This is a genomic window from Streptomyces sp. G5(2025) (assembly GCF_049542075.1).
In the GTDB taxonomy this organism is placed as follows: Bacteria; Actinomycetota; Actinomycetes; order Streptomycetales; family Streptomycetaceae; genus Streptomyces.
The window spans coordinates 1,945,847-2,003,517 of sequence record NZ_JBMUZT010000002.1; the positions used below are offsets into that span (position 1 = coordinate 1,945,847).

Here is a 57,671-nt window from a genome sequence, read left to right on the forward strand (position 1 = left end):
CCCGGCGAGCCCTGGCGCGGCGGCCCAGGGCACCAGATCCGGGCGATTCTCGGCACCGCCGAGCGCACCGCCGTCGGCTACCGCCTGCCCGTCCTGGACCTGCTCCGCACCTCCGACGAGGACAGGGCCGTGGGCCACCTGGGCCCCGACCTCCTCGGCCCGGACTGGGACCCCGAGCGCGCACTCGAGAACCTCCTCGCGACGCCTGACCGCGCCCTGGGCGAGGCCCTGCTGGACCAGCGCAACCTCGCGGGCATCGGCAACATCTACAAGAGCGAGCTCTGCTTCCTCCTGGGCACCACCCCCTGGCTCCCCGTAGGTGAACTCCCCGAGGAAACGGCCGCCCGCCTGCCCGGGCTCGCGAAGAAGCTCCTGGAAGCCAACCGCGACCGTCCCTCCCGCACCACCACCGGCCGCCCCCGCACCGGCCAGCGCCTGTACGTGTACGGCCGCGCGCCCCGCCCCTGCCTGCGCTGCGGCACCTCCATCCGCGTGGCGGAGCAGGGCGACGGCTCCCGCAGCCGCCCCACCTACTGGTGCCCCACCTGCCAGCAGGGCCCAACCCCCTGATGCAACCCGGCCCACACCCCACCAGTTGACGCCCCGTCAGCTCCGCCGTACCGTCCCGTCATGGCCGTCAAGGCGTACGACCTCACCGGACGCACCGCGTTCGTCACCGGCGCCGCGAGCGGCATCGGCCGCGCGTCGGCTCTGCTCCTGGCCGAGGCTGGTGCCACGGTCCACTGCGCCGACCGCGACGCCCGAAAACTCCATGAGACCGCGACGCTCATCAAGGCATCCGGCGGCGAGGCCCACACCCACGAACTGAACGTCGCCGACAAGGAACAGCTCGACCGAGCCGTCACGCAAGCCGCGTCGGCGGCCACGGGCACCGGCCGGCTCGACATCATGGCGGCCATCGCCGGAGTCATGCACAGCAGCCCTGTCCTGGAGACCCGTGAGGCAGACCTCGACCACGTTCTGGACATCAACTTCAAGGGCGTTCTTTACGCGTGCCAGTCCGCGGCCCGCGTCATGATCGAGGCGGGCACGGGCGGCAGCATCGTCACCATGGCCTCGGGAGCCGTGGACACCGGCGGCCCCGGCCTCCTCTGCTACGGGGCGTCAAAGGCGGCCGTCGTACAGCTCACAAAAACGCTGGCGACGGAAGTCGGCCCGCACGGCATCCGGGTGAACGCCGTGGCGCCGGGCTGGATCCGTACTCCGATGACCGAGCGGCACGACACCAGGGCACAGGCTCACACGGCCAAGGCTCACACGGACGCGATCATGAAGCGCATGTCACCTCTGGGCCGCGTCGGCGAACCGGACGACATCGCGCACGCCGTGCTGCACCTGGCGTCCGACGCCTCATCCTTCACGACGGGCCAGATCCTCCGCCCGAACGGCGGCGTCGCCATGCCTTGGTAGGGCCCCGCCGCACCCCGACAACCCGCTCCCGCCCCACACCCCACGGCGCACGCCCCAAAGCCACCCCAGAAGCCGACGGCCCACGCCAAGCCGACGGCCTACGCCCCTGCGCCTTCGCCGTCGCTTTCGGCACACAATGCACAGGCAGCAAACTCAGGCCCCAGCCCCCCGCCGCGACAGCACCCTCCAACGCCCCGGCATCAGGCGCGAGGGCCAGCCGCAACACTCCCCACCACCACACCGCACCGACCGCAAGAAGAGGCACCCGCCGCACCACCCGCCACGCAACGGCTTTCCCGCACACGGCTGTCACGGATATCACGGCTGTCACCTCCCGCCGACGCGAGATCGACGCAGATCGACGCTAGACCCCCGGTTCACCGCACGGAAGGGCGCACCCGAGGGCGTGCCAACGGCGTGGGAAGCACTGCGGCGTCCACGACATGCCCCCGGGCACGCCCACCGGCACACCCACCCGCACGCCCTCGGCGGCACCGACCCCCGCCCCGCACTCCGTCAGCCGTTCTCAGCCTGGAACATCCAGTGGTGCTTCTCAAGGTCGGCCGTGATCCCGATGAAGATGTCCTGGCTGACCGGGTCGGCCTCACCGGTCGCGTCGATCCGCTCACGGAAGCGCGTGATCACCGCGCCCAGCGCGTCCACGAGCACCCCGATGGCGTCCGCGTCCTTGATCCAGCCCTCGGGGGTCTTTCCGATACCGCTGCTCTGCGCCACGGTCGCCGCGCGCCCGTCGGGCGAGACCCCGAGCGTGGAGGCGCGCTCCGCCACCGTGTCGGAGTGCTGCCTGGCGGTGTCGACGACCTCGTCCAGCTGGAGATGTACGGAGCGGAAACGCGGTCCGATGACATTCCAGTGAACCTGCTTGGCGACCAGCGACAGGTCGACCAGGTCCACCAGCGCGCCCTGCAGCGCCTCCGAGACCGTCTTCTGGTCCGCGTCGGACAGCGGGCTCTTGGCGACGTACATCTGTCTCCTCCAACTCATCGACGAATGAGAGAAACCCTCATCAACCATGGCACAGGTAGGCCGATATGGCTGATTAGAGGCCTTCAGGGCTTACGGCCCGATAAGGCGGTCTCTCAGTGCTGAGTGGTCTTCTGTCCCGCCCCGGAACTTCTACACAGGACGTCCGTCCCTTCAGGGAACGCAAAAGGTCCCGACCGGATACCGGTCGGGACCTCCACACGCACGAGCGCTCAGCCAGAAAGCACGCGGCAGCCGCAGCACACCTCACCGCACGTCACACCACAGCGTCATCACGCCGCGACGACGTCCACCGCCTCGGCCGGCGCCTTGATCGTCACCCGTTCCGGTGGCACACCGGCCACGGAGACAGAGACGGAGTTGAGCATCGGACGAACCGGCGCGCGCACCGGTTCCGTGACTGCTGCCGACTCAGCCAGCTCCGCGAGCGACAATTCGTCGCTCACTTCACGCATCAGCTCGGACATCCGTACGTCAAGCGCGTCGCAGATCGCGGAAAGCAGCTCGGAGGAAGCCTCCTTCTGCCCCCGCTCCACCTCGGAGAGATAGCCGAGCGAGACTCGGGCGGACGAGGAGACTTCGCGCAGAGTACGGCCCTGGCGCTGGCGCTGCCGACGCAGCACGTCACCCAGCAGGCGACGGAGCAGAATCATCGGTGGCTCCCTCCTCGGACCGCGTAGCCGCATCCTTCACGCCCCACCGTACCGCCTCGTGCGGCGGCCGTGCGGGGAGCGATGTCGTGTTCACTCAGGGCTGCAAACATCAATTCCCCCCGTTCTGTTCCGTATCCTGTGCCCGCCCGTTCCCGGCAGGTTCGTCCGCGAGCTGCTTGAGCAGCAGCGTCAGCACGCTCCGTACACTCTCCCTACGGATTTCCGAGCGGTCCCCGTTCAACCGCAGGGCGGTGACTTTCCCCTCGGCTCCGCCATCGGCGTAACCCCGCATGCCGTCCATGCCCGGCCCCGCGACCGCCACGAAGACGGTCCCGACGGGCTTGCCGTCCTGGGAGGTGGGCCCCGCGACACCGGTCGTGGCGATGCCCCAGTCGGCGCCGAGCGCCTTGCGTACGCCGATCGCCATCTGCCGGGCCACCTCGGGATCCACCGCTCCGCGTTCGTCCAGCAGAGTGCCCTCGACCCCGAGGACGTCCCGCTTCACGTCGGTGGCGTACGCCGTGACGGACCCCCGGAAGACCGCCGAGGCACCGGGCGCCGCCGTGATCTCCGCGGCCACCAGACCCCCGGTGAGCGACTCGGCGACGGCCAGCGTCTCGCCGCGTGCGGCCAGGAGCCGCAGCAGCCTGCTCGCCGACACCGCGACAGCCGAGAGTCCGGGGGATGTCACTTCGCCGCCTCCCGGGCGGACTCCGCTGCCGCCGTACGCTCCTCGGCCTTGCCCTGCCTGCGCAGCACCACGGCCTGCTTCACATAGTCGAGCCCGGTCACCACCGTCAGTACGACGGCGACCGCCATCACCCAGAACCGCAGTGTCGCGAGCGGCCCCGTCAGGGCGAGAACGTACATGCCGACCGCCGTGCCCTGCGCGAGCGTCTTCATCTTGCCGCCGCGACTGGCCGGAATGACTCCATAGCGGATCACCCAGAACCGCAGCAGCGTGATGCCGAGCTCGCGCCCGAGAATCACCCCGGTGACCCACCAGGGGAGGTCGCCGAGCCACGACAGACAGATCAGCGCGGCACCCATGATCGCCTTGTCGGCGATGGGGTCGGCGATCTTCCCGAAGTCCGTGACCAGGTTGTATGTGCGCGCCAGATGCCCATCGAAGAGGTCGGTGATCATGGCGACGGCGAAGGCGGCCCAGGCGAAGGAGCGCCAGGCCGGGTCATATCCGCCGTTGCCGAGCAGCAGCATCACGAAGCCCGGCACGAGCAGCAGCCGGAGCATGGTCAACAGGTTGGCAACGTTCCACAGGCTGGCCTGATCTACGGCCGCAGCACCCAGCTTCCCGCCACGCACCGGCTTGGCGCCCGGAGCGCCGTGCGCGCCGGAGCCGCCTGACGCGGATGCCGGGACTCCGGTCATCTGCCGGCCTCCTCTGGACATTCAGCCACCAAGTCCACGCCCTCCGTGCCGACGACCTTTGCCATGACCATACGGCCGACCTGGAGGCCCTCGGAGGCACCCGGGCCCGTCAGACGGATCTGGCCGTCCGTCTCCGGAGCCTGGTGCGCGGCGCGGCCGAGCGGCCCCTCCTCCTCGTCGAGGGACTCGACGAGGACCTCGACGCTCTCGCCGAGCCGCTCCTCCGCACGCTGCGAGGTGAGGTCCTCGGCGAGCCGCGCGATGTGCGCGAGCCGCTCGTCGACGACGTCCTGGTCGAGCTTCCCGTCGTACGTCGCCGCCTCGGTGCCCTCCTCGTCGGAGTACCCGAAGACGCCGATGGCGTCGAGGCGCGCGCCGGTCAGGAAGCGCTCCAGCTCGGCGAGGTCGCCCTCGGTCTCGCCGGGGAAGCCGACGATGAAGTTCGAGCGGACACCGGCCTGCGGCGCCTTGGACCGGATGGTCTCCAGCAGCTCCAGGAAGCGGTCGGTGTCACCGAAGCGCCGCATCGCGCGCAGCACACCGGGCGCGGAGTGCTGGAAGGACAGGTCGAAGTAGGGAGCGACCTTCTCCGTCGACGTGAGGACGTCGATAAGGCCGGGGCGCATCTCGGCGGGCTGGAGGTAGCTGACCCGGATGCGTTCGATTCCGTCGACGGCGGCCAGCTCGGGCAGCAGGGTCTCCAGGAGCCGGATGTCACCGAGGTCCTTGCCGTACGAGGTGTTGTTCTCGGAGACGAGCATGACCTCCTTGACGCCCTGCTCGGCGAGCCAGCGGGTCTCGCCGAGGACGTCGGAGGGGCGGCGCGAGATGAAGGAGCCGCGGAAGGACGGGATGGCGCAGAACGAGCAGCGCCGGTCGCAGCCGGAGGCCAGCTTCACCGAGGCGACGGGGTTGCTGCCGAGGCGGCGGCGCAGCGGGGCGCGCGGCCCCGACGCGGGCGCGACGCCCTCGGGCAGGTCCTTGGGGGCCGCCACGGGTGCGTGCCCGGGCAGGGCGATCCCGGCCCCGGCGTCCTGTCGCTCCGCCGGGCTGATCGGCAGGAGCTTGCGCCGGTCACGCGGGGTGTGCGCCTCGACGCTGCCGCCGCTCAGGATGGTCTGGAGACGGTTGGAGATGTCGGAGTAGTCGTCGAACCCGAGCACGCCGTCGGCCTCGGGGAGCGCGTCGGCGAGTTCCTTGCCGTACCGCTCGGCCATGCAGCCGACCGCGACGACGGCCTGGGTCTTGCCGTGCCCCTTGAGGTCATTGGCTTCGAGGAGGGCGTCGACGGAGTCCTTCTTGGCGGCTTCGACGAAGCCGCAGGTGTTGACGACGGCGACGTCCGCGTCCTCGGCGTCCTCGACGAGCTGCCAGCCATCCGCCTCCAAGCGGCCTGCGAGCTCCTCCGAGTCCACCTCGTTACGGGCGCAGCCAAGAGTGACAAGGGCGACGGTGCGGCGTTCGGGCATGGTCTCAAGACTACTTCGTCCATGCCTCGACCCCCGCCCCCAGGGTTACCCGGCGGTTGGCCGGCGGCCGTCGGCGCGTCACCCGGACGTCACCGCGGTCCGCGCCGCGCCGCTGGCCAGCGGGGTGCAGGGCGTCGGTCAGCCGACCTCCGGGTCGCCCTTCGTGTACGAGAGACGCTCGACCTGGCCGGGTTCGAATTCGTTCTCGACCGGCTTGCCGTTCACGTACAGGTTGATCGCGCCCGCGTCGCCCAGGATGAGGTCGATCTTCTGCTTGTCCTGGAACGTCTTGGCCTGGCCCTGCTCCAGGACGCCGTCGAAGAGGGTGCGGCCGCTGTGGTCCTTGGCCGAGATCCAGCTGCGGCCGTCGGCGGCGTCGACCTTGACCGTGACCTTGTCGCGCGGCACGCCGGCGATGGCGCTGTCGGACGGGTCGGGCTTGGGGTCGGCGGGCTTGTTGGGCTTGGGCTTCTCCGCGGCCTTGGAGGGGGCGGGGGGCGAGCCCTCGGCGACCGACTTCGACCCGGCACCGTCGTCACCGCCGTTGAACGCGGTGAAACCGACGAAGCCGATCACCGCGACGATCGCGGCGACCATGGCGGCGGTCCAGTTCGGCCTGCGCGGATCGGAGCGGATGCGTTCGGCCTCGAAGAGCGGGGCCGCCGAGGTGGGCGCGGGCGGGTGGCCGCCGTGCGCCGCGTCGTACTGCGCGACGAGCGGGGCCGGATCGAGGTGGACGGCGCGGGCCAGCGTCCTGATGTGGCCGCGGGCGTACACGTCGCCGCCGCAGCGGGAGAAGTCGTCCTGCTCGATGGCGTGCACGATGGGGATGCGCACCCGGGTGGACGTACTGATCTCGTCCACGGTGAGCCCGGCGTCGACGCGGGCCTGCCGCAGCGCGTGGCCGATCGAGGGCCGGTCGTCGCCCTGGCGGTCGTCTGCGGGGCTCTCGTCTGCCGGGCCGGTGAGTCGGTCGAGGCGGTCGTCTGAAGGTCGGTCGTCTTCAGGGAAGTTGCCGATGGACACGGGGGCGCCTTTCGAGCGTGTAGCCACCTGCCGGAGGTTCAGTTTAGGGGGGTCCGGAAAGGATGGGGCAACCGGACGGACGGACTTTGTACGCCATCAGAAGGGACGGACGTCCTGATGGCGGCACACCGTGCCCGTCCCGACATCGCACCGTCCCCTCCCTCAACTTGACGTACGCCGAAGAGAAACGGTTGCCTCCCGAATTCCTCAGGCCTGAGCCTCCCCGCGGATCACGGCGAGCACTCCATCCAGCTCATCGGGTTTCACCAGGACATCACGCGCCTTGGAGCCCTCGCTCGGGCCCACGATGCTGCGCGACTCCATGAGGTCCATCAGCCGCCCGGCCTTGGCGAAGCCGACGCGCAGCTTGCGCTGGAGCATCGACGTGGACCCGAACTGAGTGGATACGACCAGCTCAGCGGCCTGACACAGCAGATCGAGGTCGTCGCCGATGTCCTCGTCGATCTCCTTCTTCTGCTTGGTGCCGACGGTGACGTCGTCGCGGAAGACGGGCGCCATCTGGTCCTTGCAGTGCTGCACCACCGCGTGGATCTCGTCCTCGGTGACGAAGGCACCCTGCATTCGGGTGGGCTTGTTCGCCCCCATCGGCAGGAAGAGGCCGTCGCCCTTGCCGATGAGCTTCTCCGCGCCCGGCTGGTCGAGGATGACGCGGCTGTCCGCGAGCGAGGAGGTCGCGAAGGCGAGCCGCGAAGGAACGTTCGCCTTGATCAGACCGGTCACGACGTCCACCGAAGGCCGCTGCGTGGCGAGCACCAGGTGGATGCCGGCCGCGCGCGCGAGCTGCGTGATGCGCACGATCGAGTCCTCGACGTCGCGCGGCGCGACCATCATCAGGTCGGCGAGCTCGTCGACGATCACCAGCAGGTACGGATAGGCCTGCAGCTCCCGCTCACTGCCTTCGGGCGTCTTGAGCTTGCCCTCACGGACGGCCTGGTTGAAGTCGTCGATGTGCCGGTAGCCGAACGCGGCCAGGTCGTCGTAGCGCAGGTCCATCTCGCGTACGACCCACTGGAGGGCCTCGGCGGCCTTCTTCGGGTTGGTGATGATCGGCGTGATCAGGTGCGGGATGCCCTCGTACGCGGTGAGCTCGACGCGCTTGGGGTCGACGAGGACCATCCGGACGTCCTCGGGCGTCGCTCTTATCATGATCGAAGTGATCAGGCAGTTGATGCACGAGGACTTACCGGAACCGGTGGCACCGGCGACCAGGATGTGCGGCATCTTCGCCATGTTGGCCATGACGTAGCCGCCCTCGACGTCCTTGCCGAGCGCCACCAGCATCGGGTGGTCGTCCTCGGCCGCGTCCGCGAGGCGCAGCACGTCGCCGACGTTGACCATCTCGCGGTCGGTGTTCGGGATCTCGATGCCGACCGCGGACTTGCCGGGGATCGGCGAGATGATCCGTACGTCCGGGGAGGCGACCGCGTACGCGATGTTCTTGGCCAGCGCCGTGATCTTCTCGACCTTCACGGCGGGGCCGAGCTCGATCTCGTAGCGCGTGACCGTCGGGCCGCGCGTGAAGCCGGTGACGACGGCGTCGACCTTGAACTCCGTGAACACGTTCGTCAGGGAGGCCACCACCGCGTCGTTGGCGGCGCTGCGGGTCTTGCCCGGGCCGCCGCGCTCCAGGAGGTCGAGCGAGGGCAGCGCGTACGTGATGTCGCCGGCGAGCTGGAGCTGCTCGGCGCGCGCCGGCAGTTCGCGCGGGGCCTCGGGAGCGGACTTGGTGAGGTCCGGCACGACGCCCTCGGCGGGCGTCTGTGGCGTCTTCTTGAGCTTGCCGGGCACGGGGGCGTCCGTGGCGCGCGCGGGCGGCACAGGGGCCGTACGCGCGCGCTCCGCCTCCTCCTCGCGCTCTTCCCGCTCCCCCGATACGCCCTGTGTCAGATCGGCGACCAGCGGCGAGGGCGGCATGCCGTGCAGAACGGCGCCGTCCAGGTCGGCGGCCGCGGCGGCCGCCACGTCCACGGCGTCCATGGGCCGGCCCAGCTCCGGCTGTACGGAAGTCCTGCGCGGCCTGCGGCGCCTGGAGAGCGCCTGCTCCTCGGCGTGGTCGGGGGCGTACGCGTCCGGGGCGGTGGTGCGCCGTCGCGAGGAGCGCGCGGGCAGGGCCTCGCGCCACTGCTCGTCGTAGCGCTCGTCGTCGTCGGAGAACGCGTCGGCCTCGGGGTACGGCTGGAGCACGCCGAGCTTGGTACCGAGCAGGCGCAGACGCTGCGGAATGGCGTTGACGGGCGTCGCCGTGACGACGAGCAACCCGAAGACGGTGAGCAGCACCAGCAGCGGCACCGCGAGGATCTCGCCCATCGTGAAGATCAGCGGTGTGGAGGCACCCCAGCCGATCAGGCCACCGGCGTCCCTTATCGCCTGCATGCCGTCGCTGCGGGCGGGCGAGCCGCACGCCACGTGGACCTGCCCGAGGACTCCGACGACCAGGGCGGAGAGGCCGATCACGATCCGGCCGTTCGCCTCGGGCTGCTCCGGGTGCCGGATGAGGCGTACGGCGATGGCGCCGACCAGCAGCGGCACCAGCAGGTCGAGGCGGCCGAACGCGCCGGTCACCAGGATCTCGACGAGATCACCGACCGGGCCCCGCAGGTTCGACCAGGTGCCCGCCGCGACGATCAGGGCGACGCCGAGCAGCAGCAGCGCGAGGCCGTCCTTGCGGTGGGCCGGGTCGAGGCCCTTCGCGCCGCGCCCTATGCCCCGGAACATCGCGCCGACCGTGTGTGCGATGCCCAGCCAGACCGCGCGCACCAAGCGGTACAACCCGCTGGTGGGGCTGGGCGCCGGCTGGGGGGCGGGCTTCTTCGCCACGGCCTTCTTGGCCGGTGCCTTCTTCGCGGGTGCCTTCTTCGCGGCCGTTTTCTTCGCGGGCGGTTTGGCGGCGGGCCTCTTCGCCAAAGCCTTCGTCGGCGCGGCCGCCTTCTTCGCGGGCGTCTTCTTGGCTGCGGACTGACGTGAGGCCATGGGTGTGAGGTTACCGTCGTCGACCACTGTGGACACGTGTGCCCACTGCTTCACCCGTTCGTGTCGCCCTTGCGGGCGCGGTGAACTGACGGAGGTTCACCACCGGCTCCACGGGCGGCACACCGCGTCAGTTCTGCGAGGGGACCGAGGGGGCGCCGCTGCCGGTGCCTGGTTCCAGGGCGTCAAGGGCTCGGCGCAGGCCGGTCAGTTTGCGTTCGAGATGGGCGGCGGTGGCGACCGCGGCCGCGTCCGCCGACTCGTCGTCCAGCTGTTTGGACAGCGCCTCCGCCTGTTCCTCGACGGCGGCGAGCCGCGCCGACAGCTCGGCGAGCAGCCCCGCGGGCTCCTTGGCGTCGCCCGCCGTGGCCTTGTCGCCGCCCTCCAGCTGGAGACGGAGCAGCGCCGCCTGCTCCCGCAGCTGGCAGTTCTTCATGTACAGCTCGACGAACACCGAGACCTTCGCGCGCAGCACCCACGGGTCGAACGGCTTGGAGATGTAGTCCACCGCGCCCGCCGCGTAGCCACGGAAGGTGTGGTGCGGCCCGTGGTTGATGGCGGTGAGGAAGATGATCGGGATGTCCCGGGTCCGCTCCCGCCGCTTGATGTGCGCGGCGGTTTCGAAACCGTCCATTCCCGGCATCTGGACGTCCAGCAGAATGACCGCGAAGTCGTCCGTGAGTAGTGCTTTGAGCGCTTCCTCCCCGGACGATGCCCGCACCAGTGTCTGATCGAGCGCAGAGAGGATGGCCTCCAGCGCCAGCAGATTCTCCGGCCGGTCATCGACCAGGAGGATCTTGGCCTTCTGCACCATGGCCCGCCCTCCTCGCCCCGGCGAAACACCGGGCGCCGCCCCAGAGGACGACTCCCTTACGCCGCCCGTCCTTGTGCCGGTCATGGTAGCCGCACCCCGCCTGTCGCCACACCCTGTCACCGCGATGTCACTGTGCACGTAGCAGAAACGCGGTGGGAGACCAGAAGGTTCCCCGAATACCGCGGTTCTACACGACTTCGGCCACACTCTGTCAGCAACTCCGTGTGACGAAGCCGGTTCTCGGTCATTGCCCGCGCATCCACTGCTCCATCACCGACAACAGATGATCCGGATCGACCGGCTTCGTGACGTAGTCGGAAGCTCCGGAGTCGATCGCCTTCTCCCGGTCGCCCTTCATCGCCTTCGCCGTGAGCGCGATGATCGGCAGTCCGGCGAACTGCGGCATCCTGCGGATCGCCGTCGTCGTCGCGTACCCGTCCATCTCCGGCATCATGATGTCCATCAGAACGACCGTCACGTCGTCGTGCTGCTCCAGCACTTCGATGCCCTCCCGGCCGTTCTCCGCGTACAGCACCGACAGGCCGTGCTGCTCCAGGACGCTGGTGAGCGCGAAGACGTTGCGGATGTCGTCGTCGACGATCAGCACCTTCTCCCCCTCGAAGTGGAAGCCCGGCCGCGCGGCCGGCACCTCCTGCCCCGCGGGCCACTGCTCCTGCGGCCGCTGGTCCTGCCCGCCGGCCACCGGCTGCCCCGGCTGCGCGGGCGGATGCTCCGCCGCGGCCGCCGCGCGCCGACGGCGCCTCAGGAGGGCCGCCGGGCCCGTCTGCGGCTCCTGCGGCACCGCGGCGCCGACAGGCTGCGTGGGGGCCTCGGGGCCCGCCGGGCCGCTCTCCGCGGCGGGGAGTTCCGCCGTGGCGCGCGGGGGCGCGAGCTGCGCGTAGCCCTGGGGAGGCAGTTCGCTCGGGTGCAGGGGCAAATAGAGCGTGAAGGTCGAGCCTCGGCCCGGCTCGCTCTGGGCGTAGATCTCACCGCCGAGCAGTCGTGCGATCTCCCGGCTGATCGACAGGCCGAGGCCCGTGCCGCCGTACTTCCGGCTGGTCGTACCGTCGGCCTGCTTGAACGCCTCGAAGATGACCCGCATCTTGCTGGCCGCGATACCGATGCCGGTGTCCGTGACCGAGAAGGCGATCAGGTCGGCCCCCGGGTCCCGCAGCGAGCCCGCCTCCAGGAGCTGCTCGCGGATCGCGTTGGGCACGTCGTTGTTGGCGTGCCGGATCACCAGCTCGACCGCTCCGGAGTCGGTGAACTTCACCGCGTTGGACAGGAGGTTGCGCAGCACCTGGAGCAGGCGCTGCTCGTCCGTGTGCAGCGTCGCGGGCAGCTCCGGGGAGACGCGTACGGAGAAATCGAGCCCCTTCTCCGCGGTCAGCGGGCGGAACGTGGCCTCTACGTAGTCGACGAGTTGCACCAGGGCGATGCGCGTCGGGGAGACGTCCATCTTGCCGGCCTCGACCTTCGACAGGTCGAGGATGTCGTTGATGAGCTGGAGCAGATCCGAGCCCGCGCCGTGGATCGTCTCGGCGAACTCCACCTGCTTCGGGGTGAGGTTCGAGTCGGCGTTGTCGGCGAGCAACTTGGCGAGGATCAGCAAGGAGTTGAGCGGTGTGCGCAGCTCGTGCGACATGTTCGCCAGGAACTCGGACTTGTAGCGCATCGAGACCGCGAGCTGCTCCGCGCGCTCCTCCAGTACCTGCCTGGCCTCTTCGATCTCGGTGTTCTTGACCTCGATGTCACGGTTCTGCCGGGCCAGCAGCTCGGCCTTCTCCTCCAACTCGGCGTTCGAGTCCTGGAGCGCCTTCTGCCGGCTCTCCAACTCCGCCGACCGCTCGCGCAGTTGCTCGGTCAGCTCCTGTGACTGCTTGAGCAGCACCTCGGTCTTGGTGTTGACGCTGATGGTGTTGACGCTCGTCGCGATCATCTCGGCGATCTGGCTGAGGAAGTCCTTCTGGATCTGCGTGAAGGGCTGGAACGCGGCCAGCTCGATCACGCCGAGGACGGTCCCTTCGAAGAGCACCGGCAACACGATGACCTGTGCGGGCGGCGCCTCGCCGAGGCCGGAGGCGATCCGCAGATAGCCGGTGGGCGCGTTCTCCACGAGGATCGTGCGCCGCTCCTTGGCGGCCGTGCCGATCAGCGTCTCACCGGGCCGGAAGGACGTCGGCATGGAGCCCATGGAGTAGCCGTAGCTGCCGAGCATGCGCAGCTCGTACGCGTCCTCGTTCTCGCCCCCGAGGTCCGTGCCGTCGTCCGTGGGCATCGCCAGGAAGAACGCGCCGTGCTGCGCGGAGACCACCGGCGTCAGTTCGCTCATGATCAACGAGGCGACGTCGTCCAGGTCCCTGCGGCCCTGCATGAGGCCCGAGATCCGCGCGAGGTTGCCCTTGAGCCAGTCCTGTTCCTTGTTGGCCAGGGTGGTGTCGCGGAGGTTGGCGATCATCGTGTTGATGTTGTCCTGGAGGACCTGGATCTCGCCCGCCGCGTCGACCTCGATCTTCAGGTTCAGATCGCCGCGGGTCACCGCGGTGGCGACCTTGGCGATGGCACGCACCTGCCGGGTGAGGTTCCCGGCCATCTCGTTCACGGACTCGGTGAGATCACGCCAGGTGCCGTCGACGTCCCGCACGCGTGCCTGGCCGCCCAGCTGGCCCTCCGTGCCCACCTCGCGGGCGACCCGGGTGACCTGCTCGGCGAAGGACGACAGCTGGTCGACCATCGTGTTGATGGTGGTCTTCAGCTCCAGGATCTCGCCCCGGGCGTCGATGTCGATCTTCTTGGTGAGATCACCCTTGGCGATCGCGGTGGTCACCATCGCGATGTTGCGGACCTGCCCGGTGAGGTTCGACGCCATCGAGTTCACCGACTCGGTGAGGTCCTTCCACGTACCGGACACACCCGGCACGCGCGCCTGACCGCCGAGGATGCCGTCCGTGCCCACCTCGCGGGCCACGCGCGTGACCTCATCGGCGAACGAACTCAGCGTCGTCACCATCGTGTTGACCGTGTCGGCGAGCTGCGCGACCTCGCCGCGCGCCTCGACGGTGACCTTCTTGGTGAGATCTCCGTTGGCGACCGCCGCCGACACTTGGGAGATGTTCCGCACCTGGCTGGTCAGGTTGTTGGCCATCAGGTTGACGTTGTCGCTCAGGTCCTTCCAGATGCCGGTGACACCCGGCACCCGCGCCTGGCCGCCGAGCTGGCCCTCGGTGCCGACCTCGCGGGCCACGCGCGTGACCTGCTCGGCGAACGAGGAGAGCTGGTCGACCATGGTGTTGACGGTCGTGACGAGTTCGAGGATCTCGCCCTTCGCGTCAACGGTGATCTTCTTGGAGAGGTCGCCCATGGCGACGGCGGTGGTGACCTCGGCGATGTTCCGCACCTGGAGGGTGAGGTTGTTCGCCATGCCGTTCACGGACTGCGTCAGGTCCTTCCAGGTGCCCGATACGCCCTGGACCTCGGCCTGGCCGCCGAGGATGCCGTCGGTGCCCACCTCGCGGGCGACCCGCGTGACCTGCTCCGCGAAGGCCGAGAGCTGGTCCACCATGGTGTTGAGGGTGTTCTTCAGCTCCAGGATCTCGCCGCGCGCGTCCACGTCGATCTTCTGCGACAGGTCGCCGCGGGCCACCGCCGTCGCGACCTGCGCGATGTTGCGCACCTGGGCGGTGAGGTTCCCGGCCATGCCGTTCACGGAGTCCGTCAGGTCGCGCCACACCCCGGCCACGCCCGGCACCTGCGCCTGACCGCCCAGCCGTCCCTCGGTGCCCACCTCGCGGGCCACCCGGGTCACCTGGTCGGCGAAGGCGGAGAGCTGGTCGACCATCGTGTTGATGGTGTTCTTCAGCTCCAGGATCTCGCCGCGCGCGTCGACCTCGATCTTCTGCGACAGGTCGCCGCGGGCCACCGCCGTCGTCACCTGCGCGATCTGACGTACCTGCGACGTCAGGTTCCCCGCCATGAAGTTGACGGAGTCCGTGAGGTCCTTCCACGTACCGCTCACGCCGTCCACGCGCGCCTGGCCGCCGAGCCGGCCCTCGGTGCCCACGTCGCGCGCCATCCGCGTGACCTGGTCGGCAAAGGACGACAGCTGGTCCACCATCGTGTTCACGGTGTTCTTCAGCTGGAGCATCTCTCCGGAGACGTCCACCGTGACCTTCTGCGACAGGTCGCCGTTGGCCACCGCCGTCGTCACCTGCGCGATGTTGCGCACCTGACCGGTGAGGTTGCGGAAGGCGGTGTTCACCGAGTCGGTGAGGTCCTTCCACGTACCGGCCGCGCCCTGCACCTGCGCCTGACCGCCCAGCTCGCCCTCGACGCCGATCTCCCGCGCCACGCGTGTGACTTCGGAACCGAAGGCGGAGAGCTGGTCCACCATGGTGTTCACGGTGTTCTTCAGCTCAAGCATCTCGCCCGCGACGTCGACGGTGACCTTCTGCGACAGATCGCCGTTGGCCACCGCCGTCGTCACCTGCGCGATGTCCCGCACCTGCGTGGTGAGGTTGCGGAAGACCGTGTTGACCGAGTCCGTCAGATCCTTCCAAGTGCCCGCCGCGCCCGGCACATTGGCCTGACCACCCAGCTGCCCCTCGGCACCGACCTCGTTGGCCACACGCGTGACCTCGTCCGCGAACGTACGCAGTGTCTCGGTCATCTGGTTGATCGTCTCGGCGAGCTGGGCGACCTCGCCGCGCGCGCTCACCGTCACCTTCCGCGACAGGTCGCCGTTGGCGACCGCCGTGGTCACCTCCGCGATGCCCCGCACCTGGGCGGTGAGATTGCCGGCCATGAGGTTCACCGAATCGGTGAGGTCCTTCCACACACCCGCCACACCCGGCACCTGCGCCTGGCCGCCGAGCTCGCCCTCTGTGCCGACCTCGCGGGCGACGCGCGTCACCTCGGAGGAGAACGAGGAGAGCTGGTCCACCATCGTGTTGACGGTGTTCTTCAGCTCCAGCATCTCGCCCGCGACATGAACCGTGACCTTCCGGGACAAGTCCCCCTTCGCCACGGCGGTCGTCACCAGCGCGATGTCCCGCACCTGCGCCGTCAGGCGGTACGCCATGGTGTTGACCGAGTCCGTGAGGTCCTTCCACGAACCGGACATCCCGCGCACCCTGGCCTGCCCGCCCAGCTTGCCCTCCGTACCGACCTCGCTGGCCACCCGCGTGACCTCGTCGGTGAACGTGGACAACTGATCGACGAGGTTGTTGACCGTCCGGCCGACCTTCAGGAACTCGCCGCGCAGCGGATGACCGTTCCCGTCCGCCCCTTGCGCCCGCAGCTCCATGCGCTGCTCCAGGTCGCCCTCCGCCACCGCGGAGAGAACCCGGCCGACCTCGGAGACAGGACGTACGAGATCGTCGACAAGGGCGTTCGACGCCTCGATCGCGGCCGCCCACGAGCCCTCGCTCGCTCCGCTCTCCAGCCGTTCCGTGAGTTTTCCCTCACGTCCGACCATGCGCCGCACCCGGGAGAGCTCACCCGTCAAGTGCAGATTCCGGTCGGCGACCTCGTTGAAGACCGCGGCGATCTGCGACATGACGTCGTCACCGGAGACCGTGAGCCGCTTACGGAAATTACCGTCCCGCATCGCCACCAGGGCCGCGAGCAGCCGGTTCAAGGCCGCCGCGTCCACGGAAGCGGTCGCCCCATTGCGCGATTTGCGCTGTTTGTTCAGGGACTGTCCGTCTTTCGCGCGCGTCTCAGTGCCCCGCGTCGCTGCGCCAGACTCCACTGTGTCCCTCCCGCAAGGGTTGACCTACTGCTTGTCCTGATCGGACCGTCTCCATGAAGCCTGCCCAGTGTTTCACCATGGCGGAACCAGGCCATAACAGTTCGGCAGCTTCGCACATCGTCCGCACCCCTCCGGGCGGAAAGACGGGCGACCGGCATCAGCATGGACGGCGAAGGTAAGTAACCTTGCATCCGGCTGTCCAACCACCCCGGTCCTGCCCGGCCAGGGCGGTGGTACACGAACAAGCGGGCATCGGAGGGGCGGCCGCACCATGGGTTCGGGAGAACTGGGCGTCGATACAGTCGGCCCTGTCGTAACTGTCGAAACTCGTACGAGGAGTGCTGTGATCACCGCGCGTGCGGCCGCGACCTTCGACCCCGTCGGGCGTTCCGTCGCGACGGCCCGCTCCTTCGTGCGCGACACCCTCCAGGGCTGGGGATTCACGGACATCGTCGACGACGCCGTCGTCCTCACCAGCGAGCTGGTGACCAACGCCGTGGTGCACGCCGGCACGGCCGCCGACGTCCTGTGTCTGCGCAGCGCGGACGCCGTACGCATCGAGGTCTCCGACCGCTATCCGGAGCGTGAGATCCCGCTCCAGCAGTCCTCCGTGAACATGGGCAGCCCCGACCGCGAGGGCGGTCGCGGCCTCCAGCTCTGCGCCGCGCTCGCCAACCGCTGGGGCGTCGACTACACCCCCACGCACAAACTGGTCTGGTTCCAACTCGACCTTCCCCACCGCGCCGTGGGCACCCGTGCCGCGGGCCCCTCCCTCCCGGCCGACCTCCTGCCCGTCGCCGACGGCAGGGTCCGCGTCGCCGTGATCCAGATCGACCGCACGGGCGCGATCAGCGCCTGGAACGAGGACGCCGGGGACCTCTTCGGGTACGCCGCCGAGCAGGTCATCGGCAAGCCCCTGAACGACCTGGCGGCCTGGCCCCACACCCCCGGAACCAGCACCGGCATCGCCGAGGCCCTCCAGCTCTCCCGCTGGGAAGGCAGCTACGGCATCCGCGGCTCCCACGGCCGCGTCATCCCCGTCTACGCCTCCCACCTGCGCGTCCGCGACAACAGCGGCGAGCCCTCCACGGTCTGCCTCCTCGTACGCGACGACGAGCGCGCCGTGCTCCAGACCCCGCTGCGCGGCGCGACACCCGAGCAGGGCACGCTCAGCGAGCCGAACGCCACGGACCCCTTCGAGGTCTTCATCGGCTCGCCCGCCCCCGACGACCTCGACGGCCTGCTCCAGCGCACCGTGGAGCGCGCCCGCGACATGCTCGACGGCGACGCGGCCTTCCTGCTCCTGGCCACCGACGACGAGACGGAGCTGGAGGTCCGCGCCTCCACCGGCCTGCCCTCGGCCCGCCAGCGCTTCGCCCGCGTCCCCGTCGAGGCGGGCCCCGGGCGCTACGGCTCGGCCCGCATGCCGGCCGTCCACGAGGACCTCACCGTCGTCCCCGGCGCCGTCCCGCTGCTGGGCGGCACGGGCATGCGTTCCGTCGTCACGGTCCCCCTCAAGGTCGAGGGCCGCCTCACCGGCTCCCTCGGCGTCGCCGCGGAGGCCCCCGACCGCTACTCGAACGAAGAAGCCCTGCGCCTCCAGTTCGCCGCCGACCGGATCGCCCTCGCCGTGGAGTCCGCGCGCCTGGGCGAGCTGGAGCGGCTCCGCCGCGGCTCGCTCTCCTTCCTCGTCGAGGCCTCCGACCTCCTCGCGGGCACCCTGGACCGGGACCAGACCCTGGCCCTCATGGCACAGATGACGGTCCCGACGCTCGCCACCTGGTGCGCCGTCTACACCATCGCCGACCAGTCCGCCGAGCCCTACCTCTCGTACGTCCTGCACGAGGACGAGGAGCGCATCGACGGCCTCAAGGCACTCCTCTCCAAGATCGCCCCACCCGACCCGGTCCCCACCCCGGGAGCCCGCGTCTGGGCCGCCCCCTCGGAGGCCGCCCACCAGGCGGCGCTGCGCACCTCCATGCGCAGCCTGGGCCTCGGCGAACCGATGACCCTGGGCTCGGGCATCGGCACCACCTTGTCCACGGCGTCCGCGGTGGGCGGCGAAACGGTGGTCCTGCCCCTGGTGGCCCGCAACCGCGTCATCGGCATGCTCACGCTCGGTAAGCCCTCCGACGAGCACTTCCGCCAAGAGATCCTGGAATTGGCCGAAGATCTCTCCCGCCGGGCCGCCCTTGCCCTGGACAACGCCCGCCTCTACTCCGAGCGCATGGCCATCAGTCAGTCCCTCCAGCGCAGCCTGCTGCCGCCCGGCCTCCCGCAGGTCCCGGGCGTGGAGGTCGACGTCATCTACCGCGCGGCCGGCGAGGGCAACGAAGTGGGCGGCGACTTCTACGACCTCTTCCCGATCCGCGACGGCGCGTACGGTTTCGCGATCGGCGACGTCTGCGGCACCGGTCCGGAGGCCGCCGCCGTCACGGGCCTCGCCCGGCATGCCCTGCGCCTGCTCGCCCGCGAGGGCTTCGGCGGCCCCGCGGTCCTGGAGCGCCTGAACGCCGCGATCCTCGACGAGGGCGCCCGCAGCCGCTTCCTGACGCTCCTCTACGGCGAGCTGTGGCCCCAGGAGGACGGCTCGGCGGTCCTGAAGATCGTCTGCGCCGGCCACCCTCTGCCGCTGCGCCTGCGCCAGGACGGCACGGTCGAGCCGTACGCCGAACCGCAGCCGCTGCTCGGCGTCATGGACGACCTCGAACTGTACGAGCAGACGATGACGCTCGACCCGGGTGACGTCCTGCTCTGCGTGACCGATGGCGTCACCGAGCGCCGCGAGGGCACCCGCATGCTCGGCGACGACGGCCTCGCGGACGTCCTGACGACCTGTACGGGCCTGACGGCCGGCGCGGTGGCGGCCCGCATCATGCGCGCGGTGGAGCGCTTCGCGTCGGACGCCCCGTCGGACGACATGGCGATCCTCGCGATGCGCGTCCCCGGCCTCCAGAAGGACTGAGCGCCCGGGGCACTCCTGGTGCCCCGGCCTCCGAGGCGCCGAAGATCCCCTCTCAACGCAAAGAAGGCCCCCGCCCAACCGGGCGGAGGCCTTCACACATTGAGCCCCCAAGCGGAATCGAACCGCTGACCTTCTCCTTACCATGGAGACGCTCTACCGACTGAGCTATAGGGGCCTGTTGTCCTTCGCGGTTTCCCGCGCGGCAACGAAATAGATCATACCTGAAATTCGCGCCCGTCCGAACCGCCCGTTCCTCTGGACCGCGCGCCCCCGCGCTGCCACCCTGCGCGCATGCCGACCCGACGTGCGACCCACTTGCGGTCCGCCTTGTCCCTGGCGGTCGCCGCCCTGCTCCTGCCGCTCACGGCCTGCGGCTCCGACGACAACGACACCGCGGACCCACGGCCCTCGAAGAAGCCCGCGGCCGCGGAGATCCCGCGCCCCGGCGACCACAAGGTCACGCTCTCCTGGAAGGGCGAGAAACGCGTCTACACCGTCCACGCCCCACCCGGTTACACGCGCTCAGAGAAGCTCCCCCTCATCATCGCCATGCACCCCTATCCGGCCGACGGAAAGGACATGGCGGCGATCAGCGGCCTGAACACCAAAGCCGACAAGGAGAACTTCCTCGTCGCCTACCCCGACGGTCTCAACCGTGGCTTCAACGCCTTGATCTGCTGCGGCACCGAGGACGACGTCGGCTTCATCCGCACGCTCACGACAAGGCTCACCAAAACCTGGTACGCCGATCCGTCCCGCGTCTACGCCACGGGCATTTCCAACGGCGGCGACATGGCGTACAAACTGGCCGTGGAGCTCCCCGACACCTTCGCGGCCATCGCCCCTGTCAGCGGCGGCTATCTCGGCACGGACGCGGAGAAGGCCTCGTACATGCCGAAGACCCCGGTCTCGGTGATCACTTTCATCGGCGGCCTCGACGAGCACTACGGCGGAATGGACACGGGCATCAACTCCTGGCAGAAACGCCTGTCATGCGATCCCGGCGAACCTCAAAAGCTCAAGAACAAAATCAAGAGGACGACCGCCAAGTGCAGCGACGGCTCGGACGTCATCGTCTATCGACTGCCCGGGATGGGCCACTCCTGGCCGGGCGGCACGGACGGCAACATGTCCGACCCGCAGGCCGGTGTCGACGCCACGGACCTGATGTGGAAGTTCTTCAAGTCCCACACCAAGAAGGTGTCTTAGAAAGCGGGTTGGAGCAGCCCTCCGAGGGCATTGCAGGCGGAGACGACCCGCTGCAAATCGCGCCGCGACATCGACGCGTCGACAGGCAGCGCCAGCGTCTCGTCCGCGGCCCGCTCGGTCTCGGGCAGACATACGTCCCTGCGGAACTGCGGCAGCCGGTGCACCGGAGTCTTCACGGGCACCCAGCAGGTGACGCCCTTGGCCCGCACAGCGCGTGCGAACGCGTCGCGGTCCGGCCGCCCGTTCCCGGGCACGCGCACCACGTACCGCTGGTAGCTGTGCCCGTCACCGCCGTCCGGCGTCACGACTCCGCTGAGCCGCCCACTGAGGTACGCGGCATGCGCCCGTCGGCGCTCCATGCCTTCGTACGAGGCATCCGACTCGCCCTGCTCCAGCACGAGGAACCCTTTGCGGCTCCCCAGGTCGCGTAGGCGCCGCACGTCGGCCTGGCTTCCGAAGCGGTGTACGACGATGACGGCGGCCGTACGTGGGGTCGCCACGGCGGCTACGGCGTCCGGGTCGAGGCAGTACGTCGCCGGCTCTATGTCGGCGAAGACCGGCAGCGCTCCTGCCTGGACCACGGCTTCGGCGACCTCGGCGTTCCCGTAGGCGGGCACGATGACCTCGTCGCCGGTGCCGACACCGGCGGCGCGCAACATTCCAACTGTCCCCATGTCTGCGGATGTTGGCTGCACAACGTGAACGGCAAGTGACGCAAAACAAAAAAGAGCTGGTCCCTGAACCGAAGTTCAGGGACCAGCTCTATCAAGATGAGTTCGGCGGCGTCCTACTCTCCCACAGGGTCCCCCCTGCAGTACCATCGGCGCTGTGAGGCTTAGCTTCCGGGTTCGGAATGTAACCGGGCGTTTCCCTCACGCTATGACCACCGAAACACTATGAAACTGACAACCGCACCATGCGTGACCACACATGGGGTTGTTCGTGGTTTCAGAACCAACACAGTGGACGCGAGCAACTGAGGACAAGCCCTCGGCCTATTAGTACCAGTCACCTCCACCCGTTACCGGGCTTCCAGATCTGGCCTATCAACCCAGTCGTCTACTGGGAGCCTTAACCCCTCAAAGGGGGTGGGAATACTCATCTCGAAGCAGGCTTCCCGCTTAGATGCTTTCAGCGGTTATCCTTTCCGAACGTAGCCAACCAGCCATGCCCTTGGCAGGACAACTGGCACACCAGAGGTTCGTCCGTCCCGGTCCTCTCGTACTAGGGACAGCCCTTCTCAATATTCCTACGCGCACAGAGGATAGGGACCGAACTGTCTCACGACGTTCTAAACCCAGCTCGCGTACCGCTTTAATGGGCGAACAGCCCAACCCTTGGGACCGACTCCAGCCCCAGGATGCGACGAGCCGACATCGAGGTGCCAAACCATCCCGTCGATATGGACTCTTGGGGAAGATCAGCCTGTTATCCCCGGGGTACCTTTTATCCGTTGAGCGACGGCGCTTCCACAAGCCACCGCCGGATCACTAGTCCCGACTTTCGTCCCTGCTCGACCCGTCGGTCTCACAGTCAAGCTCCCTTGTGCACTTACACTCAACACCTGATTACCAACCAGGCTGAGGGAACCTTTGGGCGCCTCCGTTACTCTTTGGGAGGCAACCGCCCCAGTTAAACTACCCATCAGACACTGTCCCTGATCCGGATCACGGACCGAGGTTAGACATCCAGCACGACCAGAGTGGTATTTCAACGGCGACTCCACACACACTGGCGTGCATGCTTCACAGTCTCCCACCTATCCTACACAAGCCGAACCGAACACCAATATCAAACTGTAGTAAAGGTCCCGGGGTCTTTCCGTCCTTCTGCGCGAAACGAGCATCTTTACTCGTAGTGCAATTTCACCGGGCCTATGGTTGAGACAGTCGAGAAGTCGTTACGCCATTCGTGCAGGTCGGAACTTACCCGACAAGGAATTTCGCTACCTTAGGATGGTTATAGTTACCACCGCCGTTTACTGGCGCTTAAGTTCTCAGCTTCGCACACCCGAAAGTGCACTAACCGGTCCCCTTAACGTTCCAGCACCGGGCAGGCGTCAGTCCGTATACATCGCCTTACGGCTTCGCACGGACCTGTGTTTTTAGTAAACAGTCGCTTCTCGCTGGTCTCTGCGGCCACCCCCAGCTCAGAGTGCAAGACTCATCACCGGTGATGGCCCCCCTTCTCCCGAAGTTACGGGGGCATTTTGCCGAGTTCCTTAACCATAGTTCACCCGAACGCCTCGGTATTCTCTACCTGACCACCTGAGTCGGTTTAGGGTACGGGCCGCCATGAAACTCGCTAGAGGCTTTTCTCGACAGCATAGGATCATCCACTTCACCACAATCGGCTCGGCATCAGGTCTCAGCCTTATGTGCGACGGATTTACCTACCGCACGGCCTACACCCTTACCCCGGGACAACCACCGCCCGGGCTGGACTACCTTCCTGCGTCACCCCATCACTCACCTACTACAAGTCTGGTCCGTCGGCTCCACCACTTTCCATTCCCCGAAGGGTCCGGAACGGCTTCACGGACTTAGCATCGCCTGATTCAATGTTTGACGCTTCACAGCGGGTACCGGAATATCAACCGGTTATCCATCGACTACGCCTGTCGGCCTCGCCTTAGGTCCCGACTTACCCTGGGCAGATCAGCTTGACCCAGGAACCCTTAGTCAATCGGCGCACACGTTTCTCACGTATGTATCGCTACTCATGCCTGCATTCTCACTCGTGAACCGTCCACCACTGCCTTCCGGCGCAGCTTCACCCGGCACACGACGCTCCCCTACCCATCCCAGCGGGCGTTGGCCCTCATGCTGAAATGACACGACTTCGGCGGTACGCTTGAGCCCCGCTACATTGTCGGCGCGGAATCACTAGACCAGTGAGCTATTACGCACTCTTTCAAGGGTGGCTGCTTCTAAGCCAACCTCCTGGTTGTCTGTGCGACTCCACATCCTTTCCCACTTAGCGTACGCTTAGGGGCCTTAGTCGATGCTCTGGGCTGTTTCCCTCTCGACCATGGAGCTTATCCCCCACAGTCTCACTGCCGCGCTCTCACTTACCGGCATTCGGAGTTTGGCTAAGGTCAGTAACCCGGTAGGGCCCATCGCCTATCCAGTGCTCTACCTCCGGCAAGAAACACACGACGCTGCACCTAAATGCATTTCGGGGAGAACCAGCTATCACGGAGTTTGATTGGCCTTTCACCCCTAACCACAGGTCATCCCCCAGGTTTTCAACCCTGGTGGGTTCGGTCCTCCACGACCTCTTACAGCCGCTTCAACCTGCCCATGGCTAGATCACTCCGCTTCGGGTCTTGAGCGCGCTACTGAATCGCCCTATTCGGACTCGCTTTCGCTACGGCTTCCCCACACGGGTTAACCTCGCAACACACCGCAAACTCGCAGGCTCATTCTTCAAAAGGCACGCAGTCACGAGGATGGAGCAAGCTCCATCCCGACGCTCCCACGGCTTGTAGGCACACGGTTTCAGGTACTATTTCACTCCGCTCCCGCGGTACTTTTCACCATTCCCTCACGGTACTATCCGCTATCGGTCACCAGGGAATATTTAGGCTTAACGGGTGGTCCCGCCAGATTCACACGGGATTTCTCGGGCCCCGTGCTACTTGGGTGTCTCTCAAACGAGCCGCTGATGTTTCGACTACGGGGGTCTTACCCTCTACGCCGGACCTTTCGCATGTCCTTCGCCTACATCAACGGTTTCTGACTCGTCTCACAGCCGGCAGACTGTGAAAGAGAGATCCCACAACCCCCACGACGCAACCCCTGCCGGGTCTCACACGTCGTAGGTTTGGCCTCATCCGGTTTCGCTCGCCACTACTCCCGGAATCACGGTTGTTTTCTCTTCCTGCGGGTACTGAGATGTTTCACTTCCCCGCGTTCCCTCCACACTGCCTATGTGTTCAGCAGCGGGTGACAGCCCATGACGACTGCCGGGTTTCCCCATTCGGAAACCCCCGGATCAAAGCCTGGTTGACGACTCCCCGGGACTATCGTGGCCTCCCACGTCCTTCATCGGTTCCTGGTGCCAAGGCATCCACCGTGCGCCCTTAAAAACTTGGCCACAGATGCTCGCGTCCACTGTGCAGTTCTCAAACAACGACCAACCACCCATCACAGCCCGCCGAAGCGAACCTACACTGGGGTCGGCATTGAGGTCGGGAACAAGCCCGTACCCTCAGATACCCAACAGCGTGCCCGACCAGTCCCCGTCCGAAGATCATGCTTTCCACGCCCTTACGAGCAGTACTTGCAGCCTCCGACCCGAGAAACAGGCCGAGTAGTCAACGTTCCACCCATGAGCAACCAGCATCAGACATTCGCCGATGTACTGGCCTCTGAACCAAGCCGAAGCTTGGCTTAGAAGTGCTCCTTAGAAAGGAGGTGATCCAGCCGCACCTTCCGGTACGGCTACCTTGTTACGACTTCGTCCCAATCGCCAGTCCCACCTTCGACAGCTCCCTCCCACAAGGGGTTGGGCCACCGGCTTCGGGTGTTACCGACTTTCGTGACGTGACGGGCGGTGTGTACAAGGCCCGGGAACGTATTCACCGCAGCAATGCTGATCTGCGATTACTAGCAACTCCGACTTCATGGGGTCGAGTTGCAGACCCCAATCCGAACTGAGACAGGCTTTTTGAGATTCGCTCCACCTCACGGTATCGCAGCTCATTGTACCTGCCATTGTAGCACGTGTGCAGCCCAAGACATAAGGGGCATGATGACTTGACGTCGTCCCCACCTTCCTCCGAGTTGACCCCGGCGGTCTTCTGTGAGTCCCCATCACCCCGAAGGGCATGCTGGCAACACAGAACAAGGGTTGCGCTCGTTGCGGGACTTAACCCAACATCTCACGACACGAGCTGACGACAGCCATGCACCACCTGTACACCGACCACAAGGGGGGCACCATCTCTGATGCTTTCCGGTGTATGTCAAGCCTTGGTAAGGTTCTTCGCGTTGCGTCGAATTAAGCCACATGCTCCGCTGCTTGTGCGGGCCCCCGTCAATTCCTTTGAGTTTTAGCCTTGCGGCCGTACTCCCCAGGCGGGGAACTTAATGCGTTAGCTGCGGCACCGACGACGTGGAATGTCGCCAACACCTAGTTCCCACCGTTTACGGCGTGGACTACCAGGGTATCTAATCCTGTTCGCTCCCCACGCTTTCGCTCCTCAGCGTCAGTAATGGCCCAGAGATCCGCCTTCGCCACCGGTGTTCCTCCTGATATCTGCGCATTTCACCGCTACACCAGGAATTCCGATCTCCCCTACCACACTCTAGCTAGCCCGTATCGAATGCAGACCCGGGGTTAAGCCCCGGGCTTTCACACCCGACGTGACAAGCCGCCTACGAGCTCTTTACGCCCAATAATTCCGGACAACGCTTGCGCCCTACGTATTACCGCGGCTGCTGGCACGTAGTTCAGCCGGCGCTTCTTCTGCAGGTACCGTCACTTTCGCTTCTTCCCTGCTGAAAGAGGTTTACAACCCGAAGGCCGTCATCCCTCACGCGGCGTCGCTGCATCAGGCTTTCGCCCATTGTGCAATATTCCCCACTGCTGCCTCCCGTAGGAGTCTGGGCCGTGTCTCAGTCCCAGTGTGGCCGGTCGCCCTCTCAGGCCGGCTACCCGTCGTCGCCTTGGTGAGCCATTACCTCACCAACAAGCTGATAGGCCGCGGGCTCATCCTTCACCGCCGGAGCTTTTAACCTCCACTCAGGAGAGTAGAGGTGTTATCCGGTATTAGACCCCGTTTCCAGGGCTTGTCCCAGAGTGAAGGGCAGATTGCCCACGTGTTACTCACCCGTTCGCCACTAATCCCCACCGAAGTGGTTCATCGTTCGACTTGCATGTGTTAAGCACGCCGCCAGCGTTCGTCCTGAGCCAGGATCAAACTCTCCGTGAATGTTTTCCCGTAATCGGGATGAACACCACGAGAGCGGAACGGTCGGGAGGAATAATCCCGTCCGTTCACAGCGTCCTCGCTGTGTGCCTTCCGTGGAAGGACTTTTTCAAAGGAACCTCAACTCACCGAAGTGAGCCGGGGTATCAACATATCTGGCGTTGACTTTTGGCACGCTGTTGAGTTCTCAAGGAACGGACGCTTCCTTCGTACTCACCCTCTCGGGCTTTCCTCCGGGCGCTTCCCTTCGGTGTTTCTTTTGTTCTTGCGTTTCCGACTCTATCAGACTCTTTCGTGTCCGATTTCCTCGGTGCCTTTCCGGTTCCCGCTCCGGCCTTTCGGCCTTCGCGTTTCCCTTTCCGGCGGCTCCGACTTTATCAGAGATTCTGAGTCGGAATTCCCGCCCCGTTCGGGTTGGGCCCCTCGCACGTGAGTGCGCAGTGCTTCCCGGTTGGGCGGAGCCGTAAACCTAACGGAGCGGGGCGCCCCGATGCAAATCGAGGCGCCCCGCTCCGTTGGCCACGCTGTCAGGAGGGTCAGACCTCCACGACGACCGGCAGGATCATCGGGCGTCGGCGGTAGTTGTCCGAGACCCACTTGCCCAGCGTGCGGCGGATGAGTTGCTGCAGCTGGTGGGGCTCGACGACGCCGTCCTGGGCCGATCTCTCCAGGACTTCCTGGATCTTCGGGATGACGGTGATGAAGACCCCGTCGTCGATACCCGAGCCACGGGCCTGGATGTGCGGACCGCCGGTGATCTTGCCGGTGCTGGAGTCCACCACCACGAAGACCGAGATGATGCCCTCGTCCCCGAGGATCTTGCGGTCCTTCAGCGCGGGCTCGCCGACATCGCCGACGGAGAGGCCGTCCACGTACACGTATCCGGCCTGGACCTTGCCGACGATCTTGGCCTTGCCCTCGACGAGGTCGACGACGACGCCGTCCTCGGCGATCACGATGCGGTCATGCGGGACACCGGTGAGGGCACCCAGCTCGGCGTTGGCGCGCAGGTGGCGCCATTCTCCGTGGACCGGCATCAGATTCTTGGGCTTGCAGATGTTGTAGAAGTACAGCAGTTCGCCGGCCGAGGCGTGGCCGGAGACGTGCACCTTCGCGTTGCCCTTGTGGACGACGTTGGCGCCCCAGCGGGTCAGCCCGTTGATCACGCGGTAGACCGCGTTCTCGTTGCCGGGGATCAGGGACGACGCCAGGATCACCGTGTCGCCCTGGACGATGCGGATCTGGTGGTCGCGGTTGGCCATGCGGGAGAGCGCGGCCATCGGCTCGCCCTGGGAGCCCGTGCAGACCAGGACCACCTCGCTGTCCGGCAGGTCGTCGAGCGTCTTGACGTCGACGACGAGGCCCGGCGGGACCCGCAGATAGCCGAGGTCGCGGGCGATGCCCATGTTGCGGACCATCGAGCGGCCGACGAAGGCCACTCTTCGGCCGTACTCGTGGGCGGCGTCCAGGATCTGCTGGATGCGGTGCACGTGGCTGGCGAAGCTGGCCACGATGATGCGCTTCTGCGCGCCGGCGAAGACGCCGCGGATCACGCCCGAGATATCGCGCTCGGGCGGGACGAAGCCCGGCACCTCGGCGTTCGTCGAGTCGGAGAGAAGGAGGTCGATGCCTTCCTCGCTCAGCCGTGCGAACGCGTGCAGGTCGGTCAGGCGGCCGTCCATCGGCAGCTGGTCCATCTTGAAGTCGCCGGTGGCGACGACCAGGCCCGCGGGGGTGCGGATGGCGACGGCCAGGGCGTCCGGGATGGAGTGGTTGACCGCGATGAACTCGCAGTCGAACGGGCCCAGGTGCTCGCGGTCTCCCTCGACGACCTCAAGCGTGTACGGACGGATCCGGTGCTCCTGGAGCTTCGCCTCGATCAGCGCGAGGGTCAGCTTGGAGCCGATCAGCGGGATGTCCGGCTTCTCGCGCAGGAGGAAGGGGACGCCGCCGATGTGGTCCTCGTGGCCGTGCGTGAGGACGATGCCCTCGATGTCGTCGAGGCGGTCCCTGATGGACGAGAAGTCCGGCAGGATCAGGTCGATTCCGGGCTGCTCCTCCTCGGGGAAGAGCACTCCGCAGTCGACGATCAGCAGGCGACCGTTGTACTCGAAGACGGTCATGTTGCGGCCGATCTCGCCGAGGCCGCCGAGCGGGGTGACCCGCAGGCCGTCCTTCGGAAGCTTCGGCGGGGCGCCCAGTTCAGGATGCGGATGACTCAAAAGACTCTCCTCACCATGCGCGCCACGTACCTCCGGGGCACGTGGCGCGTATGACGTTCGTGCAGTAGCAGTTGTTGTTCGGGACGTATTCAATTGTGAAGTCTGTGGTTACAGCTGTACCCCGCCGGCGGCAAGGTCGATCTTGAGCTGTGCCGTCTCCGCGGGCGTCAGCTCCACCATCGGCAGGCGGAGCGGGCCCGCGGGGCGGCCCTGGAGGGCGAGCGCCGCCTTCGTCGTGATCACGCCCTGCGTACGGAACATGCCCGTGAAAACGGGGAGCAGCTTCTGGTGGATCTCCGTGGCCTTCTGGACGTCGCCCGTGAGGTGCGCTTCGAGCATCGCGCGCAGCTCGGGGGTGACGACGTGGCCGACGACGGAGACGAAGCCGCACGCGCCGACCGACAGGAGCGGGAGGTTCAGCATGTCATCGCCTGAGTACCAGGCGAGGCCCGAGCGGGCGATGGCCCAGCTGGCCCGGCCGAGGTCCCCCTTGGCGTCCTTGTTGGCGACGATGCGGGGGTGCTCGGCGAGGCGGACGATCGTCTCGGTGTTGATCGGTACGCCGCTGCGGCCCGGGATGTCGTACAGCATGACCGGCAGGCCGGTGCTGTCGGCGATCGCCGTGAAGTGCCGCAGCAGGCCCTCTTGCGGGGGCTTGTTGTAGTACGGCGTGACGGTCAGGAGGCCGTGGGCGCCGGCCTGCTCGGCGGCGCGGGCGAGCTCGATGCTGTGGCGGGTGTCGTTGGTGCCGACGCCCGCGACGACGTGGGCGCGGTCTCCGACGGCGTCCAGTACGGCTCGTACAAGATCGTTTTTCTCCGCGTCACTGACGGTCGGGGACTCACCGGTGGTGCCGTTGATGACGAGGCCGTCATTGCCTGCGTCCACCAGGTGGGCGGCGAGCTGCTGCGCGCCGTCGAGGTCGAGTGCGCCGTCCGCCGTGAAGGGCGTGACCATGGCGGTGAGGACCCTCCCGAAGGGGGTCTGCGGAGTGGAGGTCGGAGCCATGGGTAACACGCTACTCGCTGCTCAGCGCGGGGTCCCCCCTCGGGGGACGTGAGCGGACCCGTCAAGTGAGGACCCGGCACTGCCTGCTCGGGGGTTCAAGCAGTGCCGGGTCCGTTTGATCAGGCTAGATGAACTTCACGAAGTGTCGCAATACGGACACTTCGCTCCGCGCACCCGTACATCAGTGCCTTACGGCGCCACGCGTCCGTTCTTGTTGAAGGCCGCATGGGTGAGCGGCATCAGCTCTGCCCAGTGCTGCTCCATCTTCTCGCCGACCATCTCGATCTCGCGCTGCGGGAAGGAGGGGACCTTGGCGAGCTCGTGCTGCGTGCGGAGGCCAAGGAAGTGCATCAGCGAACGGGCGTTGCACGTCGCGTACATCGAGGAGTAGAGGCCGACGGGGAGCACCGCGCGGGCGACCTCGCGGGCCACGCCGGCGGCGAGCATCTCCTGGTACGCCTCGTACGCCTGGCGGTAGGAGTCCTCCATGACGCGGCCCGTCAGCTCCTGCTGGGCCTGGGTGCCCTCGACGAAGACGTACTTGCCGGGGCGGCCCTCCTGGACCAGCTTGCGGGACTCGTCGGGGACGTAGAAGACGGGCTCCAGCTCCCTGTAGCGCCCCGATTCCTCGTTGTACGACCAGCCGACGCGGTGCCGCATGAACTCGCGGAAGACGAAGATGGGGGCGCTGATGAAGAACGTCATCGAGTTGTGCTCGAAGGGGCTGCCGTGGCGGTCCCGCATCAGGTAGTTGATGAGTCCCTTGGAGCGCTCCGGGTCCTTCTGGAGCTCGTCCAGGGACTGCTCGCCCGCCGTGGAGACACGGGCGGCCCACAGGACGTCGGAGTCGGTGGCGGCGTGCTTCACGAGCTCGACGGTGACCTCGCTGCGGAAGCTGGGCTTGAGGTCTTCGGTGGGGGTCTCGCTCACAGGCGGGTCCTTCCATGTGCATCACTTGGGCGGCGCCCACTCTATGGCCCGGCACCGACAATCCGCCGTTCGGTGACCCGCCACGACATTCTTCGACTAATTTGCCGAAACAGGGCACCTTTTGGGCGATTCGATCGTCTATCGAGTCAAGAGAGAACGTTCGAGACCCGTGAGGAGAAGCGCGCCCCATGTTCCGTCGGCGAGAGCCCGTCCCGTTCGCCTTCATCGCCGAAGCCGACAAGTTCCGCAGCAACGTCACTCCCCCACCCCGTGAGCGCGCGTCGGCCGGTCAGATCGCGGGCCGTGCGCTCATAGGCCTGACCGTCGTGGCCGGTCTCGTGGGATCCCTGCTTTTCGGGATGCCCGCCATGTCCGCCGATCAGTCACCCGCTCGGACGCAGCAGTCCGAAGCCTCGGACGGCCGCTGACCTGGCCGGTCCGGAGCACTCGTCCGGACCCCCGAGGGTGGTGGCAGGGGGCACGGCTCGGTAGCCTCACCGGGCACAGCCCATGCGTGGATCGAGTGAGGACCAGCCCGTGCCCCTGCCTTTCCTGACCGCGGACCGCGCTGTCGACGACGCGGCGCTCGACGCGCCGCTGCCCTTCGACGACCGCGATCAATGGCGGCGCCCCTACCGCCCCGGTCCCTGGCGGGTGGGCGTCGCCGCGCTGGTGCTGCTGCTCGCCTCCTACGTCCTCTTCGCGTCCGTGATCATCGCGTTCGCGGACTCGCTCGCGGGCGCCGCGCTCTGCGCGGGTCTCGCGGTGCTCTTCATCGCGGGCGCCCTGCGGCTGCTGCGCGTAGGCACCTGGGTGAGCGCGCGCGGCGTGCGCAGGGTCCGCTTCCTGGGGACGCGGACGGTGCCGTGGGCGCAGGTCGAGGCCGTGCGGACCGCTCAGCAGCCGGTGCGGTGGCTCGGGCTGCCCCGCACAGTGCAGGGGCAGGCCCTCATCCTCGTACGCCGTGATGCGGCGGGCGACGGACAGCAATTGTTGCTGACCGATCGGAACGCCGACTTCCTGGCGCGGCACGAGGCGTTCAACCGGGCCGCCGACTCCATCGAGGCATGGGCCGACGAATACCGCGCTACGGCCTGACCCCGGGGCTCCGGGCGCTCCGCGCACCAGACGCACCAGACGTGCACCGGCTTGCTAGATGTTCACCGGCTTGCCCGCGTGCAGGGCGATCGCTCGCTGCATGGCCTTTCGCGCGCGCGGGGTGTCCCGGGCGTCGTGGTAGGCGACGGCCAGGCGGAACCAGCAGCGCCAGTCGTCCGGCGCGTCCTCGGTCTCGGCCTTGCGGCGGGCGAACACCTCGTCGGCCGAGTCGCGGTCGATGCGGCCCGTGGGGGTGCGCCTCAACTCGTCGACGGGCAGGCCGCCTTCGGCCTCCAGTTCGGCGGCGAGGCGGTTGGCCCGCTGGACGAACTGGGTGTTCTTCCAGAGGAACCAGACGCCGATGAACGGCAGGATCAGCACCGCGACACCGAAGGTGACGGTCAACGCGGTGCCGTGCTGTATCAGGAGCACGCCGCGGCTGCCGACCAGGACGAAGTAGACGACCAGGACGGCAGCCGTGACGGCGTAGGTGATCTTCGCTCGCATGGGGTTCGCTTCCCGGGTCAGCCGAGGTCCAGGAAGTGTTCCAGGCCGAAGGTCAGGCCGGGAGTGCTCACCACACGGCGCACGCCGAGCAGGATGCCTGGCATGAAGCTGCTGTGGTGCAGCGAGTCGTGCCGGACGGTCAGGGTCTCGCCCTCGCCGCCGAGCAGGACCTCCTGGTGGGCCAGGAGGCCGCGCAGGCGCACGGAGTGGACCCGTACGCCGTCGACGTCCGCGCCGCGGGCGCCGTCCAGGGCCGTCGTCGTGGCGTCGGGCTGCGGGGCGCTGCCCGCCTGCCGGCGCGCCTCGGCGATGAGCTGAGCGGTGCGCGCGGCGGTGCCGCTGGGGGCGTCGGCCTTGTTCGGGTGGTGCAGCTCGACGACCTCGACGGACTCGAAGTAGGGCGCCGCGATCTGCGCGAACTTCATCGTCAGAACCGCGCCGATGGAGAAGTTCGGGGCGATGAGCACGCCCGTCTCCGGGGACGCCGCCAGCGAGGTGCGCAGCCGCGCGAGGCGCTCGTCGGTCCAGCCCGTCGTGCCGACCACGGCGTGGATGCCGTGGCCTACGCAGAAGTCGAGGTTGTCCATCACCGAGTCGGGGTGGGTCAGCTCGACCGCGACCTGGGCGCCGGTGTCCACCAGCGTCTGAAGCTCGTCGCCCCGGCCGAGCGCGGCGACCAGTTCCATGTCGTCGGCGGCCTCGACGGCCTTCACGGCCTCGGAGCCGATGCGGCCCTTGGCGCCGATGACCGCCACGCGCAGCTTGCTCATGTCCTTCATTCCTTAAGGGAGTTGGGCCCTGTGGTGACTAGGCGACCGCGTCGTGGAGGCGGGCCGCCTGCTTGTCCTTGAGCGGCCCGATGGCCGACAGGGACGGGCGGTGGCCGAGCACGTCGCGGGCCACGTCACGCACCTCGTCGGGGGTGACCGCGGAGATCTTGGCCAGCATCTCGTCGACCGACATGTGCTCGCCCCAGCAGAGCTCGCTCTTGCCGATGCGGTTCATCAGGGCGCCGGTGTCCTCCAGGCCGAGGACGGTGGAGCCCGCGAGCTGGCCGATGGCGCGCCCGATCTCGTCGTCCGACAGGCCGTTCTGCGCGACCTGGTCCAGTTCGTCGCGGCAGATCTTCAGGACGTCGTGCACCTGGCTGGGGCGGCAGCCCGCGTACACACCGAAGAGGCCGGTGTCGGCGAAGCCCGAGGTGTACGAGTACACGCTGTAGGCGAGGCCCCGCTTCTCCCGCACCTCCTGGAAGAGGCGCGAGGACATGCCGCCGCCGAGCGCGGTGTTCAGGACGCCGAGGGCCCAGCGGCGCTCGTCGGTGCGGGCGAGACCCGGCATGCCGAGGATGACGTGGGCCTGCTCGGTCTTGCGGTTGACGACCTCGACGCGGCCCGCGGTGCGCAGCGCGCGAGAACCCTGGCGCGGCGGCATCGGGGTGGCGTCGGTGCGGGTGAGGGCGCCGGCCTTCTCGAAGGCGGCGCGGACCTGGCGTACGACCTTGTTGTGGTCGACGTTGCCCGCGGCGGCGACGACCAGGTGCGTCGGGTCGTAGTGCTTCTTGTAGAAGCGGCGGATGCGGTCGGCGTCGAGGGCGTTGATCGTCTCCTCGGTGCCGAGGACCGGGCGGCCGAGGGGGGTGTCGCCGAGCATCGTGTGCGCGAACAGGTCGTGCACGCAGTCGCCCGGGTCGTCCTCGGTCATCGCGATCTCTTCGAGGATGACGCCGCGCTCGGCGTCGACGTCCTCCTGGAGGATCAGCGAGCCCGTCAGCATGTCGCAGACGACGTCGATGGCGAGCGGCAGGTCCGTGTCGAGCACGCGTGCGTAGTAGCAGGTGTACTCCTTCGCCGTGAAGGCGTTCATCTCGCCGCCGACCGCGTCGATCGCGGAGGAGATGTCGAGGGCACTGCGCTTCTTGGTGCCCTTGAAGAGGAGGTGCTCCAGGTAGTGCGTGGCGCCGTTCAGCGACGGGGTCTCGTCGCGCGAGCCGACGCTCGCCCAGATCCCGAAGGTCGCCGAGCGGACGGTGGGCAGGGTCTCCGTGACGACGCGCAGGCCGCCGGGGAGGGTTGTCCTGCGGACGGTCCCGCTGCCGTGCTCGCCCTTGATGAGGGTTTGGGTACGGGCGACGGCCCGCGCCTCCGAGGAGGTGCGGGCCGTCGTCGTGGTGCTACGCGACGTCACTTGTCGGTGTCGTCCTTCTGGTCGGCGGCCTGCTCGTCGCCCTCTTCGCCGTCGATGACGGGGATGAGGGAGAGCTTGCCGCGGGAGTCGATCTCGGCGATCTCGACCTGGACCTTGTGGCCCACGCCGACGACGTCCTCGACGTTCTCCACGCGCTTGCCGCCGGCGAGCTTGCGGATCTGCGAGATGTGCAGCAGACCGTCCTTGCCCGGCATGAGGGAGACGAACGCGCCGAAGGTCGTCGTCTTCACGACGGTGCCCAGGTAGCGCTCGCCGACCTCCGGCATGGTCGGGTTGGCGATGCCGTTGATCGTGGCGCGGGCGGCCTCGGCCTGCGAGCCCTGAGCGGCACCGATGTAGATGGTGCCGTCGTCCTCGATCGTGATGTCGGCGCCGGTGTCCTCCTGGATCTGGTTGATCATCTTGCCCTTGGGGCCGATGACCTCACCGATCTTGTCCACGGGGATCTTGACGGTGATGATCCGCGGGGCGTTCGGGGACATCTCGTCCGGGACGTCGATGGCCTCGTTCATCACGTCGAGGATGTGCAGACGCGCGTCACGGGCCTGCTTCAGCGCGGCGGCCAGGACCGAGGCGGGGATGCCGTCGAGCTTGGTGTCGAGCTGGAGCGCGGTCACGAACTGCTTCGTGCCGGCGACCTTGAAGTCCATGTCACCGAAGGCGTCCTCCGCACCGAGGATGTCGGTGAGGGTGACGTAGTGCGTCTCGCCGTCGATCTCCTGGGAGATCAGGCCCATGGCGATACCGGCGACGGCGGCCTTCAGCGGCACACCGGCGTTCAGCAGCGACATGGTGGAGGCGCAGACGGAGCCCATGGACGTCGAGCCGTTGGAGCCGAGGGCCTCGGACACCTGGCGGATCGCGTAGGGGAACTCCTCGCGCGTCGGCAGCACCGGCACGATCGCGCGCTCGGCGAGCGCGCCGTGGCCGATCTCGCGGCGCTTGGGGGAGCCGACGCGGCCGGTCTCGCCGGTGGAGTACGGCGGGAAGTTGTAGTTGTGCATGTAGCGCTTGCGCGTCACCGGGGACAGCGTGTCGAGCTGCTGCTCCATACGGAGCATGTTCAGCGTGGTGACACCCAGGATCTGGGTCTCGCCGCGCTCGAACAGCGCCGAGCCGTGCACGCGCGGGATGGCCTCGACCTCGGCGGCGAGGGTGCGGATGTCGGTGACACCGCGACCGTCGATCCGCTTCTTCTCCTTGATGACGCGCTCACGGACCAGGGACTTGGTCAGCGAGCGGTACGCGGCGGAGATCTCCTTCTCGCGGCCCTCGAACTGCGGGAGCAGCTTCTCGCCGGCCAGCGCCTTGACGCGGTCCAGCTCGGCCTCGCGCTCCTGCTTGCCGGCGATGGTGAGCGCCTGGGCGAGCTCGGTCTTGACCGCGGCGGTCAGGGCCTCCAGGACGTCGTCCTCGTAGTCGAGGAAGATCGGGAACTCGCCGACGGGCTTGGCGGCCTTGGCGGCGAGGTCCGACTGGGCCTTGCACAGGAGCTTGATGAAGGGCTTCGAGGCCTCCAGACCGGCGGCCACGACCTCCTCGGTCGGCGCCTCGGCGCCGCCCTTGACGAGCTCGATGGTCTTCTCGGTGGCCTCGGCCTCGACCATCATGATCGCGACGTCGCCGTCCTCCAGGACGCGACCGGCGACGACCATGTCGAAGACGGCGTCCTCAAGCTCGGTGTGCGTCGGGAAGGCGACCCACTGGCCCTTGATGAGCGCCACGCGCGTGGCGCCGATCGGGCCCGAGAAGGGCAGGCCGGCCAGCTGCGTGGAGCAGGAGGCGGCGTTGATCGCGACCACGTCGTACAGGTGGTCGGGGTTGAGAGCCATGATCGTCTCGACGACCTGGATCTCGTTGCGCAGGCCCTTCTTGAAGGAAGGACGCAGCGGGCGGTCGATCAGGCGGCACGTGAGGATCGCGTCCTCGGACGGGCGGCCCTCGCGGCGGAAGAAGGAGCCGGGGATCTTGCCGGCCGAGTACATGCGCTCCTCGACGTCCACCGTGAGGGGGAAGAAGTCGAGCTGGTCCTTGGGCTTCTTGGACGCGGTGGTGGCCGAGAGGACCATCGTGTCGTCGTCCAGGTAGGCCACGGCGGAGCCGGCGGCCTGACGGGCGAGGCGGCCCGTCTCGAAGCGGATGGTGCGGGTGCCGAACGTGCCGTTGTCGATGACGGCCTCGGCGTAGTGGGTCTCGTTCTCCACTGTTCTCCTACGTGTCTACGTTTCGTCTTCTCGCCCCTTGGCCCGTGTGGCCCTGGGGCGGTGTCCCGTATGTCCTTCGTGGACCGGGACTGTGCGGAGAAGCGCGCCGTGTGTGCGGGCCGGTCTTCGATCGAAGCACCCGGGGATGTCTCCCGGGGGCCACTACCGAGGACCGGCGGCGGCGGAGGTGCGCCTCTCCCTCGTGGGTCGTGCTGTTACTCGTGGTGGTGCTGGTACCCGCGTATGGGTACCCACGCACCTGTGGGGTGCGCCTGTCGTCACCAGACTACAAAGCGTCGGTGACACCGCGCACGTACAGCAAAGGGAGCGGCCCCCTTCGAGTGCTTCGAGTGGGAACCGCTCCCTTCACGGCGTCTTACTTGGCGCCCGCCGCACCGCGGCGGATGCCGAGGCGCTCGACCAGGGCACGGAAGCGCTGGATGTCCTTCTTGGCCAGGTACTGGAGAAGGCGGCGACGCTGGCCGACCAGGATCAGCAGACCACGACGGGAGTGGTGGTCGTGCTTGTGCGTCTTGAGGTGCTCGGTCAGGTCCGAGATACGGCGAGAGAGCAGCGCGACCTGAACCTCGGGGGAACCGGTGTCGCCCTCCTTCTGGCCGAACTCGGTCATGATCTGCTTCTTCGTAGCGGCGTCGAGCGACACGCGTACTCCTCGTGATGTCTTCGTGTGCCTCCGAGTGCCCCTGGTCTACATCTCAGGGGAGCTTCCGGGACTCGGGAGGCGGGGATGGGCCGTCGGGCGCGGAGTCCGGCCATCGAGGGCCGGGAGCGCAGAAAGACGGTCGTTACACAGGGTACCAGTCGGCTTCTCCGGTCCCGACCGTGGCCCCTGCGGGGAGCCCACCGCCTGCCGCCGCTCTCGAATCCTCTCATCAGCGGCAGGCGGGGACCGTCGTCCTTCGCTCGTGCGACCCGGGTCGCGGCGAGGAAGATCCGGCCGCGCTCGTACACCACGTCTGGAGGTTCGAGGGCAGTCATCTCCGGCACGTCGGGCTGCCCGAAGAGCAACAGGATGGTCTCCTTGCCCGAGTCGGGGTCGAGGCTGACGGCCACGGAGGATGAGCTCGCGGCTTCCCGGTAGGCGATGATCCTCTCGCCGCTCATGCGCAGCGGGCACATCGGGCGGCCGGTCCTGGCGTCGAACCTGCGTACGGTCTTTCCCGTCGCCAGGTCGAAGGCGACGACTTCATTGGGCGTCTGTCCCCGTGGTGCCTCCGGGGTGAAGTGATGCCTCCGGGAAGAAGTCACGTGGCTGTGTCGCCATGAAGAGCTGTCGGCGCCCCACGACCACTCCCGTACAGCGCTCCGCCTCACCGCTGAAGACCTCGTCGCAGTCGTGTACGTAGCGGTCGTCCTCCAGACGGATCGTGCCCCGCTGCCTTCCCCCGGTCACTGAGGGTGATCAAGGTGGTGGACCGCACCTCGCCGGCCGCGACCGCGATGACGGGCGGTGACGAGGAAGCGAGGTGGACGCCCTTGATCCCGTCGGCGACCTTGTACGTCCACACGGGCCTGCCCGCGCGCGGGGCGACCTTCCGCACGCGGAACACGGGATCGGCGGAGTCGCCGCACTGGACCAGGGCGATCAGGCTCCGGCCTCCGGCGAACCCCATGTCCGTGCAGTTGGAGCTCGCCGTGTCGGCCCAGAGGCACTCGCCGCTGGTCATGTCGTACGCCACCGAGGCCTGCCCGGTGGTGGCGAGCACGGCTCCCCGGGTCATCGTCACGTTGACGCTCATCGCCGAGCCGCTCGGGCCGAGCAGCTTCTTGTCCCAGAGCTTTCTGCCGGTGTCGATGTCGAACACGGCGATCCGGTCGCAGGGCGCCACGAGTGCGGCCTCCTCCTTGCCGCCCTTCTCGGGGCGCTCTCCGGGGAAAGCGATGGCTGTCCTGCCGTCCACACTGACGTGGCGGGTCACCGCACAGACGGGGCCGGGGAACCTGAGCTGCCACCCCTCTTCGGAATCCTTGAGCCTGATGCCCTTGACGACATCGGCGATCCCCTTGGCCACGATTTTGTCGGTCGCCCGCAAGCCGGGCGCCGGGGCGATCCGCCGGGGCGATCTGGTCTTCCTTGAGCGACTCGACCACGTACTCGGCGGCGGTACCGCCCTCGGGGGTCTCGGGGGTCGTTTCGCCGTCTCCCTGATGGCGTCGGGCGCCCGGGGCGCCGATTGCGGCCGCTTGGCCGGTGCCGCCCCGTCGGCACTCGGCCCGCAGAGGACCCAGCCCGCCGAACACATGACCGCGATCAGCGCGAGAAGTACGCCGCCGACGAGCGAGGTCCGCCTCTTCCTGCCCTCGGCGGCCGTGAGCCGGGACTGCACTTGGCTCGCCGGCTGGTCGGCCGGTCAGCCCAGCCGGTCAGCTGGTCAGTCGGTCAGCTGGTCGGCCGGTCCGATGGTCCGATGGTCAGCCGGTCAGCTCGTCATCGCTCTGGCCTTGGCGTACACGTCGAAGACCGCGAGGGCCAGCGGCACCAACGTCAGCAGCACGAAGGCCTCGGCGATCTCCAGGAAGCGGCCCCAGAAGGGCGTCACGCCGGTGCGCGAAGTGATGAGTCCGAGAGCCGTGACCAGTGCCACCGCCACCGCGACGGCCGCAACGAGCCATACGGTGCGCAGGTCGAGCGCGGCCGAGTCGCCCGCCCGTGCGGCGCGCATGAGGCCCTGCGGAGGGTTGAGGCAAAGGCCGACGCCGAGCAGGACCAGGGAGGCCAGGCCGGCGCCCAAGGCGGAGCCGACCTGCGCGGTGTAGCGGAAGAGGTGGGCGCGCATCAGCATCGCGACGCCGGTGGCGAGGGCAAGGAGTTGCGCCCACACGTCATCGGAGAAGCCGAGGACGGCCGCCGAACCGATGGCCAGCAAGGCACAACCGCCGACCAGACCGACGAGCAGCTCGTGACCGCGGCGTGCCTGGGCGGCGATGCGCTCGGCGTCGACGGGTTCCTGCTGGGCGGGCTCCGCGCCGTACCCGCTCCGGCTGCCGTGCGGCGGCTCGAACCCGATGGGGAGGCGGGCGAACCGCATGGACAGTCCCGGCAGGAAGGCCAGGGTCCCCACGGCCGCCGGGGCGCACATGGCGGCTGCCTCGGCGGGAGACAGCCGCCACAGCGTCGCGAGGAACGTCGCGAGCAGGCCCGCGGCAGAGGCGAAGAGGCAGGCGACGAACGGACCGTCCCCACGCGGCGACACAAGAGTGAGGACAGTCGAAGCGACGAGCACGGCCGCGCAGGCGAGCAGAGCTTGCAGCCGGCCGATGCCGTGCCCCTCGGTCAGCGCCAGCAGCCCCGACCCGGCCACGGCGAGATTCGGCAGCGCACCGAGGCCGAGTGCCACCGACGCGGCGCGGTCGTCGTAGATCCGTGCCCGCACGGCGGAGAGGGTGAGCAGGAGGACACCCGCGACGGCGGCCAGGATCCCGGGGAGGCCGTGCATGTCGTGACCAGGGGCGGCCGTCCAGGCCACGAAGGCGAGGAGGACCGACAGCGCCGTGGTGCCGGTCAGGCCGGCGGCGCGCGTCAGATCTCCGTTCCACAGCATGCGGTCGCGGGTCACCGCGGACGCGACCGCTTCGGACACGTCGTCGAACACGGCCGGCGGAAGCGACTCCGAGAAGGGGCGCAGGGTGAGCAGTTCGCCCTCAAGGATGCGCTGCGCGGCGAAGGAGCGGCCGCTGTCCAGGACGAGGCCGTCACGGCGTACGAGGTGGTAGCCGACCGGTGCGCCCTCGGCCGGGCTCTGCCGGGACAGTCGCAGGATCTCCGGGTAGAGGTCGGCCACGGGAATGTCGTCGGGCAAGGACACGTCGATCCGGCTGTCGGGCGCGACGATGGTGACCCGGCAGAACCCGAATCCCGCGTTGGTTCCCGACGTTGCGCCACGGCTGGGCTGTACTGCTCCGCTGGCCGTCGCGGAGGCCGTCATGCTCACCTGCTGCTCCCCCTCAATCGCTGGCGCCGGTCCGACTGTGCCGCATGACCGACCGCGTCACGAAGCGTATGAGCGCACCTGGCCGGATCTTGATCCTGCGCGTGGCCGTACAGCGTGAAGTCACGGGCGCCTTCGGTCTGTTGCCCACGCCGCCCCGCGGCATGATTCCCATACGTTCACACGCGCACCGGCACCCTATCGCCCGCTCGTCCGCGTGCATGTCAGTAGGATCACCCGACGGTCACCGTTCGCCCGACACGGGGCGGCGGACGGAACACCGCGGTCGGCAAGGGATTTGGTGCCCAGTGAGCCACATCGTCGTCAAGCGCCCACCTCGGGCTCTGCCCTCGGCAGTGCCCGGCGAAGAAGTGGTGTTGCAACCTCCGCCCGAGCTTCCACGGGACCAGCAGGAGGGCGCGATGATGCAGTTGCTGCCCATGCTCGGCATGGGTGGCTCCGTGGTCTTCTTCTTCATGCCCAATGCGCATCCGTTCATGAAGATCATGGGCATGGTCATGGTCGCCTCGACGGTGGCCATGTCGGTCGCCATGCTCATCCGCTACCGCCGTGGCAGCCAGGGGCAACTGGCCGACCTGCGGCGCGACTACTTGCGGTACCTACAGCAGACGCGGCGCGCGGCACAGGACACCGCGAAGGCCCAGCGCGACGCGCAGTACTACCTCCACCCCTCCCCCGAGCAGCTGTGGGCGCTGGTCGCCGAGGGCAGCCGGGTCTGGGAACGCCGCGTCGGCGACGAGGACTTCGGGCAGGTGCGCGTCGGTCTCGGCCCGCAGGAACTCGCCACTCCCCTCGTCCCGCCGCAGACCGCTCCGGTGGACGAGCTGGAGCCGCTCACCGCGGGCGCGATGCAGCGCTTCCTCGCCGCGCACAGCACGCTCGAAGACCTCCCGATGGCCGTCTCGCTGCGCGCCTTCTACCACGTGACGATCAGTGGGGATCCCGAGACGGCACGCGGCACGGCCCGTGCGCTCACCGCGTCCCTCGCCTCGCTGCACTCCCCTCAGGACCTGGTCATCGCCGTCGGTGCGGGCCGGTCCGCGGCGCCCGCCTGGGAGTGGGCCAAGTGGCTGCCCCACAGTCAGGTGCCGGGTGCCGCGGACGGGGCCGGCAGCCGCCGTCTCATCACCGGTGATCCGGCGGGGCTGGAGAGCATGCTCGCCGCCCGGCTCCAGGGGCGGCCGCGCTTCCATCCGGAGGGCGGTCCGCTGCCGGAGGAGCCGCACATCGTCGTCATGCTCGACGGTCTGTCGCTGCCTCCGCTGTCGGCCCTGGCCTCGCCCGAGGGGGTTCAGGGGGTGACGGTGGTGGAAGTGGTCCCGGGAGAACTGACCGAGGGGCGCGGAGGGCTGTCGCTCGCGGTACGTCCGGGGTCGATGCGGATCGAGTCGGGCCACGGCCTGGTGTACGAGGGAACGCCCGACGTCCTGTCCTACGAAGGGGCCGAGGCGCTGGCCCGCCAGCTCGCTCCGCTGCGCGTCCCCTCCGGCGGCGACGAGGCCGAACCCCTACTGGCCAACCTGGAATTCACGGAGCTCCTGAACCTGGGCGACGCCGACTCGGTGGACACCAGCAGGACATGGCGCCCGCGGACCCAGGCGGAGCGGCTGCGCGTCCCGATCGGCGTCGGCGAGGACGGCCGTCCCGTGATGCTCGACCTCAAAGAGGCCGCGCAGGAGGGCATGGGGCCGCACGGCCTGTGCGTCGGCGCCACCGGCTCCGGGAAGTCGGAGCTACTGCGCACCCTGGTCCTTGGCCTCGCCGTGACGCACTCCTCCGAGACCCTGAACTTCGTACTCGCCGACTTCAAGGGTGGCGCCACCTTCGCCGGCATGGCGCAGATGCCGCACGTCGCCGCGGTCATCACCAACCTGGCGGACGATCTGACGCTGGTCGACCGCATGGGCGACTCCATCCGCGGTGAGCTCAACCGACGTCAGGAACTGCTGCGGGACGCGGGCAACTACGCGAACATCCACGACTACGAGAAGGCGCGGGTGGCGGGCGCCCCGCTCCAGTCCATCCCCTCCCTGGTCCTGGTGATCGACGAGTTCAGCGAACTGCTCACCGCCAAGCCGGATTTCATCGACATGTTCGTGCAGATCGGCCGCATCGGCCGCTCCCTCGGCGTGCATCTGCTGCTCGCCTCGCAACGCTTGGAGGAGGGGCGGCTGCGAGGGCTGGAGACGTATCTCTCGTACCGCGTCGGGCTGCGCACCTTCTCCGCCGCCGAGTCGCGCGCCGCGCTCGGCGTGCCGGACGCCTACCACCTGCCGAACGTTCCCGGCTCCGGCTACCTCAAGTTCGGCACGGACGAGATGGTGCGGTTCAAGGCGGCGTACGTCTCAGGCGTCTACCGCTCCGGATCGGAGACGGCCGCGGCCCTCGGCGGACCGCGTCCTGTGGACCGCCGCCCGGTGCTGTTCACGGCGGCCGAGGTGCCGGTGCGGTACGGCGCCGCGCCGATGCCCGCCCCGCGTCCCGCGACCGGTCCCGGCGCTCCCGACACGGATGACGCGCTCGCCGACACCGTGCTCGACGTCATCGTCCGCCGCCTGGAGGCACAGGGCCCAGCCGCCCACCAGGTGTGGCTGCCGCCGCTGGAGAGCCCGCCACCGTTGGACGCGCTTCTCCCGGGACTCACCGCCGTCGAGGGACGCGGACTCACCCAGCCCGGCTACGCGGGAGCGGGGCGCCTCGTCGTACCGCTGGGCCTGGTCGACAAGCCGTACGAGCAGCGTCGCGAACCCCTGTGGTGCGACTTCTCCGGCGCGGCGGGCCACATGCAGATCGTCGGCGGCCCCCAGTCCGGCAAGTCGACCCTCCTGCGCTCGCTGACGGCGGCGTTCGCCCTCACCCACACACCGCACGAAGTGCAGCTCTACGGACTCGACTTCGGCGGCGGAGGCATGGCGTCCGTCTCCGGACTCCCCCACGTCGGCGGGGTCGCCTCGCGTCTCGACCCCGAGCGGGTGCGGCGCACGCTCGCCGAGGTGTACGGCGTGCTGACCCGCCGCGAGGAGTACTTCCGTACGGCGGGCATCGCGTCGATCGCCGACTTCCGGACCCGCCGGGCGCGCGGCGAGATCTCGGTGACGGACCAGCCGTGGGGCGACGTCTTCCTGATCATCGACGGCTGGGGCAACTTCCGTTCCGAGTACGAAGGTTTGGAGCCCGCCGTGCTCGACATCGCCGCCCGCGGCCTCGGCTACGGCGTCCACCTGATCCTCACCGCGTCACGCTCCATGGAGGTCCGCGCCAACCTCAAGGACCACTTGATGAACCGCCTCGAACTGCGGCTCGGCGACACCATGGACTCCGAGTTCGACCGCAAGGTCGCGGCGAACGTCCCCGCCGGTGTCCCCGGCCGAGGCCAGACACCGCAGAAGCAGCACTTCATGGCGGCCGTGCCCCGCATCGACGGGCTCTCCTCCGACACGGACCTCGCCGACGCGACGGCCGCGCTCGCCGCCGAGGTCTCCCGCCACTGGACGGAGCCCGGCGCACCAGCGGTCCGGCTGCTTCCACGCGAACTCCCGGCCGAACAACTGCCCCCGGGCAACGTCTTCCCCGACCGGGGTGTCTCCTTCGCCCTCGACGAGAACAACCTCGAACCGGTCTTCGTGGACTTCGAGCAGGACCCGTTCTTCCTTGTCTTCGGAGAGAGCGAGTCGGGCAAGTCGAACCTGCTCAGGCTGCTCATCACACGGCTGACGGAGCGCTACAGCGGTGACGTCTGCAAGCTCTTCGTGGTCGACAACCGCCGCACCCTCCTCGATGCCGCCCCGGCCTCCCACCTGGCCGAGTACATCCCCATGTCCAACGCCATGGACCACCACATGGCCGCGCTGGCCGACCTGATCCAGCGGCGTACCCCCACGGCGGATGTCACCGCGCGACAGCTCCGCGAGCGCAGTTGGTGGCGGGGCCCGACGGTGTACGTGATCGTCGACGACTACGACCTGGTGTCCACGTCCAGCGGAAACCCGCTGGGGGCCCTCACCGAGCTGCTCCCCTTCGCCCGGGACGTGGGCGTCCGGTTCATCATCGCCCGCTCGACGGCGGGCGCGGGGCGTGCGGCGTACGAGCCCTTCATGCAGCGGATGAAGGAGCTGGGCGCGCAGGGGGTGGTCCTGGCCGGCGACCCGGACGAGGGCGACATCCTGGGCGGCGTACGACCGCGGCCGATGCCGACCGGGCGGGGAATCTTCGTGTCGCGTCGGCGGGGCAAACCGATGGTGCAGACGGGGTTGGTGGCCGGGGAGTACTGATCGCCGTCGCCCGGGCCGAACCGGTGGCCGACGCGGGCCTTGCCAACCTCTGAACAGCGACGGAGTACCCCAAGTAGGGTGAGTGCCCAGCACTTTCGTACGTTGTGAAGGGACCCTTCCGCCATGACCGACGCACCCGACACCGAGGCGCAGACCAAGGCCCGCAAGGAACGCGAGAAGGAGGAGCTCTACGCCCTCGACATCTCCGGCGTCGAGTGGCGCAGCGCTCCCGGCACCGAGCAGCACGAGGAGCGGGTCGAGATCGCGGACCTGCCCGGGGGCGCGGTGGCGATGCGGTCGTCCCTGGAGCCGGAGACGGTACTGCGGTACACCGAGGCGGAGTGGCAAGCGTTCGTGCTGGGGGCGCGGGACGGGGAGTTCGACCTGGAGCCTTCTTCGCGGAACGGCGGACTCCCCGCGGAGTGAAGTGAGGCACAGCGCCCCCTCAGGCGACATGAAGGGGTGGACGCCTCCCGCGCGCGTCCACCCCTGCAACACGTCCTACGACTGCCTTCTCGTCCCGCGGTCGCGCGGGCTCACTGGAAGTAGCTGGCACCCTTGAGGTCGCCGCCGCGGTAATCGCCGCCGGCCTGGCCGACCTTCTGGCCGATCTCCACAAGGGCCCGGTGGATGGCCTCGGCGTGCCTGTCCCATTCCTTCTGCTTGACGGTGTACGCCGTGTGGGCCTCGCCCTCCCAGCCCTCGGCCACCTTGGCCACGGCGCGCTTGATGTCGGCGAGGTCGGCTTCGAGCTGCTTGGCCTGGATGCCGAGTTCGGTGGTGATGGCGTCGAGGCCGCCGTACTTGACGGCGAGCTCGTCGAGGTGAACGTTTGCCATGCTTGCCCCGTTTCCTGGTGGTTGGTTCCTGCTCGGTACTCCGGCGCTCAGTAGCTGCTGATGGCCGAGTGCTTGCCGCCGTACTGGACGTCGATGCTGTTCATCGTCGACTGGACCTGATCCTCAAGGCCGTCCACGAGCTTCTCGTTGCCGCTGATGCCTTCGAGGAAGTCCACCAGGATGTTGCCGATCGCCCGCATGTGCTCGTTGATCTCGGTCTGCTTCTTGTCGAAGGCGTGCGCTCCGATGCCGCGCCAGTTGCCCTCCATCGTGTCGAGGGTGCCCTGGAGGCGCTTGAGCTGCTTCTGCACGGAGTCGTACTTGCCGACGATCTCCTTCTTCAGAAGCGCCACTTGCTGGTTGTTCAACTTCTGGCCGTCAGACACGGCGGGCTCCCTTCACGAGCGTCCGTTGGAATGGATCGGGTGGTTCTGGCCGAGTTCAGGCCCGGCGTCGAGCTCGCACCGCCGCGAAGGCACCGCCGCCGATCACGGCGACCGCGGCGGCACCGCCGAGTGCCAGCCACAGCCGGCCGTTGCCATCGTCGTCGGAGGACTTCACCGCCGCGGCTCGTTCTTCGTCCGAAGCGCGCTTCCGCGAGGGCTGCGAAGACACGGCGGGAGCGGAGGCCGAGGCGGAAGGGACGGCACCGTCGGCGGCGGGCCCGGCAACCGGTGTCTTCTCGTTCGTGATCGGATCGACGTCCGCGGGGCCGGGCTTGCCCTCACCCTTCACGACATTGCGGGCCGGCCGGATCAGCCCGTAGCCGAGATAATCACTGGGCTCGTCCTTGGGCCAGTCGCGTCCCGCGGTGTCGATGAGGACGCGGAGGACTTGATTGGCGGTCCATTCGGGGTGCTTGGACCAGACGAGCGCGGCGGAGGCGGAGGCGATGGCGGTGGCGGAGCTGGTGCCGCCGCCGCCTTCATCGCAGTAGGAGCGGAAGGTGGCGTCGCACCAGTGGGGGATGTCGAGGCCGGGGGCGGCGAGATCCACGTACTCCCCGAACTCTGAATACTTGGCGACCTTGCCGGACCTGTCGGCCGCGGAGACTCCGGTGACCCCGGGATACGCCGCGGGATAGTCGATGAAGTTCTTCTTCTCTGCTTCATTTCCTGCGCTAGCGAACATCAGCTTGCCCTTCGAAGCGGCGTACTTCACTGCCGCCTTGTCCTCCGGGTACATGAAGTCACCGCCGAAGGACATGCTTATGATCTGAGCGTCACTGTCAGCAGCAGCTCGAATCGCCTCGGCAGAGTCACTTTCCTTCTTCGGGAACCGCTTCCCCAAACTGGTGCGGAAGGAGATGACCTCGGCTCCGGGTGCCAACCCCCTGAGTCCGCCACCTCGGCCAGACCCCACGATGAGTTCCGCCATGGTGGTCCCGTGGCTGTCGTAGTCGTCCAGTGCCCCACCAGGCATACCCGTCACATCCTTGCCGGGCTGAACATGGCCTTTGAGAGACGACGTCTCCGAGACCCCGGTGTCGACAACCGCGACTTTGACCCCCTTTCCAGTGCTGACCCTCCACAGCTCATCCGCGCTCATCGCGTCCAAGTACCACTGCTTCGGCTGAACGCCGTCGGCGACCGCGCTGGGAGCCGGTCCAAGGGACAGGAGCACCAACACGCCAACCATCGAGCCTACCGAGGCGTACCGCCTCCACGCATGGTCGGCAGGTGGCGCATCCCACCTGCCTTGTCGGTCGAACCCAGACTCCATGCCCTGCACGTCCTCGCTCACGATTAGTCGATCGCTGGTGGTACATGACGCCGACCACCAGACAGATGTGTCTCTTCGTCCTCGACTGCGTAGTCGAGCCGCTGTGACTCCGCGTGCTCTTCCCGGCCGGGGCCGCGCACCAAGCCGGCACCGCCGGGGGAGAAACCGCTCCTGCGGCCGCCTGCACCAGAGGTCCGGTCACTGGGAGTTCCGACCACTCCACTGGAGCTGCCGCTGGAACGGTGTGCCTTCTGCCCTCTGTTTCCAGCGCCCTGGCTCCCAGCCCCAATAGCCCCGCGCTGCTCCACGCTCCCGCCAGTGGAACGCAATCTGCCTGAGTTCTCTGCACCGACAACGGGCCCTCGAGGCAGTCGGGGACCACCGGGACCGGACAGCTGATTTGTAGTGGGACGTCCTCCCACTACGCCTTGGGTACGCTCTGCGCCCGTGGCATTCGGGAAACCAGGGCGCGGGCCCGTCACACCGAAGGGCCGCGGAGTGCCACCGGTGACGCTGCGACCTGCCGCCGGCTGGCCGGGTGTCATCGTATTGCTGGGGCGCCCCTGCGCGATTGGGTTGGTCCGCCCGACCGGTCCCGTAGGACCACGCCCAGAGCCTTCACGCACGCCCCCGGGTCCACTCGTGCCCGTCCGCCCCTGCATCGGCAACGGAGGCTTTCCGCTGCCCGCAGGACCCGACGTACGTGCGGTCGGGCCAGGAATCGACGGTCTGATGCGACGATCTCCAAGCGCAGGAACCGGGCCTCCATCAGGGGCCGTTGGGCCGGGGGCCGGAGGCTGCGCACCAGGACCCGGAGTCGCGGTCGGCGGAGGCAGGGTACGGACACTGTCGATCTCCGTCCCAACAGGACGCTCTGGAAAGCCGGTCCCACCATTCACTTCACTGCCAGAGGGCTGAGAATGACCGGTTGTTCCTGGGGCATTCGGGATGTCGCCGCTTGCCGCGTCGAGAGGCCGGCTTGGCTGCGCGCTGCCGGAGACCACACCACCGGTCGTCGCTTCCCGGGCTTCACCAGGAGATACGCGGGGCATCACGCTCGGTCGTGGAACTCCCACCTTGGGCATCGCCGAAAACGTGGGCGGTTCCTGCCTCGCCATCCCGTCCTGGGACACCGCGTAGAACGACGCCAGCCGATTCATCTGATTGATCGCTTCTTGACGATGCTTCTCCGCTTTGACAGCCGCGCCGTACTCCTCGTTCCCTTCCACCCTCTTGGGTGCGGGGATGTCGTCCACGGACTTGGGATCGGCGCGATTGTCGCGCGGCGGCATGGAGCCTCGTACGGAGGCCAGTCCGGCGCCCGCTGAGGCGATGTGGGTGCCTGCGGCGTCAGCGAAGTCGGACAACTTATGCGTGTCCTTCACGAGGTTCTTGCCCCACTTGCGAAACGCCTGCCCCGCCTCGCCCTCCCAGTCGACCCGGTCGATGTGCTCGCCAAGTTCTTTCGCGGCAGCCGCAATCGCATTGCGCGCTCTCTGAAGCGCCTCGCCCGCGCTCTCCAAGTCCGCAGGTTGGGCCTGCTCGACCAAGTCGATCATGTCGTTGAGAGTGTGTCCTTCGAAGCCCACTACGACCACCCGGCGCCGGACTTGTTGCTGCCGTGGCCGCCTCGCTCATCGGACTCGCCGCTACGCTCACGCTCGGCTGGCACCTGTTCGCGGTCGATCTTGGTCTGGATAGCCCAGAAGCGTTGACGCAGATCGTCTTCGAGGTTGTCGAAGCCCACGTCCGCGCCGTGCACGGCGATCCCCATGGCTTCGATCTGGTGACCAAGCATCTTCGAGAGCGATGTCAGTCGTTCGTGGACCTGGTCATACTCTGCGTACAGGCCGTCAGCCTCCGGGAAGGAACTGCCTCCACCGCTGAAGGCGGCACGGGAGATCTTCTGGCTCCCCACCTTGCCCGGGCCCGCTGCCGAACCCTCGAACTCCGCGAGCAGCGTGTTGACGCGGCGACGGAAGGTCTTCAACGCCTCTAACCCACGCTTGAGATCCTTGCCTGACGGGGGTGATGTCCCCCCGTGTCCATCCGTAGGAAGCACGATGCTTTCCCTCCCCCGTTACCGGCCTGCCTGGCGCCCTCATGGGCGCGGTGGCCCGGTAGTCACTAATCGCGCACGCGTCACTCTAGTCACCGGTTACGCGGCGGCCAACTCACGGGTGACTGACGAGGATTGACCTCCGGCCACGCACGCTGAGCCGCCCCCCTTCGCGAAGCCCGACCGTGAGCGCAACTCACTGTCGTTTTCGACGCGGGCACGCCTGCTACACCTGGCACCATGTCACCCGTGTTCACTTGCGTCGACAGGCGCACTACTCGACCTGAGTGAGTACCCGTACTCAGGTACGCGGCCACCAACTGCCGCTAACCTCGCCCGGGTTCAGGCGCCTACGCGCGCTGCGCCCGGAGGAAGGACGACCCGCATGGCTTGGGAAGAGTGGGAGCAGCTCAAGGCCACGGCAGCCGCACGGCACACGTCAGAGATGCAACTCAACCAGGCAGAGCCCTCGTCCGAGGGAGATCTCGGCACTCTGGTGTCCAACAGGGCCGCTTGGTCCAAGGCCGGCCACGATGTCGGTCTGCTCCGTGAGAGCGTCAGCAAGGCGCTTGGGGCTCTCTCCGATGGCCAAAAGGGCTTTGGTGCGAACACCGGCTGCCGGACTGCCAGCGCTCAAAAGGACATTCATGACTCCTGGGAGCGCTACGTCAAGAAGGTGAGCCGGCGGTGTGGAAACCTCGCGGGTCTACTGGAGAAGGTCGGCAACGATCAGCTCAAGACCGACGAAGCAGTCATGGTCGAAATCGGCAATATGAAGGTGCAATACAGCGACACTCCCACAATCGGTGGACACAGCAAGGGGCGGTAACCGGAAGTCATGGATCTCGCGACACTCAAGGCTCTCGAACCGACCGAGTTTGTGGAGGCTGCCAACGGGTATCGCCGCACTGCCGGCATGGCGAGTGCGGCCAACGACCGGGTAATGAGGCAGATCACAGCGGCGATGCGGAAGTCTTTGAAGGGAAAGGCTGCCACGGCTGCCATCCAGCAGCTGACCGAGTTGGGGGAGAATTTTCACTACATTCAGGTTGAATGTGGGCTCGTCAGTTCTGCCCTTGACGCCTTCGCGTACGAGGTCGAAGCAGCCAAGAAGAAGCTTGACGCGGCCTTGGCGGATGCCCGGTCCGCGAAACTCACCGTGCACCCCGACGGCTCGGTCACCTATCCGCCGGGCGGGGAAAAGGGCAAGGATGGCAAGGCCCCGGAGGGCGGCACAGTCACCGGCCTGACGGATGACACAGCTTCCGCCATCGGTCGTCAGGCTGGCAATTTCGACCCCAACCCCAACTTCCGCCTCGCCCAAGACTGCGCGGACGCGATCGCCGCGGCTCTCAAGGAGGCAACCGAGGCCGACGCGAAGTGGGCTCCTAAGCTGCGGGCACTGAAGGCCGACGACGACCTGGCCGTGAGCGACCGGGACTGGGCCGACGCCTCGTCGGACAACAAGGGTGTAAACGCGGCGGGAAGGGAATACCTGGCCTCGATGCCGCAGCCACCCAAGGAGGGGGATCCGAGGGCCAATTCGGAGTGGTGGAAAAGCCTCGGACCGGAAGAAAAGGCGGCATGGATCGCTATGCGGCCGAAGTCTGTGGGCGAGCTCGACGGACTGCCCGTCACAGTCCGGGACGAGGCGAACCGTATGGTACTCGCCGAGGCCCGTGGTGTGGCGCAGGGAGAGTACGAAACGTGGCTGAAGAAGCATCCGGAGCCCCCGCGGACCATGGACTACGTCGACCAGGTGACCGGAGTCCTCACGAAAGGCGTCCTCAACCCCAAGTGGTCGGAATGGGAGGCGGCGCGGAAGGACGCCCACAAAACTATCGACGGCATGGACGCGATCCAGGAGCGCTTCGACGCCTCTGGCACTAAGAGAATGCCTCCGGCGTACTTGCTCGGGTTCAGCGCCGAGGGGGACGGCCGCGCAATCGTGGCCAACGGGAACCCCGACACCGCCGACCACCAGTCGGTCTACGTGCCGGGTACGACAGCGTCACTCGGAAACATCGAGGGGGACATCAATCGCTCGGTCAACATTTGGAACGCGGCCGACGCAATAGCCGGTGGGAAATCCGTTTCCACCATCACCTGGCTCGGCTATGACGCACCTGACAGCGTCCCCAAGGACGCACCATTCGAACACTATGCGTACGATGGCGCACCCGCGCTCAACCAGTTCATGGAAGGCCTTGAGACGTCACATACGGGCGATTCGGAACCGCATCGGACCGTGATCTCCCATTCATATGGAACGACCCTTGTCGGTGCGGCGGCCGAGACAGGTCGCCTCAATGCCGACGATGTCGTCTTTGCCGGCAGCCCCGGCGTCAAGGTGTCGGGCGCCGAAGAGATGGATGTCTCCAAGGGGCATGTGTGGAACGCGGAAGCCGAGGGCGATGTGGTTCCGGACCTCGGCCGCTTCCGACACGGCGGGGACCGGTTCATCATCCCCAGCGACCCGGACTTCGGCGCCAACCAAATGGTCACGGAGACCGAGGGACACAGCGGTTACTGGGACGAAGGGTCTAAGAGTCTACTTAATCAGGCGCGGGTGGTAGCAGGCATGGACGGAGAGGTGGAACTGATGCCAACAACTCCGCCTGAAGAACTGATGCGCGCAAAGTAGGAGTCACTACAGAAATGAAAAATAGGATGCGCATCTCCATGCTCGCCCTACCCGTTGCACTCACGTTCCTGACTGGATGTGGCATGACTGACAAGGAAAGCGGGGGCGCCCCGTCTGCGGGCACGAGCACCTCACGCGACGCTGTCGACAGGATGAAGCGGCTTTCCAGTGAAGTATACGAACTTATCCACGTGAAAGGAAAAGCATCGGAGAATCACCCGGGAGTCACAGAATGCGCGGGAAAGAACGCGAAGACCTACTTCAGCATTCTCCACCCGTGGAGCTTCACTCCCGCCTCCGCGGATGATCTCGATGAAGCAATGGCAGGACTCAAGAGGGAACTGCCGAACCATGGGTGGGAGATCGTCGAGTACGGACCGAACACCAGCAAGAACAAGAGTCTCACCCTGGTCGCCGACAACAACCAGGAAAAGGCGAGCATCAGGATCATCAAAATGTCAGAAAGTGACCATCCGATGCTGAGCCTGAACCTTGTGTCGGGGTGCTACAAAGTCCCGGACGGCGAAGAGGTCGACAATTTCTGAGGGCGTTCGGTCCAACGTCGATTGTTCGCCACGGACCCGGTCTCTTTACCGAGTCCGTCGCCGCCTGGCATCCCGCACCGCCACGCCCACCCCACCCAGCCCCGCCACCACAACGACGGCGCTCACGGCAACATATGTAGCGATACGCGCCGTTCGTTGCTCCGGTGTCTCACCCAGGCGCAGGTCCGCGGGAGTGGGGGCCTTCGCCTTGCGTACTCCCTCTTGAGCCATGGGGCGTTCGATCGGGTGGTCGTCCTCCGTCAAGGCGCGGGTCGGGTCCGCCACGCCCCAGCCGACCAGGCGGTCGTGGCCGGACACCGAGCGTTCCGCTGTTTGTTGGATCTGGGCCGTGATCTGGCGCGGGGTCCAGGTGGGGTGTTTGGACTTGATGAGGGCCGCGAGGCCGGCGACGTACGGGGCCGCGAAACTGGTGCCGCTGTCGGCGCAGTGGCCGCCCAGGGGGACCGTCGAGATCATGTCGACGCCCGGGGCCGCCACGTCGATGAAGCCGCCGGACTGGGAGAAGGCGGCTCGTTCGTTGTTGCGGTCGGAGGCAGCCACCGCGAGGACGCCCTCGTAGGAGGCGGGGTAGGTCTTCTTGACGTTGCCGCCGAGGCCGTCATTGCCCGCCGACGCCACGATCAACCGCTGCTGCCCCAGCGCCCTGTCCACCGCCCGTTTGAGTTCCGGCGAGGGCTCGGCCGCGTTTGCCGTGTCCTGGGAGATGTTGATGACGTCCGCGCCGGCGTCGACCGCGTAGTCGATGGCTTTCGCGAGGGTCTCCGCGGTGCCGTGGCCCTCCGCGTCGTTCTGCTTGATCGGGATGATCGTCGCCTCGGGGGCGAGGCCCACGAAGCCGGTGCCCTTGGCGGGGCGCGCCGCGATGATGCCCGCCACGCGCGTGCCGTGACCGACCGTGTCCGTCGTGCCGTCGGTCTTGCCGCGGTCGATCTTCTTGCCCTTCTCGTCCTTGGCGGGAAGGTAGTTGCGGCCGCGTGCCGCGTCCACGGCGGGCTTCAGTTGGGGATTCCTGGTGTCCACGCCTGTGTCGATCACCGCGACACGTACGCCTTTGCCTCTGGACTGGCGCCACAGCTCGTCCAGGAGCACGCGTTGCAGGGACCAGGGGCGGCCCTCGTACTTCTTGGACGGGAACGTGCACTGCCCGGACGGCGACGGGTCGGCGTGGGCGGGCATCGGCGTAACCAGTCCGAGAGCAAGGGCCGCCGCGGCCGTCCCCGCGGCCTTTCTCGCCGCCTCTCTCGTGCGGCGTGCACGCACGACGGGCGTGAGGGATGCGTACGTCATCTCAGCGCTCCCTTCCAGGCCCTCAGGCACCTTGGGGCTGACGAGCCGCGGCCGTCGACAACCGCGGGCCTGTGGGCAGGAACGCGGACCAGGCCGCGGGGATCAGGGTCACGTCCGTATCCCCGTAACCGAGGCGCGTCTGCGCCTGCTGTGCCTCCTGTTGCTGCTGCTTGCGCTGCTTGGCGGACAGGCCGATGCTCGCGTCGTCCGTCGCGCTGTCGCTGTTGGACTGCATCGCGTACCGCAGCCCTGTGTCGGTGGCCAGGAAGATGCCGCCCGCTTTGGTCTCGGAGCCGAGGAACTGCCGGTAGAGCTGGCCCGAGCCCGGAGTGACGTAAGCGCTCGACGAGCCGGTGGGGAGCGGGGCCGGGAAGTCGGTGCCCGCCCACGTGCTGAGGGTGGTCTCGCCGTTGTCCGCGTCGACAGCGCGCAGGACGTTGCAGACGGTGTTGCGACTGCCTTCCGTGGTCGATGCCTCGTTGGCCGCCGTCGGCTTCTCACGTGGCCATCTGTTCCCCGGCCCGAACTCCTCGGTGTCGGGGGTGAAGGCTCCGGCGCTCAGTGAACGGGCCCGGCCGTCCTGCTTCAGGTCGACGAGGTCAGGGCTGGCGAGGAGTAGGTTCGCGGTGAAGTCGGACACCGGGGCGATCCGTCCCGGGAGGACCACGTAGTGCTGTGCCCTGTCGCCGTCGGTCGCCTTGATGATCATGCCGACCTTGTCGGCCGCCCGGTCCTGGAGGCCCGGCACCTTCGCGTCGGCTCCCGGGACGCCCTTGACGTCGGGGAACGCGATGGCACCGCCGGGGTGCAGCGTGTCGAGCCACTGCTTGGAGACACGCTGCGGTTCATGGTCCGACCTCACGACGACACGCAGCAGGAGTTCGCGGTCCTCCTTCTCCGCGATCCGGTACTTGGTGCCGCGCGCGTCGACCACATAGCGGGCCTTGTCGGGGCCGACGACGTACAACAGTTCGCCGCCCCGCAGGCGTTGGCGGCCCTCGGTCCTGTTCCGGTCCCGGTCTCCCAGTACGAACGCAGCCTTCTGGATGCTGCTTCCGCCCTCGACGGGGCGTTCGCACACCGCCCATCGCTTGGCCGTGCCGGCCTCGGACGCGGAGGGGAGGCGGTCGGGGGCGTACGGGATGCCGATCGTCGCGCCGTGCGCGATCGTTCCCTTGTCGAGGATCGACTCGTCGACTTTGATGACTTCGCCCTTGCCCGAGTCGAGGAGGAGCTTGGCGGAGGCCATGTTGAGGACGGGGTGCAACTGACGCTTGCCGTCGGTTTCCAGGATGACGTAGCGGGTCGTCGAGTCGCTCGCGATGATCACGTGTTCCTTGGGCTTGTCCCAGCCCGGTTTCGCCGCCGGCCGGAACATCCCCCACGCCCCGAACACCGCCAGGACAACCACGGCGACGATGAGGCCGGGCACCACCGCGCGCAGCGGGCGCGGGGCACCTTCCTCCGAGCCCGACGGTGAAGGCTGGACGAAGGCGGCCAGCGTACGGCGCTTCGCGAAGGTGTAGGCGTTGAGTTCGTCCCGTCGTGATGCCATGCGCGTCTGCATTCCCCCCATGAGCGATCGTGGGCGATCGTTGCTCCACCCGAGCGGTGCCGGGACGGACGCCGCCCCGGCCCTCCGCTGTCAGACCGGCCCCCTACTATGCCTGTTGTGTAATCGCGTGTGTGAGGTGGGTGAGGGCGAGGGCCTCAAGTGCTCGTCCAACAGGGTGTTTTGGAAGACCTACGAGGGGTTGTGCCGATGGCTACGACAGTGCGGGCCCGGCCCGGGCGGCGTCGTCCCGGACCCGGGGCGCGGGCACAGGCGCCGGCGCCGGCAGCGGCGGCCACTGCACCTGCGGCTCTCCCCCACAGCGCCTTCGCTCCTCGCCTCACCTCCCGCTCCCCGCGGTCCGGTTGGTCTCGCCTGCGCCCCATGGTGCTCGTGGAGTTGGCCCTTGCATTGGTGGGGGCGGCCTGGCTCGTCGATCCACTGGCGGCCGCACCGGTGGCGGTGATCGCGGCAGTCCTGCTGCTCTTCGCCCTCGGACGTCGCCATGGCCGCCCGTGGCATGAATGGCTGGCCATCACACGGGCGTTCCGGGGGCGCGTGCGACGCTCGGCCGACGTTCCGGTGCCGCCCGGCACGGACCCCTCCTTCGCCCCGGCCGTCGAATGCGATCCCGCCCTGCGGACGTATGCCTACAGGGGTCGTTCCCGGCGACAGGTCGGCATGGTCGGGGACGGGACGTTCCTGACGGCGGTGTTGCAGATCGAATCGGACGCGACCGCGTTGCGGGCCGAGCGGGGCCGGCAGCCGCTGCCGGTCGGGCTGGTCCGCGAGGCACTCGACGTGGACGGGATCCGGCTGGAATCGGCGCAGATAGTGCTCCATACGCAGCCCGCGCCCGCACTGCACCTGCCTCAGCAGTCCGTGGCCGTCAGCAACTACGCGCCGCTACAGGCCCAGACCGGGGCGCCGGCCGTGCGCATCACGTGGATCGCCCTCAAGTTGGACCCGGAGCTGTGTCCGGAGGCTGTGGCGGCGCGCGGGGGCGGGCTCGCGGGGGCCCAGAAGTGTTTGGTGCGCGCCGTCGGCCAGCTTGCGAGCCGGCTGACGGGGGCGGGATTCCGGGTGACGGTGCTGAACGAAGACGAGGTGGCCGCCGCTGTGGCGACCTCCGCCTGTGCCAACCCTCTGATGACCGCGCAGGCCGGGCGCGCGGAACTGCCGGAGCGCAGGACCGAGGAGTCCCCGCACGCGTGGCGGTGCGACAACCGGCGGCACACGACCTACTGGGTACGGCGTTGGCCCCGGCTCGGTGTCGGCGGCGGACCTGCGTTGCCTCAACTCGTCGCTCTTCTCACCGCGGTCCCGGCACTCGCCACGACGTTCAGTCTCACGCTCCGGCGAGGTGCGCGGCAGGAGATCGCCCTGAGCGCTCATGTCCGGGTGACGGGCCGCAGCGATGCCGAACTCTCGGCGGCACGGCAGGATCTTGAGCGAGAAGCACGACAGGCCGGGGCGGGCTTGCTGCGGTTGGACCGGGAGCAGTTGCCCGGGATGTTGGCGACGCTTCCGCTGGGGGGTGCGCGGTGATGGTTGTGGGTGCTGATTCGACACGGGGGACGTCGCGGTGGACGTCGGGGGCGCATGGGGCTGCGGGGACGCCGGGAGCGTTGAGGGTGCCGGGAGCGCCGGGGGCTGCGCGAATGAGGCATGGAGGCGGCGCGGTGCCCCCGCCCGGTGGCGCGTCGCGCCGTGGCTCCGTCGCGTCCGTCGTGCGTGGGGGCTTCGGGCTGATAGGGCCTCGGCACGGGCGACACGGACTCTCGCCTGATCAGGTGGACGCGCTCGCCCTGCCCATAGGGGACGACGGGGTGGTGATCGGGGTGGACGCAGAGAGCCGGCCCGCGACACTCGGGCTCAACCGTCCGACGCCGTACGACATCCTGTTCATCGGCGGGCTGTGGACCGCTCAGGTCATCGCGTTGCGGGCCG

41 protein-coding genes, 1 tRNA gene and 3 rRNA genes (2 of these 45 running past the window's edge) are annotated in these 57,671 nt (G+C 67.9%); 14 read left to right on the plus strand and 31 right to left on the minus strand.

Going from position 1 to position 57,671, the window contains the following annotated elements; genetic code table 11:
• Positions 1-570: the 3' portion of an Fpg/Nei family DNA glycosylase gene (locus ACOBQB_RS08760; protein WP_423590134.1), read on the plus strand. The gene continues 231 nt to the left of window position 1, outside the view; 570 of the gene's 801 nt are visible here — the last part of the coding sequence; its start codon lies off the left edge, out of view; its stop codon occupies positions 568-570.
• A 60-nt stretch (positions 571-630) separates the two neighbouring features.
• The gene (locus tag ACOBQB_RS08765) at positions 631-1,431 is read left to right on the plus strand and encodes an SDR family NAD(P)-dependent oxidoreductase (protein ID WP_423590136.1); all 801 of its coding nucleotides are present in this window, start codon (positions 631-633) and stop codon (positions 1,429-1,431) included.
• On the opposite strand, the gene ACOBQB_RS08770 is transcribed toward ACOBQB_RS08765, so the two are convergent.
• The 8 genes from ACOBQB_RS08770 to ACOBQB_RS08805 form a co-directional block, all read right to left on the minus strand.
• Positions 1,379-1,708, minus strand: a complete 330-nt coding sequence (locus ACOBQB_RS08770) for a hypothetical protein (RefSeq protein WP_423590499.1) — start codon at positions 1,706-1,708, stop codon at positions 1,379-1,381. The genes ACOBQB_RS08765 and ACOBQB_RS08770 overlap by 53 nt on opposite strands.
• A gap of 239 nt (positions 1,709-1,947) precedes the next feature.
• Complete coding sequence (locus ACOBQB_RS08775) at positions 1,948-2,418, minus strand: Dps family protein (protein ID WP_223777142.1); 471 nt, start codon at positions 2,416-2,418, stop codon at positions 1,948-1,950.
• Positions 2,419-2,708: 290 nt separating this feature from the next.
• A complete protein-coding gene (locus ACOBQB_RS08780; RefSeq protein ID WP_423590138.1) occupies positions 2,709-3,089 on the minus strand; it encodes a helix-turn-helix domain-containing protein in 381 nt (126 codons plus the stop codon).
• A gap of 109 nt (positions 3,090-3,198) precedes the next feature.
• Positions 3,199-3,780: a CinA family protein gene (locus tag ACOBQB_RS08785; RefSeq protein ID WP_423590140.1), complete on the minus strand. Its 582-nt coding sequence runs from the start codon at positions 3,778-3,780 to the stop codon at positions 3,199-3,201.
• Positions 3,777-4,478, minus strand: a complete 702-nt coding sequence (gene pgsA / locus ACOBQB_RS08790) for a CDP-diacylglycerol--glycerol-3-phosphate 3-phosphatidyltransferase (protein ID WP_423590142.1) — start codon at positions 4,476-4,478, stop codon at positions 3,777-3,779. The genes ACOBQB_RS08785 and pgsA overlap by 4 nt, the downstream gene beginning before the upstream one ends.
• On the minus strand, positions 4,475-5,947 hold the full coding sequence (gene rimO / locus ACOBQB_RS08795) for a 30S ribosomal protein S12 methylthiotransferase RimO (protein ID WP_423590143.1): 1,473 nt from the start codon (positions 5,945-5,947) through the stop codon (positions 4,475-4,477). Before rimO ends, pgsA begins: the two co-directional genes overlap by 4 nt.
• Positions 5,948-6,085: 138 nt before the next feature.
• The gene (locus tag ACOBQB_RS08800; RefSeq protein ID WP_423590145.1) at positions 6,086-6,973 is read right to left on the minus strand and encodes a helix-turn-helix domain-containing protein; all 888 of its coding nucleotides are present in this window, start codon (positions 6,971-6,973) and stop codon (positions 6,086-6,088) included.
• Between the two features lie 207 nt (positions 6,974-7,180).
• Positions 7,181-9,709, minus strand: a complete 2,529-nt coding sequence (locus ACOBQB_RS08805; protein ID WP_423590147.1) for a DNA translocase FtsK — start codon at positions 9,707-9,709, stop codon at positions 7,181-7,183.
• A 19-nt stretch (positions 9,710-9,728) separates the two neighbouring features.
• On the opposite strand from ACOBQB_RS08805, the gene ACOBQB_RS08810 reads away from it, so the two are divergent.
• Positions 9,729-9,953, plus strand: coding sequence for a hypothetical protein (locus ACOBQB_RS08810; RefSeq protein WP_423590149.1), 225 nt, complete (start codon positions 9,729-9,731; stop codon positions 9,951-9,953).
• 138 nt (positions 9,954-10,091) lie between these two features.
• Here the strand turns inward: ACOBQB_RS08810 and ACOBQB_RS08815 are convergent, their stop codons facing one another.
• Positions 10,092-10,775 carry a response regulator gene (locus ACOBQB_RS08815; protein ID WP_423590151.1) on the minus strand — a complete coding sequence of 228 codons (684 nt, stop codon included), beginning with the start codon at positions 10,773-10,775 and terminating at the stop codon, positions 10,092-10,094.
• 244 nt (positions 10,776-11,019) lie between these two features.
• Positions 11,020-16,524: a HAMP domain-containing protein gene (locus tag ACOBQB_RS08820; RefSeq protein ID WP_423590153.1), complete on the minus strand. Its 5,505-nt coding sequence runs from the start codon at positions 16,522-16,524 to the stop codon at positions 11,020-11,022.
• A gap of 271 nt (positions 16,525-16,795) precedes the next feature.
• On the opposite strand from ACOBQB_RS08820, the gene ACOBQB_RS08825 reads away from it, so the two are divergent.
• Positions 16,796-19,489 carry a SpoIIE family protein phosphatase gene (locus ACOBQB_RS08825; RefSeq protein WP_423590155.1) on the plus strand — a complete coding sequence of 898 codons (2,694 nt, stop codon included), beginning with the start codon at positions 16,796-16,798 and terminating at the stop codon, positions 19,487-19,489.
• Between the two features lie 102 nt (positions 19,490-19,591).
• Here ACOBQB_RS08825 and ACOBQB_RS08830 read toward each other — a convergent pair.
• A tRNA-Thr gene (locus tag ACOBQB_RS08830) sits at positions 19,592-19,664 on the minus strand.
• 116 nt (positions 19,665-19,780) lie between these two features.
• On the opposite strand from ACOBQB_RS08830, the gene ACOBQB_RS08835 reads away from it, so the two are divergent.
• Positions 19,781-20,698 (plus strand): alpha/beta hydrolase family esterase, encoded by a 918-nt coding sequence (locus tag ACOBQB_RS08835; protein WP_423590156.1) that lies wholly within the window; start codon positions 19,781-19,783, stop codon positions 20,696-20,698.
• On the opposite strand, the gene ACOBQB_RS08840 is transcribed toward ACOBQB_RS08835, so the two are convergent.
• From ACOBQB_RS08840 to thyX, 7 genes are all read right to left on the minus strand, one after another.
• Positions 20,695-21,357 (minus strand): DegT/DnrJ/EryC1/StrS family aminotransferase, encoded by a 663-nt coding sequence (locus ACOBQB_RS08840; protein ID WP_423590500.1) that lies wholly within the window; start codon positions 21,355-21,357, stop codon positions 20,695-20,697. The two genes, ACOBQB_RS08835 and ACOBQB_RS08840, sit on opposite strands and share 4 nt — an antisense overlap.
• Before the next feature lie 115 nt (positions 21,358-21,472).
• A 5S ribosomal RNA gene (gene rrf / locus ACOBQB_RS08845) occupies positions 21,473-21,589 on the minus strand.
• A gap of 87 nt (positions 21,590-21,676) precedes the next feature.
• Positions 21,677-24,796 (minus strand): 23S ribosomal RNA (locus ACOBQB_RS08850).
• A 313-nt stretch (positions 24,797-25,109) separates the two neighbouring features.
• Positions 25,110-26,636, minus strand: a 16S ribosomal RNA gene (locus ACOBQB_RS08855).
• Together the 16S, 23S and 5S rRNA genes form the textbook arrangement of a ribosomal RNA operon.
• Before the next feature lie 533 nt (positions 26,637-27,169).
• Positions 27,170-28,855 (minus strand): ribonuclease J, encoded by a 1,686-nt coding sequence (locus ACOBQB_RS08860; RefSeq protein ID WP_423590158.1) that lies wholly within the window; start codon positions 28,853-28,855, stop codon positions 27,170-27,172.
• Between the two features lie 108 nt (positions 28,856-28,963).
• Complete coding sequence (dapA, locus tag ACOBQB_RS08865; RefSeq protein WP_423590159.1) at positions 28,964-29,863, minus strand: 4-hydroxy-tetrahydrodipicolinate synthase; 900 nt, start codon at positions 29,861-29,863, stop codon at positions 28,964-28,966.
• Positions 29,864-30,052: 189 nt separating this feature from the next.
• A complete protein-coding gene (gene thyX / locus ACOBQB_RS08870) occupies positions 30,053-30,793 on the minus strand; it encodes an FAD-dependent thymidylate synthase (protein WP_127911228.1) in 741 nt (246 codons plus the stop codon).
• 188 nt (positions 30,794-30,981) lie between these two features.
• Between thyX and ACOBQB_RS08875 the strand changes: the two genes are divergently transcribed.
• Complete coding sequence (locus ACOBQB_RS08875; protein WP_205038995.1) at positions 30,982-31,221, plus strand: hypothetical protein; 240 nt, start codon at positions 30,982-30,984, stop codon at positions 31,219-31,221.
• Positions 31,222-31,330: 109 nt separating this feature from the next.
• Positions 31,331-31,891 carry a PH domain-containing protein gene (locus tag ACOBQB_RS08880; protein ID WP_423590161.1) on the plus strand — a complete coding sequence of 187 codons (561 nt, stop codon included), beginning with the start codon at positions 31,331-31,333 and terminating at the stop codon, positions 31,889-31,891.
• 54 nt (positions 31,892-31,945) lie between these two features.
• Here ACOBQB_RS08880 and ACOBQB_RS08885 read toward each other — a convergent pair whose 3' ends face one another.
• The 7 genes from ACOBQB_RS08885 to eccD form a co-directional block, all read right to left on the minus strand.
• Positions 31,946-32,398: a hypothetical protein gene (locus tag ACOBQB_RS08885; RefSeq protein WP_423590163.1), complete on the minus strand. Its 453-nt coding sequence runs from the start codon at positions 32,396-32,398 to the stop codon at positions 31,946-31,948.
• Between the two features lie 17 nt (positions 32,399-32,415).
• Positions 32,416-33,168, minus strand: a complete 753-nt coding sequence (gene dapB, locus ACOBQB_RS08890; RefSeq protein ID WP_423590165.1) for a 4-hydroxy-tetrahydrodipicolinate reductase — start codon at positions 33,166-33,168, stop codon at positions 32,416-32,418.
• A 37-nt stretch (positions 33,169-33,205) separates the two neighbouring features.
• Positions 33,206-34,585 carry a M16 family metallopeptidase gene (locus tag ACOBQB_RS08895; protein WP_423590167.1) on the minus strand — a complete coding sequence of 460 codons (1,380 nt, stop codon included), beginning with the start codon at positions 34,583-34,585 and terminating at the stop codon, positions 33,206-33,208.
• The gene (locus tag ACOBQB_RS08900) at positions 34,582-36,810 is read right to left on the minus strand and encodes a polyribonucleotide nucleotidyltransferase (RefSeq protein ID WP_423590169.1); all 2,229 of its coding nucleotides are present in this window, start codon (positions 36,808-36,810) and stop codon (positions 34,582-34,584) included. The genes ACOBQB_RS08895 and ACOBQB_RS08900 overlap by 4 nt, the downstream gene beginning before the upstream one ends.
• 376 nt (positions 36,811-37,186) lie before the next feature.
• Positions 37,187-37,474, minus strand: a complete 288-nt coding sequence (gene rpsO / locus ACOBQB_RS08905; protein WP_055568703.1) for a 30S ribosomal protein S15 — start codon at positions 37,472-37,474, stop codon at positions 37,187-37,189.
• Between the two features lie 667 nt (positions 37,475-38,141).
• A complete protein-coding gene (locus tag ACOBQB_RS08910) occupies positions 38,142-38,843 on the minus strand; it encodes a PQQ-binding-like beta-propeller repeat protein (RefSeq protein ID WP_423590171.1) in 702 nt (233 codons plus the stop codon).
• 408 nt (positions 38,844-39,251) lie between these two features.
• Complete coding sequence (gene eccD / locus ACOBQB_RS08915; RefSeq protein ID WP_423590173.1) at positions 39,252-40,763, minus strand: type VII secretion integral membrane protein EccD; 1,512 nt, start codon at positions 40,761-40,763, stop codon at positions 39,252-39,254.
• 305 nt (positions 40,764-41,068) lie between these two features.
• Here eccD and eccCa point away from each other — a divergent pair, with 305 nt between their 5' ends.
• Together eccCa and ACOBQB_RS08925 are read left to right on the plus strand one after the other, a co-directional pair.
• Positions 41,069-45,052 (plus strand): type VII secretion protein EccCa, encoded by a 3,984-nt coding sequence (gene eccCa, locus ACOBQB_RS08920; protein ID WP_423590175.1) that lies wholly within the window; start codon positions 41,069-41,071, stop codon positions 45,050-45,052.
• Between the two features lie 123 nt (positions 45,053-45,175).
• Positions 45,176-45,478: a DUF397 domain-containing protein gene (locus ACOBQB_RS08925; RefSeq protein ID WP_423590177.1), complete on the plus strand. Its 303-nt coding sequence runs from the start codon at positions 45,176-45,178 to the stop codon at positions 45,476-45,478.
• Positions 45,479-45,588: 110 nt separating this feature from the next.
• Here the strand turns inward: ACOBQB_RS08925 and ACOBQB_RS08930 are convergent, their stop codons facing one another.
• The 4 genes from ACOBQB_RS08930 to ACOBQB_RS08945 form a co-directional block, all read right to left on the minus strand.
• Positions 45,589-45,891, minus strand: coding sequence for a WXG100 family type VII secretion target (locus ACOBQB_RS08930; RefSeq protein ID WP_205037636.1), 303 nt, complete (start codon positions 45,889-45,891; stop codon positions 45,589-45,591).
• Positions 45,892-45,938: 47 nt separating this feature from the next.
• Entirely contained in the window at positions 45,939-46,277 is a 339-nt protein-coding gene (locus tag ACOBQB_RS08935) for a WXG100 family type VII secretion target (RefSeq protein WP_205037637.1), read from the minus strand.
• A gap of 55 nt (positions 46,278-46,332) precedes the next feature.
• Positions 46,333-47,634, minus strand: coding sequence for a S8 family serine peptidase (locus ACOBQB_RS08940; RefSeq protein ID WP_423590180.1), 1,302 nt, complete (start codon positions 47,632-47,634; stop codon positions 46,333-46,335).
• Positions 47,635-49,201: 1,567 nt separating this feature from the next.
• Positions 49,202-49,603 carry a hypothetical protein gene (locus ACOBQB_RS08945; protein ID WP_423590182.1) on the minus strand — a complete coding sequence of 134 codons (402 nt, stop codon included), beginning with the start codon at positions 49,601-49,603 and terminating at the stop codon, positions 49,202-49,204.
• A gap of 454 nt (positions 49,604-50,057) precedes the next feature.
• Here ACOBQB_RS08945 and ACOBQB_RS08950 point away from each other — a divergent pair, with 454 nt between their 5' ends.
• The 3 genes from ACOBQB_RS08950 to ACOBQB_RS08960 all read left to right on the plus strand — a co-directional run bounded on the left by ACOBQB_RS08950 (position 50,058) and on the right by ACOBQB_RS08960 (position 52,861).
• A complete protein-coding gene (locus tag ACOBQB_RS08950) occupies positions 50,058-50,501 on the plus strand; it encodes a hypothetical protein (protein WP_423590183.1) in 444 nt (147 codons plus the stop codon).
• A 9-nt stretch (positions 50,502-50,510) separates the two neighbouring features.
• Positions 50,511-52,316 carry an alpha/beta hydrolase gene (locus tag ACOBQB_RS08955; protein WP_423590185.1) on the plus strand — a complete coding sequence of 602 codons (1,806 nt, stop codon included), beginning with the start codon at positions 50,511-50,513 and terminating at the stop codon, positions 52,314-52,316.
• 83 nt (positions 52,317-52,399) lie between these two features.
• Positions 52,400-52,861 carry a hypothetical protein gene (locus tag ACOBQB_RS08960; protein WP_423590187.1) on the plus strand — a complete coding sequence of 154 codons (462 nt, stop codon included), beginning with the start codon at positions 52,400-52,402 and terminating at the stop codon, positions 52,859-52,861.
• Between the two features lie 45 nt (positions 52,862-52,906).
• On the opposite strand, the gene mycP is transcribed toward ACOBQB_RS08960, so the two are convergent.
• The gene (gene mycP / locus ACOBQB_RS08965; protein WP_423590189.1) at positions 52,907-54,169 is read right to left on the minus strand and encodes a type VII secretion-associated serine protease mycosin; all 1,263 of its coding nucleotides are present in this window, start codon (positions 54,167-54,169) and stop codon (positions 52,907-52,909) included.
• 22 nt (positions 54,170-54,191) lie between these two features.
• Positions 54,192-55,724, minus strand: a complete 1,533-nt coding sequence (gene eccB / locus ACOBQB_RS08970) for a type VII secretion protein EccB (RefSeq protein WP_423590191.1) — start codon at positions 55,722-55,724, stop codon at positions 54,192-54,194.
• 207 nt (positions 55,725-55,931) lie between these two features.
• On the opposite strand from eccB, the gene eccE reads away from it, so the two are divergent.
• A complete protein-coding gene (gene eccE / locus ACOBQB_RS08975) occupies positions 55,932-57,269 on the plus strand; it encodes a type VII secretion protein EccE (protein ID WP_423590192.1) in 1,338 nt (445 codons plus the stop codon).
• Between the two features lie 113 nt (positions 57,270-57,382).
• On the plus strand, positions 57,383-57,671 hold the beginning of the coding sequence (locus ACOBQB_RS08980) for a hypothetical protein (protein ID WP_423590193.1). The gene runs 479 nt beyond the window's last position; the window shows 289 of its 768 coding nt (coding positions 1-289); its start codon is at positions 57,383-57,385; its stop codon lies off the right edge, out of view.

What these genes read in the sequence shown, in the direction of transcription:
- ACOBQB_RS08825 (WP_423590155.1), top strand. Translation starts at nt 16,796, where the DNA reads ATGGGTTCGGGAGAACTGGGCGTCGATACAGTCGGCCCTGTCGTAACT.
- ACOBQB_RS08765 (WP_423590136.1), top strand. Translation starts at nt 631, where the DNA reads ATGGCCGTCAAGGCGTACGACCTCACCGGACGCACCGCGTTCGTCACC.
- ACOBQB_RS08955 (WP_423590185.1), top strand. Translation starts at nt 50,511, where the DNA reads ATGGATCTCGCGACACTCAAGGCTCTCGAACCGACCGAGTTTGTGGAG.
- eccE (WP_423590192.1), top strand. Translation starts at nt 55,932, where the DNA reads ATGGCTACGACAGTGCGGGCCCGGCCCGGGCGGCGTCGTCCCGGACCC.
- ACOBQB_RS08875 (WP_205038995.1), top strand. Translation starts at nt 30,982, where the DNA reads ATGTTCCGTCGGCGAGAGCCCGTCCCGTTCGCCTTCATCGCCGAAGCC.
- ACOBQB_RS08805 (WP_423590147.1), bottom strand. Translation starts at nt 9,709, where the DNA reads ATGTTCCGGGGCATAGGGCGCGGCGCGAAGGGCCTCGACCCGGCCCAC.
- pgsA (WP_423590142.1), bottom strand. Translation starts at nt 4,478, where the DNA reads ATGACCGGAGTCCCGGCATCCGCGTCAGGCGGCTCCGGCGCGCACGGC.
- ACOBQB_RS08775 (WP_223777142.1), bottom strand. Translation starts at nt 2,418, where the DNA reads ATGTACGTCGCCAAGAGCCCGCTGTCCGACGCGGACCAGAAGACGGTC.
- ACOBQB_RS08925 (WP_423590177.1), top strand. Translation starts at nt 45,176, where the DNA reads ATGACCGACGCACCCGACACCGAGGCGCAGACCAAGGCCCGCAAGGAA.
- ACOBQB_RS08950 (WP_423590183.1), top strand. Translation starts at nt 50,058, where the DNA reads ATGGCTTGGGAAGAGTGGGAGCAGCTCAAGGCCACGGCAGCCGCACGG.
- ACOBQB_RS08815 (WP_423590151.1), bottom strand. Translation starts at nt 10,775, where the DNA reads ATGGTGCAGAAGGCCAAGATCCTCCTGGTCGATGACCGGCCGGAGAAT.
- ACOBQB_RS08840 (WP_423590500.1), bottom strand. Translation starts at nt 21,357, where the DNA reads ATGTTGCGCGCCGCCGGTGTCGGCACCGGCGACGAGGTCATCGTGCCC.
- ACOBQB_RS08780 (WP_423590138.1), bottom strand. Translation starts at nt 3,089, where the DNA reads ATGATTCTGCTCCGTCGCCTGCTGGGTGACGTGCTGCGTCGGCAGCGC.
- mycP (WP_423590189.1), bottom strand. Translation starts at nt 54,169, where the DNA reads ATGACGTACGCATCCCTCACGCCCGTCGTGCGTGCACGCCGCACGAGA.
- ACOBQB_RS08810 (WP_423590149.1), top strand. Translation starts at nt 9,729, where the DNA reads ATGCCCAGCCAGACCGCGCGCACCAAGCGGTACAACCCGCTGGTGGGG.
- rimO (WP_423590143.1), bottom strand. Translation starts at nt 5,947, where the DNA reads ATGCCCGAACGCCGCACCGTCGCCCTTGTCACTCTTGGCTGCGCCCGT.
- dapA (WP_423590159.1), bottom strand. Translation starts at nt 29,863, where the DNA reads ATGGCTCCGACCTCCACTCCGCAGACCCCCTTCGGGAGGGTCCTCACC.
- ACOBQB_RS08930 (WP_205037636.1), bottom strand. Translation starts at nt 45,891, where the DNA reads ATGGCAAACGTTCACCTCGACGAGCTCGCCGTCAAGTACGGCGGCCTC.
- ACOBQB_RS08960 (WP_423590187.1), top strand. Translation starts at nt 52,400, where the DNA reads ATGACTGACAAGGAAAGCGGGGGCGCCCCGTCTGCGGGCACGAGCACC.
- eccB (WP_423590191.1), bottom strand. Translation starts at nt 55,724, where the DNA reads ATGGCATCACGACGGGACGAACTCAACGCCTACACCTTCGCGAAGCGC.
- dapB (WP_423590165.1), bottom strand. Translation starts at nt 33,168, where the DNA reads ATGAGCAAGCTGCGCGTGGCGGTCATCGGCGCCAAGGGCCGCATCGGC.
- ACOBQB_RS08885 (WP_423590163.1), bottom strand. Translation starts at nt 32,398, where the DNA reads ATGCGAGCGAAGATCACCTACGCCGTCACGGCTGCCGTCCTGGTCGTC.
- ACOBQB_RS08835 (WP_423590156.1), top strand. Translation starts at nt 19,781, where the DNA reads ATGCCGACCCGACGTGCGACCCACTTGCGGTCCGCCTTGTCCCTGGCG.